Annotated in this window: 61 protein-coding genes, 2 tRNA genes, 1 other RNA gene and 1 pseudogene (1 of these 65 cut by a window edge); 39 read left to right on the plus strand and 26 right to left on the minus strand. The window is 61.4% G+C overall.

Annotated elements, in window-relative coordinates:
- Positions 1-131 precede the first annotated feature (131 nt).
- From GO014_RS17220 to GO014_RS17230, 3 genes are all read right to left on the minus strand, one after another.
- Entirely contained in the window at positions 132-704 is a 573-nt protein-coding gene (locus tag GO014_RS17220; RefSeq protein WP_157291571.1) for a TadE/TadG family type IV pilus assembly protein, read from the minus strand.
- A complete protein-coding gene (locus GO014_RS17225) occupies positions 701-1,231 on the minus strand; it encodes a TadE/TadG family type IV pilus assembly protein (RefSeq protein WP_157291572.1) in 531 nt (176 codons plus the stop codon). The genes GO014_RS17220 and GO014_RS17225 overlap by 4 nt, the downstream gene beginning before the upstream one ends.
- A gap of 166 nt (positions 1,232-1,397) precedes the next feature.
- The gene (locus GO014_RS17230; RefSeq protein WP_157291573.1) at positions 1,398-1,877 is read right to left on the minus strand and encodes a pilus assembly protein N-terminal domain-containing protein; all 480 of its coding nucleotides are present in this window, start codon (positions 1,875-1,877) and stop codon (positions 1,398-1,400) included.
- Positions 1,878-2,227: 350 nt separating this feature from the next.
- Between GO014_RS17230 and GO014_RS17235 the strand changes: the two genes are divergently transcribed.
- The 9 genes from GO014_RS17235 to GO014_RS17275 all read left to right on the plus strand — a co-directional run bounded on the left by GO014_RS17235 (position 2,228) and on the right by GO014_RS17275 (position 10,779).
- The gene (locus GO014_RS17235) at positions 2,228-2,434 is read left to right on the plus strand and encodes a Flp family type IVb pilin (RefSeq protein ID WP_157291574.1); all 207 of its coding nucleotides are present in this window, start codon (positions 2,228-2,230) and stop codon (positions 2,432-2,434) included.
- Positions 2,435-2,555: 121 nt separating this feature from the next.
- Positions 2,556-2,765 carry a Flp family type IVb pilin gene (locus GO014_RS17240; RefSeq protein WP_157291575.1) on the plus strand — a complete coding sequence of 70 codons (210 nt, stop codon included), beginning with the start codon at positions 2,556-2,558 and terminating at the stop codon, positions 2,763-2,765.
- Between the two features lie 92 nt (positions 2,766-2,857).
- Positions 2,858-3,388, plus strand: a complete 531-nt coding sequence (locus GO014_RS17245) for an A24 family peptidase (protein WP_343031001.1) — start codon at positions 2,858-2,860, stop codon at positions 3,386-3,388.
- A gap of 209 nt (positions 3,389-3,597) precedes the next feature.
- Positions 3,598-4,512, plus strand: a complete 915-nt coding sequence (gene cpaB / locus GO014_RS17250) for a Flp pilus assembly protein CpaB (RefSeq protein WP_157291576.1) — start codon at positions 3,598-3,600, stop codon at positions 4,510-4,512.
- Between the two features lie 13 nt (positions 4,513-4,525).
- The gene (locus GO014_RS17255) at positions 4,526-5,947 is read left to right on the plus strand and encodes a type II and III secretion system protein family protein (protein WP_179953004.1); all 1,422 of its coding nucleotides are present in this window, start codon (positions 4,526-4,528) and stop codon (positions 5,945-5,947) included.
- 24 nt (positions 5,948-5,971) lie between these two features.
- Positions 5,972-7,246: a CpaE/TadZ family protein gene (locus tag GO014_RS17260; RefSeq protein WP_157291578.1), complete on the plus strand. Its 1,275-nt coding sequence runs from the start codon at positions 5,972-5,974 to the stop codon at positions 7,244-7,246.
- A 38-nt stretch (positions 7,247-7,284) separates the two neighbouring features.
- Positions 7,285-8,775 (plus strand): TadA family conjugal transfer-associated ATPase, encoded by a 1,491-nt coding sequence (locus GO014_RS17265; RefSeq protein ID WP_157291579.1) that lies wholly within the window; start codon positions 7,285-7,287, stop codon positions 8,773-8,775.
- Positions 8,776-8,777: 2 nt separating this feature from the next.
- Positions 8,778-9,752 (plus strand): type II secretion system F family protein, encoded by a 975-nt coding sequence (locus GO014_RS17270; protein WP_157291580.1) that lies wholly within the window; start codon positions 8,778-8,780, stop codon positions 9,750-9,752.
- A gap of 16 nt (positions 9,753-9,768) precedes the next feature.
- Positions 9,769-10,779 carry a type II secretion system F family protein gene (locus tag GO014_RS17275; RefSeq protein ID WP_116589428.1) on the plus strand — a complete coding sequence of 337 codons (1,011 nt, stop codon included), beginning with the start codon at positions 9,769-9,771 and terminating at the stop codon, positions 10,777-10,779.
- 176 nt (positions 10,780-10,955) lie between these two features.
- Here GO014_RS17275 and GO014_RS17280 read toward each other — a convergent pair whose 3' ends face one another.
- Entirely contained in the window at positions 10,956-11,699 is a 744-nt protein-coding gene (locus GO014_RS17280) for a tetratricopeptide repeat protein (RefSeq protein WP_157291581.1), read from the minus strand.
- Positions 11,700-11,872: 173 nt separating this feature from the next.
- Between GO014_RS17280 and GO014_RS17285 the strand changes: the two genes are divergently transcribed.
- A complete protein-coding gene (locus GO014_RS17285; RefSeq protein WP_157291582.1) occupies positions 11,873-13,222 on the plus strand; it encodes a leucyl aminopeptidase family protein in 1,350 nt (449 codons plus the stop codon).
- On the opposite strand, the gene GO014_RS17290 is transcribed toward GO014_RS17285, so the two are convergent.
- From GO014_RS17290 to GO014_RS17300, 3 genes are all read right to left on the minus strand, one after another.
- The gene (locus tag GO014_RS17290) at positions 13,210-13,905 is read right to left on the minus strand and encodes a YqaA family protein (protein WP_157291583.1); all 696 of its coding nucleotides are present in this window, start codon (positions 13,903-13,905) and stop codon (positions 13,210-13,212) included. The two genes, GO014_RS17285 and GO014_RS17290, sit on opposite strands and share 13 nt — an antisense overlap.
- 83 nt (positions 13,906-13,988) lie before the next feature.
- Positions 13,989-14,927, minus strand: a complete 939-nt coding sequence (locus tag GO014_RS17295) for a 2-hydroxyacid dehydrogenase (protein ID WP_157291584.1) — start codon at positions 14,925-14,927, stop codon at positions 13,989-13,991.
- Between the two features lie 79 nt (positions 14,928-15,006).
- Positions 15,007-15,783 (minus strand): c-type cytochrome, encoded by a 777-nt coding sequence (locus GO014_RS17300; protein WP_157291585.1) that lies wholly within the window; start codon positions 15,781-15,783, stop codon positions 15,007-15,009.
- A gap of 283 nt (positions 15,784-16,066) precedes the next feature.
- Between GO014_RS17300 and GO014_RS17305 the strand changes: the two genes are divergently transcribed.
- Positions 16,067-16,888 carry a prephenate dehydratase gene (locus GO014_RS17305; RefSeq protein ID WP_116589422.1) on the plus strand — a complete coding sequence of 274 codons (822 nt, stop codon included), beginning with the start codon at positions 16,067-16,069 and terminating at the stop codon, positions 16,886-16,888.
- A gap of 22 nt (positions 16,889-16,910) precedes the next feature.
- Here GO014_RS17305 and GO014_RS17310 read toward each other — a convergent pair whose 3' ends face one another.
- Together GO014_RS17310 and GO014_RS17315 are read right to left on the minus strand one after the other, a co-directional pair.
- Complete coding sequence (locus GO014_RS17310; RefSeq protein WP_157291586.1) at positions 16,911-18,890, minus strand: putative bifunctional diguanylate cyclase/phosphodiesterase; 1,980 nt, start codon at positions 18,888-18,890, stop codon at positions 16,911-16,913.
- 20 nt (positions 18,891-18,910) lie between these two features.
- The gene (locus tag GO014_RS17315) at positions 18,911-19,399 is read right to left on the minus strand and encodes a putative pterin-binding protein (protein ID WP_157291587.1); all 489 of its coding nucleotides are present in this window, start codon (positions 19,397-19,399) and stop codon (positions 18,911-18,913) included.
- 204 nt (positions 19,400-19,603) lie between these two features.
- On the opposite strand from GO014_RS17315, the gene dapD reads away from it, so the two are divergent.
- From dapD to GO014_RS17340, 5 genes are all read left to right on the plus strand, one after another.
- Entirely contained in the window at positions 19,604-20,446 is an 843-nt protein-coding gene (gene dapD, locus GO014_RS17320) for a 2,3,4,5-tetrahydropyridine-2,6-dicarboxylate N-succinyltransferase (RefSeq protein ID WP_157291588.1), read from the plus strand.
- Between the two features lie 89 nt (positions 20,447-20,535).
- On the plus strand, positions 20,536-21,012 hold the full coding sequence (locus GO014_RS17325) for a DUF805 domain-containing protein (RefSeq protein WP_157291589.1): 477 nt from the start codon (positions 20,536-20,538) through the stop codon (positions 21,010-21,012).
- A gap of 17 nt (positions 21,013-21,029) precedes the next feature.
- Positions 21,030-22,184, plus strand: coding sequence for a succinyl-diaminopimelate desuccinylase (gene dapE / locus GO014_RS17330; RefSeq protein ID WP_343031002.1), 1,155 nt, complete (start codon positions 21,030-21,032; stop codon positions 22,182-22,184).
- Positions 22,181-22,720 carry a hypothetical protein gene (locus tag GO014_RS17335; RefSeq protein ID WP_157291590.1) on the plus strand — a complete coding sequence of 180 codons (540 nt, stop codon included), beginning with the start codon at positions 22,181-22,183 and terminating at the stop codon, positions 22,718-22,720. Before dapE ends, GO014_RS17335 begins: the two co-directional genes overlap by 4 nt.
- A gap of 14 nt (positions 22,721-22,734) precedes the next feature.
- A complete protein-coding gene (locus tag GO014_RS17340; RefSeq protein WP_157291591.1) occupies positions 22,735-23,301 on the plus strand; it encodes a hypothetical protein in 567 nt (188 codons plus the stop codon).
- Here the strand turns inward: GO014_RS17340 and truA are convergent.
- The 3 genes from truA to def all read right to left on the minus strand — a co-directional run bounded on the left by truA (position 23,298) and on the right by def (position 25,587).
- Positions 23,298-24,038 carry a tRNA pseudouridine(38-40) synthase TruA gene (truA, locus tag GO014_RS17345; protein WP_157291592.1) on the minus strand — a complete coding sequence of 247 codons (741 nt, stop codon included), beginning with the start codon at positions 24,036-24,038 and terminating at the stop codon, positions 23,298-23,300. The two genes, GO014_RS17340 and truA, sit on opposite strands and share 4 nt — an antisense overlap.
- A complete protein-coding gene (gene fmt / locus GO014_RS17350) occupies positions 24,038-24,961 on the minus strand; it encodes a methionyl-tRNA formyltransferase (RefSeq protein WP_157291593.1) in 924 nt (307 codons plus the stop codon). The genes truA and fmt overlap by 1 nt, the downstream gene beginning before the upstream one ends.
- 110 nt (positions 24,962-25,071) lie before the next feature.
- Complete coding sequence (gene def / locus GO014_RS17355) at positions 25,072-25,587, minus strand: peptide deformylase (protein ID WP_116589413.1); 516 nt, start codon at positions 25,585-25,587, stop codon at positions 25,072-25,074.
- 149 nt (positions 25,588-25,736) lie between these two features.
- Between def and GO014_RS17360 the strand changes: the two genes are divergently transcribed.
- Both GO014_RS17360 and GO014_RS17365 read left to right on the plus strand, forming a co-directional pair.
- Positions 25,737-27,146, plus strand: a complete 1,410-nt coding sequence (locus GO014_RS17360) for a DNA recombination protein RmuC (RefSeq protein ID WP_157291594.1) — start codon at positions 25,737-25,739, stop codon at positions 27,144-27,146.
- A 74-nt stretch (positions 27,147-27,220) separates the two neighbouring features.
- Positions 27,221-27,697, plus strand: coding sequence for a hypothetical protein (locus tag GO014_RS17365; RefSeq protein ID WP_157291595.1), 477 nt, complete (start codon positions 27,221-27,223; stop codon positions 27,695-27,697).
- A gap of 68 nt (positions 27,698-27,765) precedes the next feature.
- Here the strand turns inward: GO014_RS17365 and recR are convergent, their stop codons facing one another.
- The 5 genes from recR to GO014_RS17390 all read right to left on the minus strand — a co-directional run bounded on the left by recR (position 27,766) and on the right by GO014_RS17390 (position 31,804).
- Positions 27,766-28,362: a recombination mediator RecR gene (gene recR, locus GO014_RS17370; protein ID WP_343031003.1), complete on the minus strand. Its 597-nt coding sequence runs from the start codon at positions 28,360-28,362 to the stop codon at positions 27,766-27,768.
- Positions 28,363-28,374: 12 nt separating this feature from the next.
- The gene (locus GO014_RS17375; RefSeq protein ID WP_116589409.1) at positions 28,375-28,698 is read right to left on the minus strand and encodes a YbaB/EbfC family nucleoid-associated protein; all 324 of its coding nucleotides are present in this window, start codon (positions 28,696-28,698) and stop codon (positions 28,375-28,377) included.
- Positions 28,695-30,488: a DNA polymerase III subunit gamma/tau gene (locus tag GO014_RS17380; protein WP_425482097.1), complete on the minus strand. Its 1,794-nt coding sequence runs from the start codon at positions 30,486-30,488 to the stop codon at positions 28,695-28,697. Before GO014_RS17380 ends, GO014_RS17375 begins: the two co-directional genes overlap by 4 nt.
- A gap of 95 nt (positions 30,489-30,583) precedes the next feature.
- Positions 30,584-30,679, minus strand: an RNA gene (gene ffs / locus GO014_RS17385) — signal recognition particle sRNA small type.
- Between the two features lie 93 nt (positions 30,680-30,772).
- Entirely contained in the window at positions 30,773-31,804 is a 1,032-nt protein-coding gene (locus tag GO014_RS17390) for an HD-GYP domain-containing protein (RefSeq protein WP_157291598.1), read from the minus strand.
- A gap of 330 nt (positions 31,805-32,134) precedes the next feature.
- Here GO014_RS17390 and GO014_RS17395 point away from each other — a divergent pair, with 330 nt between their 5' ends.
- Positions 32,135-33,001 carry an LOG family protein gene (locus tag GO014_RS17395; protein WP_157291599.1) on the plus strand — a complete coding sequence of 289 codons (867 nt, stop codon included), beginning with the start codon at positions 32,135-32,137 and terminating at the stop codon, positions 32,999-33,001.
- Positions 33,002-33,017: 16 nt separating this feature from the next.
- Here the strand turns inward: GO014_RS17395 and GO014_RS17400 are convergent, their stop codons facing one another.
- Positions 33,018-34,634, minus strand: coding sequence for an ATP-binding response regulator (locus tag GO014_RS17400; protein WP_157291600.1), 1,617 nt, complete (start codon positions 34,632-34,634; stop codon positions 33,018-33,020).
- Positions 34,635-34,815: 181 nt separating this feature from the next.
- On the opposite strand from GO014_RS17400, the gene mscL reads away from it, so the two are divergent.
- Together mscL and GO014_RS17410 are read left to right on the plus strand one after the other, a co-directional pair.
- Positions 34,816-35,253 (plus strand): large conductance mechanosensitive channel protein MscL, encoded by a 438-nt coding sequence (mscL, locus tag GO014_RS17405; RefSeq protein ID WP_343031006.1) that lies wholly within the window; start codon positions 34,816-34,818, stop codon positions 35,251-35,253.
- Between the two features lie 287 nt (positions 35,254-35,540).
- Positions 35,541-36,176, plus strand: coding sequence for a response regulator transcription factor (locus GO014_RS17410; RefSeq protein ID WP_165836861.1), 636 nt, complete (start codon positions 35,541-35,543; stop codon positions 36,174-36,176).
- 31 nt (positions 36,177-36,207) lie between these two features.
- Here GO014_RS17410 and GO014_RS17415 read toward each other — a convergent pair whose 3' ends face one another.
- Together GO014_RS17415 and hemA are read right to left on the minus strand one after the other, a co-directional pair.
- Positions 36,208-36,693, minus strand: coding sequence for a flavodoxin domain-containing protein (locus GO014_RS17415; RefSeq protein ID WP_210252475.1), 486 nt, complete (start codon positions 36,691-36,693; stop codon positions 36,208-36,210).
- A 128-nt stretch (positions 36,694-36,821) separates the two neighbouring features.
- Positions 36,822-38,102, minus strand: coding sequence for a 5-aminolevulinate synthase (gene hemA / locus GO014_RS17420; protein ID WP_116589399.1), 1,281 nt, complete (start codon positions 38,100-38,102; stop codon positions 36,822-36,824).
- Between the two features lie 338 nt (positions 38,103-38,440).
- On the opposite strand from hemA, the gene GO014_RS17425 reads away from it, so the two are divergent.
- From GO014_RS17425 to GO014_RS17435, 3 genes are all read left to right on the plus strand, one after another.
- Entirely contained in the window at positions 38,441-39,766 is a 1,326-nt protein-coding gene (locus tag GO014_RS17425; RefSeq protein ID WP_157291602.1) for a hypothetical protein, read from the plus strand.
- Positions 39,767-39,898: 132 nt separating this feature from the next.
- Complete coding sequence (locus tag GO014_RS17430) at positions 39,899-40,669, plus strand: SDR family NAD(P)-dependent oxidoreductase (RefSeq protein WP_157291603.1); 771 nt, start codon at positions 39,899-39,901, stop codon at positions 40,667-40,669.
- A gap of 103 nt (positions 40,670-40,772) precedes the next feature.
- A complete protein-coding gene (locus tag GO014_RS17435) occupies positions 40,773-41,438 on the plus strand; it encodes a YiaD family glycine zipper/OmpA-like lipoprotein (RefSeq protein ID WP_157291604.1) in 666 nt (221 codons plus the stop codon).
- Positions 41,439-41,487: 49 nt separating this feature from the next.
- Here GO014_RS17435 and GO014_RS17440 read toward each other — a convergent pair whose 3' ends face one another.
- A complete protein-coding gene (locus tag GO014_RS17440) occupies positions 41,488-41,775 on the minus strand; it encodes a hypothetical protein (protein WP_116589396.1) in 288 nt (95 codons plus the stop codon).
- Complete coding sequence (locus GO014_RS17445) at positions 41,775-42,032, minus strand: hypothetical protein (protein WP_116589395.1); 258 nt, start codon at positions 42,030-42,032, stop codon at positions 41,775-41,777. The genes GO014_RS17440 and GO014_RS17445 overlap by 1 nt, the downstream gene beginning before the upstream one ends.
- 156 nt (positions 42,033-42,188) lie before the next feature.
- On the opposite strand from GO014_RS17445, the gene GO014_RS17450 reads away from it, so the two are divergent.
- The 6 genes from GO014_RS17450 (at position 42,189) to GO014_RS17475 (ending at position 46,911) form a co-directional block, all read left to right on the plus strand.
- Positions 42,189-43,802 carry an EAL domain-containing protein gene (locus tag GO014_RS17450; RefSeq protein WP_157291605.1) on the plus strand — a complete coding sequence of 538 codons (1,614 nt, stop codon included), beginning with the start codon at positions 42,189-42,191 and terminating at the stop codon, positions 43,800-43,802.
- Positions 43,803-43,877: 75 nt separating this feature from the next.
- Positions 43,878-44,267: a PRC-barrel domain-containing protein gene (locus tag GO014_RS17455; protein WP_116589393.1), complete on the plus strand. Its 390-nt coding sequence runs from the start codon at positions 43,878-43,880 to the stop codon at positions 44,265-44,267.
- Between the two features lie 167 nt (positions 44,268-44,434).
- Positions 44,435-44,743, plus strand: coding sequence for a BufA1 family periplasmic bufferin-type metallophore (locus GO014_RS17460; protein WP_116589392.1), 309 nt, complete (start codon positions 44,435-44,437; stop codon positions 44,741-44,743).
- A 56-nt stretch (positions 44,744-44,799) separates the two neighbouring features.
- Positions 44,800-45,657 carry an MNIO family bufferin maturase gene (gene bufB / locus GO014_RS17465; protein WP_157291606.1) on the plus strand — a complete coding sequence of 286 codons (858 nt, stop codon included), beginning with the start codon at positions 44,800-44,802 and terminating at the stop codon, positions 45,655-45,657.
- Entirely contained in the window at positions 45,654-46,418 is a 765-nt protein-coding gene (locus GO014_RS17470; RefSeq protein WP_157291607.1) for an HvfC/BufC N-terminal domain-containing protein, read from the plus strand. The genes bufB and GO014_RS17470 overlap by 4 nt, the downstream gene beginning before the upstream one ends.
- Positions 46,411-46,911 (plus strand): DoxX family protein, encoded by a 501-nt coding sequence (locus GO014_RS17475; protein WP_157291608.1) that lies wholly within the window; start codon positions 46,411-46,413, stop codon positions 46,909-46,911. Before GO014_RS17470 ends, GO014_RS17475 begins: the two co-directional genes overlap by 8 nt.
- Here the strand turns inward: GO014_RS17475 and GO014_RS17480 are convergent.
- The gene (locus GO014_RS17480; RefSeq protein ID WP_157291609.1) at positions 46,883-47,803 is read right to left on the minus strand and encodes an SMP-30/gluconolactonase/LRE family protein; all 921 of its coding nucleotides are present in this window, start codon (positions 47,801-47,803) and stop codon (positions 46,883-46,885) included. The two genes, GO014_RS17475 and GO014_RS17480, sit on opposite strands and share 29 nt — an antisense overlap.
- Before the next feature lie 95 nt (positions 47,804-47,898).
- A tRNA-Thr gene (locus GO014_RS17485) sits at positions 47,899-47,973 on the minus strand.
- 122 nt (positions 47,974-48,095) lie between these two features.
- Between GO014_RS17485 and GO014_RS17490 the strand changes: the two genes are divergently transcribed.
- From GO014_RS17490 to GO014_RS17530, 9 genes are all read left to right on the plus strand, one after another.
- Positions 48,096-48,257: a hypothetical protein gene (locus GO014_RS17490; protein ID WP_425482099.1), complete on the plus strand. Its 162-nt coding sequence runs from the start codon at positions 48,096-48,098 to the stop codon at positions 48,255-48,257.
- Between the two features lie 126 nt (positions 48,258-48,383).
- Entirely contained in the window at positions 48,384-49,676 is a 1,293-nt protein-coding gene (gene murA / locus GO014_RS17495) for a UDP-N-acetylglucosamine 1-carboxyvinyltransferase (RefSeq protein WP_157291610.1), read from the plus strand.
- 405 nt (positions 49,677-50,081) lie between these two features.
- The gene (locus GO014_RS17500; protein WP_116589385.1) at positions 50,082-50,513 is read left to right on the plus strand and encodes a DUF2948 family protein; all 432 of its coding nucleotides are present in this window, start codon (positions 50,082-50,084) and stop codon (positions 50,511-50,513) included.
- Positions 50,514-50,523: 10 nt separating this feature from the next.
- On the plus strand, positions 50,524-51,816 hold the full coding sequence (gene hisD, locus GO014_RS17505; protein ID WP_157291611.1) for a histidinol dehydrogenase: 1,293 nt from the start codon (positions 50,524-50,526) through the stop codon (positions 51,814-51,816).
- On the plus strand, positions 51,813-52,784 hold the full coding sequence (locus tag GO014_RS19580; RefSeq protein ID WP_157291612.1) for a UPF0262 family protein: 972 nt from the start codon (positions 51,813-51,815) through the stop codon (positions 52,782-52,784). Before hisD ends, GO014_RS19580 begins: the two co-directional genes overlap by 4 nt.
- Positions 52,785-52,859: 75 nt before the next feature.
- Positions 52,860-53,078 carry a translation initiation factor IF-1 gene (infA, locus tag GO014_RS17515; protein ID WP_046103343.1) on the plus strand — a complete coding sequence of 73 codons (219 nt, stop codon included), beginning with the start codon at positions 52,860-52,862 and terminating at the stop codon, positions 53,076-53,078.
- 15 nt (positions 53,079-53,093) lie between these two features.
- Positions 53,094-53,732 carry a Maf-like protein gene (locus GO014_RS17520; RefSeq protein ID WP_116589382.1) on the plus strand — a complete coding sequence of 213 codons (639 nt, stop codon included), beginning with the start codon at positions 53,094-53,096 and terminating at the stop codon, positions 53,730-53,732.
- Positions 53,732-53,917 (plus strand): DNA gyrase inhibitor YacG, encoded by a 186-nt coding sequence (gene yacG / locus GO014_RS17525; RefSeq protein ID WP_157291613.1) that lies wholly within the window; start codon positions 53,732-53,734, stop codon positions 53,915-53,917. The genes GO014_RS17520 and yacG overlap by 1 nt, the downstream gene beginning before the upstream one ends.
- 329 nt (positions 53,918-54,246) lie before the next feature.
- Positions 54,247-54,322 (plus strand) — tRNA-Phe (locus GO014_RS17530).
- A 108-nt stretch (positions 54,323-54,430) separates the two neighbouring features.
- On the opposite strand, the gene GO014_RS17535 is transcribed toward GO014_RS17530, so the two are convergent.
- Together GO014_RS17535 and GO014_RS17540 are read right to left on the minus strand one after the other, a co-directional pair.
- On the minus strand, positions 54,431-54,691 hold the full coding sequence (locus GO014_RS17535; RefSeq protein ID WP_343031007.1) for a type I restriction enzyme endonuclease domain-containing protein: 261 nt from the start codon (positions 54,689-54,691) through the stop codon (positions 54,431-54,433).
- Positions 54,688-54,781 (minus strand): annotated as a pseudogene (locus GO014_RS17540) (IS3 family transposase); it runs 1,439 nt beyond the window's last position. The gene GO014_RS17535 and the pseudogene GO014_RS17540 overlap by 4 nt, the downstream one beginning before the upstream one ends.

Genomic DNA, 54,781 nt, shown 5'->3' on the forward strand with positions numbered 1-54,781 from the left:
ACAGCGGAAAGAACGGCTCGATCCGGCGCATCTGTTTCAGCGTCAACATCAGCAAATCACTCAAGGCAGCACCTCCTGCCACCTTGAATCACTGCTCATCATTCAACTCAACAAATTAATGTGTCCTGACCCTAGTTGATCGAGATGGGGTCGCCGAAGCGCGGCAGGAAATAGGCGGAGCGATACAGGTTGACCGGCGCGTCGAAGATAAGGCCCTGCAAGGGAGTGTAACTGTAGCTGGCCTCGGCGGCGATAACCATGTTGCCCCGCGAGATATCGATCATGGCGTCAGGAAGTGCGTAAGCGCTGCCCACGGTGTGGGGTGTGACATTGGTGTAGCTCTCGCCTTGATACTGGCGTGTCCAGATCACCTCGGTCGACCCGTCGCTTTCGACCCATACCGCGGTCACCACCTGCAGGACGTCATTGGACTCGAAGGGCGCCATGATCCCGCTGGCCGCCAGAAAGAAATCCTGCATCTGGCTGCTGGCGATGGTGCCGTCAGCCCGCGCCACGAGGTCACCAATGGCGCCCGCCACCGACTGCACCTTGCGGTCCACGGTAATCAATGCACTCGCTTCCAGTGTGCCGAGATAGGCGAACAGCATGACCGGCAGGACAAGTGCAAATTCTACTACCGCAACGCCCTGTTCGGCGCTACAGACCCGCTTAAGCCCGTTCAGAATTTCGCGAATCCTGCTCATGAAAATGGCTCGTTCTGGAATACGGTTGCCGAGCCCATCAGTCGCCGGCCATCGCCAAGGTTCGACATGCCAAGGACGCCCAGTCGTATCGCAACCGGATAGCGATAATAGACCTGAACCAGCGTTACGGACTTGCCATTGCCAGGCGTCCAGGTCTCGCCCACTGTCCAGTCGCAGGGGGCCTCACAATTCGTGTCGAGTGGTGGTTGCAGATCGGCTGATTGGAAATCGGCCAGCGTATTGACCCTGATGTGCAGCCCGGCGCAATCGGGGAACAGTCCGTAAAGGCGACCGCAGATGTCAGCGCGAAATTCTTCGATCGTGGTTCCGGCGGCCTGCACCTGGCCCGTGCGAATGGTGCGCGCGGCATCCTGAACGGCGCTTTCCAGGATTTGCGAGGACAGGAAGATCACCGAGGTCTGCATAATTGCCCCGATAATGCCGAAAAAGGGCAGAGCGAGCAGCGCAAATTCAATCGCCGTCACACCGCGCTCGTCGCGCGTCAGACGGCGGCTCTGCCGCTTCATCCTGTGCCAGCTTTTGCCGTACAATTTGCTTTGGCTCCCGCGTACCCGCTTTGGAGCCACACTAGGGGCATACCCTCACTCAATGGTTAGGAAGACTGACGCAAAACCTGGGATTGCCCCTTAGGGTAAATGCCGCCTTAACGGGTATCCACGATCCGGCACGGCCCTAGTTGGCGGCTGACTGCACCAGCTGGGACGAAGCCAGGACCTGACCCGAATAACCGGTGTCGTCGCCCATCATCACCACGGGCTGGCAAGTTGGTGCGCAGGACAGGGTGGTCCGGCTCTGTCCCTGATAGACAGTCATGATGCCGGCGCTCATCTGCACCACTTCCACCAGCGTGTCTGCAACTGGCTCGCCCCGGCTGTCCAGCACGATCAGATTGGTCTGGCCATAGCTCTTGCCGGTCAGGATCAAGGTTTGCGGATCCTGTATGGTCACATCGGCAATGCCGGGATTGCCCACAATGACGGTCGCAGCCGGTGCACTGATGCGCAAAATGCGTGCCATGTTCACATTGACACTGATCGGCGCACCGTCCTGGGCCAGGGCGGGCATCGGCGCCGCAAGAGTTGCGGCAAGCAACAGGGCAGTGGCGGCAAAACGGAACATGGTGCAAACCTGGGTACTGATACGCTGTGCCATACGATCCACCCGAATGGTAAATACTTGGCAAACGCCATGGGATTGATCGCTCATGCGCTCGGTGTCGGTGCTGGACGAGTATAGATCATAAGGTCGGCTCAACATGAATGTGTCTGCAAAGTATCCGCCATTCTCAATTGTCAGGGTTTGGGCAGTTGTTTCATTATTAAAAGTTTATCTACTTGTTAAACGTCGTGTTTACCAGAAAAACGGCAATCCGTCGCAATCACGGGGTCGGCCTCTCGATTAACGCTATTTCAACGTGTGGCGGCTAGCGTCAGACCATGTTCGATGAGTGACGTGGTCCGACACTGCGCTCACCCGAGGACGTGTAAAAAAGGAGCCTGGGAATGAATATTTTCGCACGTTTCGCGCAGGATGAGTCGGGCGCGACGGCAATCGAGTACGGCCTGATCGCCGCACTCATCTCTGTTGGTATTATCGCTGCCGTTTCCGTTCTGGGTGGCACTCTCAATGACGTGTTCACACGTATTAATACCGACCTGACGGGCAATATGCCGGCTGCCGCCGGTGGTGGCGAAGGCGGTGGCGGCTGATCCCGATTAGGGTATCACGCAAATAGTCGATCACGTCCAGAATGTGCTCGACTAGGAATACATCGCGGGCTCCCGCCTTCGGCAGAGCCCGCGATTTCGATTGTTGCGGTGAGGATTGCCCATGTCTGGACCTAAAAGGATCGGTCAGCGTCTGGGTGCAACGCTGCGCGGTCTGGTCTTCAATGAAGATGGTGCAACCGCAATTGAATACGCACTAATTGCCTCGCTGCTTTCCATGGCTGTTGTGGGGTCCGCTTTTTTGCTGGGCGGCGGCGTTGCAGATCTTTGGGCCCACGTCCGTGACGAGGTCGTCGCTGGACTTGCCCTATAGGCGGTACCTACGTCTTCCCGTTCGCTAATTCTTAAGCGTAGTCGTGCCAACAATGGTGCGGTCCGGCAGTTTTGCTTTGCGTGGAGGATGACGTGTTCCATTACCTAGCCCTGTTTTTCTTCCCCCTGGCCATGGCCTTTGCCGCGTCGTCTGACCTGTTGACCATGCGCATCTCCAACAAGCTGGTCTTGCTTCTGGTGGTAGGTTTTGTGGCAATGGCGCTCATCGTCGAACTGCCATTGCAGCAGTTCGCCATGCACGTCCTTTGCGCCTTTGTGGTGCTGGTTGTCGCTTTTGGTCTGTTCGCCATGCGCTGGATCGGCGGTGGCGATGCCAAGCTGGCCGCTGCGACCACGCTCTGGCTCGGCTTTGTCGGCCCCTCTGGAGATCCGACATTGCTGGTCTATCTGGTGCAGTCCGCCCTACTCGGTGGGGTGCTGACCCTGTTTATCCTGATGCTGCGGCGCCTGCCGATCGATACCTTGTTTGTCGATCGGCCTTGGCTGGGCTGGCTCAATCGTCTGCACGATCCCAAGCAGGGCGTACCCTACGGCATCGCCTTGGCGGCGGCCGGTCTGCTGACCTATTCCAACACCGCCATCTTCGAGCGCCTTACGGCCTGAGCATCAGTATTCAGATTTTTGTAGAGGCCGCCGGCGAAATAATCGCTGGTGGTCTTTTTGCTTCATGCTTTGCGCACTCGCAAAAAGCAAGCGTTCATAACTTGTTAACGCCTTCTGCAAAGCCCTGATTAACTAAAACTTGACCCTTTGCTTCCATAGTTCATCCGGTGGAATTGGGCCAGTAGGCTCGCGTACAACCGGAGTAGGGCATGAGACCCGCGCGTATCATCCTGTTATTGGTTGCCCTTGTGGCAGGTTCTCTGGCGGCCTTTCTGGTCATGCGGGGCAGCGCGCCACCGGCACCGACAACTGAGGTGAGGACCGAGGTCGTCCAGGAAGCCAAGACCCAAATTCTGGTGGCCAAGGCTCCGATTGGCGTTGGCGAGCGGCTCAACCCGGCGCGTGTGGAATGGCAGGACTGGCCTGAAGGCGCCCTGCGCACCGAATATGTGACCGTTTCGGCCATGCCCGACGCGCCCGAGCAGCTCACCGGCGCTGTCGCCCGTTTCGAATTCTTCCCCGGCGAACCAATCCGCGAGGCCAAGCTGGTCCGTGCCGATCAGGGTTATCTCTCCGCTGTGCTCTCGCCCGGCAAGCGCGGTGTTTCTGTCACTGTGACGGCAGCCTCCAGCGCTGGCGGTTTCGTGGTGCCCAATGACCATGTCGACGTGCTGCTGACCACCTCCACCGAGATGGGCCAGCGCTCCGAGGTCATCTTGTCCAATGTGCGCGTCCTGGCCCTGGGCAAGCGGCTTGGCGAAATGGGCGTCAGCGGTGGCGATGAAACCGGCGCTGAAGACAGTCCCAACCCCACCACCTTCAACGATTCGACGATTGCCACGCTCGAACTCGATCCGGCCCAGGCCGAAACCCTGGTCAACGCCTCGACCCGGGGACGCCTGAGCCTGACCCTGCGTTCCGTGGCCGATTTCAATCGCGTCGAAACGGGCGTGCCCACCAATCAGGCCGTCCGGCTGATCCGCTATGGCCGGGAACGGAGCGTGCTCGCCGGCAGTGCCATGTCCGCTGACGCCAATGATTACAGCACCCCCGAAGTCAACAATCTGCCCGGCAACAATCAGGCCCCGGAGGCGTCCTCGACGCCCCAGATCCTGCCGCAATAGAGGCGAGACAATGATGGACAAGCCAATCAATTCGACACTGCGCAGGGTCTCGCGAGGCGCCGCCACGCTCGGCCTGGCCGCCCTGTTGGGCGCCACTGCCGCCGTCACTCCGGCCATGGCGCAAGCCACCCCGGCCCAGGTAACCATCGCCGCCTCGGCCTATGGCGCGGTGCGTTCGCTCGATGTCGAGCTGAACAAGTCGGTCATTGTCGATCTGCCCGCGGGCGTTGCTGAGGTCATCGTGTCCCAGCCCGATGTGGCTGCTGCGATCATGCGCACCCGCACCCGCGGCATCATTCAGGGGGTCACTGGCGGCAACACCAATGTCTTCTTTCTTGATGATCAGGGACGTACCATCCAGGTGCTGGACCTGCGCGTCATTGAAGAGCCCTCTCAGGTCGGCAATGCCCTCGAAGATGCCCTGCGGCGCGTCATTCCCGGCTCCCACATCAGTGTGGAATCGGTGACTCTGGGCGATGAAACCAACCGCGTCGTTCTGACTGGCACCGTGCGTTCCGCCGAGGACAAGGACCGCGCCATGGCGGTGGCGGTTCAGTTCGCCGGTGCTGCGGAGAACGTGGCCAGCATTATCGACGTCGCCGGGGCCCAGCAGGTGATGCTGCAGGTTACCGTTTCCGAGGTAAAGCGCGACATCGCCAAGCAGTTCGGCATCAACTTCGGCGCCCTGCTCAATGTCGGCACGCTGAACCTGTTTGAATTCACCAACCGACTTCTGACCGACTCCTTCCCCACCGATGGGCTGAATGTCGGCTACAATGACGGCAACGGGAATTCCGTCGCGGCAGCGGTCCGTGCGTTGGAAGGGCGTGGGGCGCTGCGCGTTCTGGCCCAGCCGACCCTCACCGCAATTTCGGGACAGGAAGCCAAGTTCCTGGCCGGTGGCGAATTGCCCTATTACACCTATGACGACGAAGAGAACACACGCACGGTGATCTTCAAGCCCTACGGCGTAGAACTGTCATTTGTGCCAACGGTGAAGTCCAACGGTACGATCGGCCTCAAGGTCGATACCTCGGTCTCTGAGCCACAGGCCGATTTCTCAATTACCAAACGTCAGGCGGCCACATCGGTGGAATTGCCCAGCGGCACAACCCTTGCCATTGGCGGTTTGCTGCAGGAATCGGCCAGCCAGGACATTCGCCAGTTCCCGTTGCTCGGGGACATCCCGATCCTGGGCGCCTTGTTCCGCTCGCGCGACTACCAGACCCAGCAGACCGAATTGGTCATTCTGGTTACCCCCTATCTCGTCTCGCCCAGCCCGGCCAACTCCATTCCCGTGCCGACCGACCGCACAGTGATGGCCAGCGACGCCGAGGGTATCTTCCTGGGCCGGCTCGAGACCATCTACGGCGTTGGCGCCACCGGCGAATTCCGGGGTGCGTTCTCCGGAAATGTCGGCTTTGTTTTGGACTGATTGCGGATCAGGAGCACTACACCCATGAGTTTCCTCACCCCTGACCAGCCAGCCCAGGCAGAAGAGCCGGCAGCCGAGATCGCCTCCGGCGCACGCCTTGTGCCGCGCATCACCATCCAGGCCTTCTGCGAACATTCTCAGTCGGCCCAGCTGGTCGAAAGCGCAATGCATGACCGGCGCATGTCCAAGGTGGCTCTGACCACCCACAATGGCGGCATCGACGGTGCGGTCGAGACCTACAAGTCAAACCCCACGCCCAATCTGATCATTGTCGAAACCACGCTGTCGCCGGACCAGATTCCGTCCGCGCTCGAAAAGCTTGCCGAGGTCTGCGACGCCTCGACCCGCGTCATCGTGCTCGGCCATGTCAACGACGTCCTGCTCTATCGCGAGCTGATCCGTTCGGGCATTTCTGAATATATCGTGCTCCCGGCCACCTCGTCCGAGATCGTCACTTCCATCACCGATCTCTATGCCGCTGAAGGTGCCGCCCCGATCGGGCGCACTGTCGGCTTCATTTCGGCCAAGGGAGGCGCGGGCAGCTCCACCATTGCACACAATGTGGGCTGGGCCATTGCCACCGGCCTGCGTCAGGATTGCCTGATCGTGGATATGGACCTGCCCTTCGGCACGGCAGGCCTCAACTTCAATCAGGACCCGCCGCATGGTCTGGCCGATGCGGTTCTGGCCAACCAGAAGGTTGACCAGACCATGCTGGACCGGCTGATGAGCAAGGCGGCCAACCACATCAATCTGCTCACCGCGCCCGCCACCCTGGATCACACCTGGGATTTCGAGGAGCGGGAGTTCGAACAGGTCCTTGAGATCTGCCAGAAGAGCGTGCCGCTGATCGTGCTCGACATTCCCCATGGCTGGACGGGCTGGACCCGGCAGACCCTGGCGTCGATCGACGATATCGTCATCGTCGCCGAACCGGACCTGGCCAATCTGCGTAACGCCAAGAATATGGCCGATGCCATCAAGGCGCTGCGCCCAACCGACGCCGGCCCACGGCTGGTGATCAACAAGCTCGGCGTGCCCCGCCGGCCCGAGATCAGCGCCACTGAATTCGCCTCCTCGGTGGAATGCGAACTGATCGGACAGATCGGCTTTGATGCGCAGCTTTTCGGCACGGCGGCCAATAACGGGCAGATGATTGCCGAGGTCGCGGCCAGCAACAAGATTAACGAGATCTTCTCCAATATCGGCATGCATGTCACCGGCCGGCAGCCGGGTCATGCGCCGGCAAAAACCGGGAGCCTGCTCAAGCTTCCATCCCTGTTCAAGAAGCGGGCCTGAAGCCAGCAAGCGTAGAGACCAGGACGGTAGGGACTTTCATGTTTGGCAAGCGCACCACATTTGGCGGCAATACGCCCGGACTGAGCGAGGCGCCACGGCCCGTTGCCAGTCCATCGCCCGCCCCGGCACCTGCGCCGCAGCGCCGCGCCAGCGATGACGATGGCATGAGCGCGCGCATGCGCACCACCGATGAGGTGCTCGACGTTCGCGCACCCGCCGATGCCCAACGCGCCAAGGAATATTTCCAGACCAAATCCGCCATTTTCAACGCGCTGATCGACTCTATCGATCTCAGCCAGCTCGCCACAATGGAGAACCAGGCCGCGCGTGAGGAAATCCGCGATATCGTTGCCGAGATCATCGCGCTCAAATCCATTGTGATGTCGATTTCCGAGCAGGAAGACCTGCTCGAGGATATCTGCAACGACGTTTTGGGCTATGGCCCGCTCGAGCCCTTGCTGGCACGCGACGACATCGCCGATATCATGGTGAACGGTTCGCAGAAATGCTACATCGAAGTGGCCGGTAAGGTGCGCCTGACCAATGTGCGCTTCCGCGACGATGCACATCTGATGAATGTCTGCCAGCGCATCGTGTCTCAGGTCGGCCGCCGCGTCGATGAAGGCTCGCCCATCTGCGACGCGCGCCTGCCCGACGGTTCCCGCGTCAACGTCATTGCCCCGCCGCTGGCCATTGATGGCGCCGCGCTCACCATACGTAAGTTCAAGAAGGACAAGCTGACCCTTCAGCAGCTCGTCAAATACAATTCCATCTCGCCCGAAGGTGCCGAAGTGCTGCGCATTCTGGGCCGCGTGCGCGCCAATGTGCTGATCTCGGGCGGTACCGGCTCGGGCAAGACCACGCTGCTTAACTGTTTGACCGCTTTCATCGAGAAGGATGAGCGCGTCATCACCTGCGAGGACTCGGCCGAACTTCAGCTCCAGCAACCCCATGTGGTGCGCCTTGAAACCCGTCCGCCCAATCTCGAGGGCGAAGGCGAGATCACCATGCGCGATCTCATCAAGAACTGTCTGCGTATGCGTCCCGAACGCATCATCGTGGGTGAGGTGCGTGGCCCGGAGGCCTTCGACCTGCTCCAGGCCATGAATACTGGCCACGACGGCTCGATGGGCACGCTGCACGCCAACTCGCCGCGTGAGGCTCTTTCTCGTCTCGAATCCATGATCACCATGGGCGGCTATGCCTTGCCCAGCCGCACGATCCGCGAGATGATCGTCTCTTCCATCGACGTCATCGTCCAGGCCGCGCGCCTGCGCGATGGCTCGCGCCGCATCACCCACATTTCCGAGGTGCTGGGTATGGAAGGCGATGTCATCGTCACCCAGGACGTCTTCCTCTACGATATCATGGGCGAGGACGCCAATGGCATGCTGCTGGGCAAGCATCGCTCCACCGGCATCACCAAGCCTCAATTCACCGAGCGCGCCCGCTACTTCAACGAAGAAGCCAATCTGGTCGAAGCGCTCGAAAAGGCCAATGTCGAAGAGCATGAGATTTTGAGGGGCTGACCATGATTACGCTCGTTCTTGTCGCGCTCTTCGTCGTCACCATCGGGGCCGCCGGCTTTGCTCTGGTGCCCTCGGCTCTGGGCAATAAGCGCGCTGAACAGCGCATGAAGGCATTTCAGGGCGATATCCGCGCCAATCGCCGCGAGGCCGACGCCAGCCGCACGCGCGAAGACCGTCGCCGCTCCGTGCAGCAGGCTCTCAAGTCCCAGACCGACGCGCTCAATGCCAAAAAGCGCCTCAGCCTGCCCGACCTGATCTTTCAGGCCGGCATGACCATCAAGCCCGCGGCCTTCATTCGCAACAGCATCATTTTTGGCGTGGTGCTGTTTGTGGTGCTCGTCATTGTCCAGGTGCCGTTCTATTTCGCCGCGATCTTTGCGGTGGCAGGCGGTTATCTGCTGCCGCGCTTTTATGTTGCGCGCCGCCGCAAGAAATATCAGGACCGCTTCCTCGATGAATTGCCTAACGCTGTCGAAGCCATCGTGCGGGGCGTCAAGACGGGTCTGCCGCTCAACGATTCCATGCGCGTGGTGGCCAAGGATACCAAGGAGCCGGTGCGGTCCGAATTCGCCCGCGTGCTGGATCAGCAGAGTTTTGGCCTGTCCATGACCGAGGCCGTGCAGGTTCTGCTCGATCGTGTCCCGCTGCCCGAAGTTAATTTCTTCGTCGTGGTCATTTCCGTGCAGCAGCAGGCCGGTGGTAATCTGTCCGAAGCGCTGGGTAATCTGGCGCGCGTGCTGCGCAACCGCAAGAAGATGAAGCAGAAGGTCAAGGCCATGTCCTCCGAGGCCAAGGCTTCGGCCGGTATCATTGGCTCGCTGCCCTTCGTTGTGGCCACCCTGGTGTCGTTGGTTACGCCGACCTATTTGCAGCCGCTGTTTGTTACGCCGGTCGGTAATATTTGTCTGGCCGTGGGCGTGCTGATGCTCGCAACCGGCATTTTCGTGATGAACCGCATGGTGCAGTTCGAAGTTTGAGCCGGGGTCATCATCCATGAACATCGTCGAGCTTCTGACCCAGCGGGAATTCCTCATCGCCGTGTTGGCGGCCATTTCCGCAGCCGCAGTGGTCTTCACCTTCGGGTCGTCCATGATTGTCCGGCAGGACATGAAAAAGCGCATCAAGCGCGTCGCCGTCGAACGCGACCGGATGCGTGCCGAGGAAATGGCGCGCCTGCGCGGATCCTCCGGTGCCGATGGGCGCAGTTCGATTCGACGTGGCAAGGAACCGAAGTCCTACATGAAGCGCGCCGTCGAGCGCCTCGATCTGAAGAAGGCCTTCCAGGACGATACCACCGTGGACAAGCTGGCCATGGCCGGGCTGCGCGGACAGGGCGAGTTGACCAAATTCCTGTTCCAGCGTCTGGTCTATCCGATCGGCATTTTTGCCTTTGCCGCTTTCTATCTGCTCTTCGTGACGCCCGGGGATCGCCCACTGTTCCTGAACCTCGTCTATGCCATCGGCGCAGGACTGGTCGGCGCCTATCTCCCATTGCTGCTGCTCAGGAACCGGACCCAGAAGCGCCAGACCTCCATCCGCCGCTCCTGGCCGGATTGTCTCGATCTACTCCTGCTGTGCGTGGAAGCCGGCATGTCGATGGAACACGCCTTCAAGCGCGTCGCCAAGGAAATCGGCGGCCAGTCCGCTGAACTGGCCGAAGAGCTGACATTGACCACTGCCGAATTGTCTTTCCTCGAAGACCGCACCCGCGCCTACGAAAATCTGGGCCGTCGCACCGGCCTTGATGGCGTCAAATCGGTGATGACCGCCCTTATCCAGGCCGACCGCTATGGTACCTCGGTGGGCCAGGCCCTGCGCGTCATGGCTGAAGAAGGCCGTGAAGCGCGCATGATGGAAGCCGAAAAGAAAGCCGCCGCTCTCCCCCCCAAGCTCACCGTGCCGCTGATTCTGTTCTTCCTGCCGGTGCTGTTCATCGTCATCCTGTCCCCGGCCATGATCCAGGTCTTTTCCGGTTCGGTCGCCACGACGATGGGCGGGAACTAAGCCGGCGGCCGTGGGCGGGCGTCGGCCTGCCTGTCCTGAGCGATCTCTTCGGCCAGCACGATCGACAAATTTTCGGGACCACGGAAATCACTGCGTCCTGCCACACTGGTCCATGCAGCAGGCATAGGTCGCAGGACCGGCCTTGGGGAGATAGACGATGAGCAGATTGGGGGGCGTTAGCCCTTCTCGATCATGTCCCAGCGGTTCTGCTGGGTAAGCAGCGCCCGGACATAGGCCATATTGGCCTCGACCTGGTCGGGCGGCAGCTCGGCAGCATAGAGGGCGCGGCACTCGTCGAACCGGCCTTGCAGGCCCACCACCAGCGCCAGGTTTTGACGCGTCTGCGTATTTGCGCCGCGCATCTGCACCGCCCGGCGCAAATGCTTCTCTGCGGCCACCAGATCATTGGTCATGGCATAGGACAGACCCAGATTGGTCTCGATCGAAGCCTCACCTGGCGCAATGACCCCGGCCTGGACATAGAGCTTGCGAGCCTCCTGGTGCCGCCCGGTCTGGTCCAGCGTCGCGCCAAGCACCAGCAGCGCGTTCCAATCCGGCGCATCTGGCCGGATCACATTGCGCAGCACTTCGATGGACTGTTCGAATCGTCCGGCGGCTGTGAGTGCCTTGGCATAGGCCACGCTGATCGCCACATCGCCGCTATGGTTGGGCATCGCCTGTTCCAGGGCCGCCGCCGCCTGTTGCGGTTGACCAGCCGCGCGCAGAGCGGCTGCATAGTGAATTACCGTGGCGCGGTCCGTCGGATTGGCGCGATAGCGCGCGGTCAGTTCGCTGAGATTAGCGTGGTTTTGCGCCGCGCTCATGCCGGCATAGTCCGCGCTGGCCAACTGTCCGCGATTGGATGCGCAGGCCGAAAGTACAAGGGCTGCAACGCCTGCCAGGAGCAGGGGGCGCAACATTCCGCTGATCCGTCCTGGGTTGAACAATTTGCACTCCGGGCCACTGACGGGCCATGTGATCTCACCCAAGAGCAATAGATCATTAACCCTAACGCGCAGTTAAACCGCGATCCTGTGGCGTTGTGCGCCCGTGTGGTCCCGGCTAGACAAGTGCGACGAAACGGAGATCTGCCATGACTGACCAAGCCGCCATTCCACTGATTTTCATTCCCGAGAACGGGGTGGAGGCCGGGCCACTGGACGATGGGCAGCGGGCCTGGGCCAAGGCCAATGGCTTTGCCGGCCAGCAGGGTCGTCTGCTGGCAATGCCTGATACCAAGGGAGGCATTGCGGCCTGGTTGTTCGGCACCGGCACTGACCAGCGGCGCCCCGTTTTCGTCGCCGGGCTCGCAGCCGCAGGCCTGCCTGAGGGCGACTATCAATTGCGGGGCGATTATGGCGATCCGACCCTGGCCGCCATTGCCTTCCGCCTCAGCGCCTATCGCTTCGAGACCTATCGCGCCGCCCCGCCGGCGCCTCGTCTGGTTCTTCCCGAAGCGGCCGATACCGGGGAAGTCGAGCGGCAGGTCGCTGCCGCCAGCCTGACGCGCGATCTGATCAACACCCCTGCCAATGATCTGGGTCCCGATGCCCTCGAGGCCCGCGCGCGGGATCTGGCAACCCGCCACGGCATGAGCGTCACTGTCATCAAGGGTGATGACCTGCTCGAACAGAATTTCCCTTTGATACACGCCGTAGGCCGTGCCAGCGCCCAGGCGCCGCGCCTTATCGATATGCGCTGGGGCAGGGATACCGATCCCAAGGTGACCCTGGTTGGCAAGGGCGTCACCTTCGATACCGGCGGTCTCGACATTAAATCGGCCGCCGGCATGCTGATGATGAAAAAGGACATGGGCGGCGCGGCCAATGTGCTCGGGCTCGCCCATGCCATCATGGATGCGGGGCTCCCGCTTCGCCTGCGGGTATTGCTGCCCGTCGTTGAAAACGCCATTGCCGGCAATGCCTTCCGCCCCGGCGACGTCCTGCGCTCGCGCGCCGGCATCAGCGTCGAAATCGGCAATACCGATGCGGAAGGCCGGTTGATCCTTGCCGATGCCCTGGCCCTGGCCGATGAAGAGGCTCCGGACCTGCTGGTTGATATGGCAACGCTAACCGGTGCTGCCCGCGTTGCCCTTGGTCCGGAATTGCCTGCGCTTTATTCCACCGATGATGGCGTGGCGGCTGATCTCGCTGCCGCAGGGCTTGCGGCCGAAGATCCGCTCTGGCGCATGCCGCTCTGGTCACCCTATGCGAGCCTGCTCTCCTCTCGCATTGCCGATCTGAACAACACCGCCAGCGGCGGACATGCCGGGTCTGTCACCGCGGCCCTGTTTCTCAAGCGCTTCGTGGACAAGGCCGGCGCCTGGGTTCATCTCGACATTTTTGGCTGGGCGCCCGAGGCACGGCCCGGCCGTCCGGCCGGCGGCACCGATCAGGCCATTCGCGCAATATACGGCCTGCTCCGGCAGCGTTACTCGGCCTGATCCGGGGCCTTCGGGCCAGGAATGATATCGGTGCCGGTGGTCCGCTCGATTACCTGATCGGTCACTTCGGTGCCATGCTTGGGAAACAGCATCGGCGCGGCGGCAAACCCGCCGATGACCGCTACCAGCATCACCCAGCCGGCCCATTTCTTGTGCTTCTCGATGAAGTTGCTGGCCACCGGTCCAAAGAAATAGAACAGCCCGCAGGGTACGAAGAAGCGCAGGCCTCGGCCAATGAAACCGTAAAGAATAAAGGTCCAGATATCGACACCGGCTACGCCGCTGGTGATGGTGACGATCTTGTATGGGATGGGCGTCACCGCACCGATCATGATCATGAATGGGCCATTGGCAACAAAACTGTCGCGCAGTTGCTCGAAACTTGCTCCGGCGCCGTAGAACTCCACGATGCCTTTGCCAATGGTATCGAACAGGAAATAGCCGATCGCATAGCCGAATATCCCTCCCACCACCGACGAAATGGTGCAGATGGCCGCCAGCCGCCAGGCGCGCCGACGGTCCGCCAGGATCATCGGCGCCAGCATGACCTCGGGAAACACCGGGACGATCATCGCTTCAAGAAAGCAGATCAGCGCCAGGATCGGCTCGGCCAAGGGGTGCCCCGTGGCGGCCTTCAGCCGATCATAGAGCCCCGGTTTTTCCTGCTGCGCTGTATCGGTCATGCCTCTCGACCGGCTCCCTTTGATCTTATCCAGCCTGCTTGAACGACACACTGGCTCATGACCAGTGAATTTTATGTGTCGACCTAATATCCCCGTGCGCGGTCCACCACATTTGGCAGCGCCTTGCCCTGCTCGTGCTCAGTGAGCACCTGCGTAAAATAGCGCACACCGCTCTGCTCGTTGGAGATAGCAGCGATATGTGGGGTAATATAGCAATTCTCGATGGCCCAGAGCGGGCTCTCCTGCGGCAGGGGCTCGACTTCGAACACATCCAGGCTCGCCGCTCCCAGCGTTCCGTCCTGAAGTGCCGCTGCGATATCGGCTTCCTTTTGGTGACCGCCCCGCGCCGCATTGATAATGACCGGGCCACCAGCCAGCCGATCGCGGCGCAGCTTGGCAAAGGTGGCGCGATTGAGAATGCCCGTGGTTTGGGGCGTCAGCGGCAGCAGATTGACCAAAATATCGGTGCCTGCGAGAAACGCGTCGAATTCGGCCTGGCCGGCAAAGCCCTCCACCCCGTCCATGCCCTTGGGCGTGCGGCTCCAGCTTCGCAAATCAAAGCCGAGCGGCTTGAGGCGCCTGGCCGCGTCCTGTCCCAACACGCCCATGCCCATGATGCCCACCGTGGTCTCGCCTGCGGCGGGCGGGTAATACTGGTCCCAGCGGCGCGCCTTCTGGTCGGCCTGAAACCGCGTGAACTGGCGGTGATGCATGGTGACATGGGCCACCACATAATCGCTCATCCGCTGGCTCAGATCTTCGTCGACAAACCGCACGATCGGCGCATCGGGCAGGTTGGGGTGCTTGAGCAACGCGTCCACCCCTGCGCCGAGCGACAGCACTGCCTTGAGGTTGACTAGCCCGTCAAAAGCGTCGGCCTGTGGCTTCCAGACGAAGATATAGCGAATCTCGGTCGGGTCGAAACTGTCTCCTCGCCGCACCACGGGGTAGGGCGCCAGCGCCTCTGAAAACGCCCGAGCCCAGCTCGCTTCATCAACATCGGAAAGGTGCAGCAGCAACATCGACAACGGTCCTTGATATGAAAAAAAGCCGCACCTTGGGGCGCGGCTTTCTTGAGAATCTCGTCAGTCAGGCAAAGCCTTACTGGCTGGCGGCCGGCGCTTCCGGGCTTGCAGGCGAGGTTTCCTGCACAGGCGTGCCTTCCACCCGCCTATCCGACTGGGTCGCAGTCGGCGTTTCCACGGCGGCACCCGGCTCGGTTGTCACGGTCTCTACGCTAGCATCCTCAGGCGCAACTATTTCTTCGGGAATGGTCTCGACTTCGGTGACCTCGCCTCCGGCCGGAGCTGCCTCTTCTGCGGGCGCCGCTTCCGGTTCCGGGAACGGCACGGGGTCTGCGGCAAGGGTCTGCAGATAGGCCAGGATGTCGGCGCGTTCCTCGGGTGAACGCACGCCGGCAAAAGCCATCTTGGTACCCGGCGCGTAGTCGCGCGGATTGGCCAGGAAGGCGTCCAGGTTTTCATAGGTCCAGGTCTGCCCTTCGGCCTGCTGCTGCAGCAGAATGTCCGAATAGGCAAAGCCCTCCATATGGGCCTTGGGGGCGCCGACGATATGGTAGAGGTTGGGGCCCTGCTTGGCCGCTTCGCCCTCACCAAAGGTATGGCAGCTCTGGCACTTGCGCACGGCGGCAGCGCCATTGTCCACACTGGCACTTGCCAGTAGCACCGGCAGCGGTGTCACGGGCACTTCTTCCACCGGTGCGCCGGCTTCGGCCACTTCCGGTTCGGGCAAGGCGTAGCCGGGGCCGCGGTTCTCGATCGGGTGATAGATGGCTTCAGCCAGGAACCCAGCACCCATAACGAACAACAGGGTGCCGAGCACGGCGCCGATGATCTTGTTTAGCTCAAACGAATCCATTTGGTCTCTCTGCCGGTCCATCCCCTGTGGACAATTTCCCGAGCCAGCCCAAACTGCGATCCCGTAACGGAATCTGCCTCAACCGGCCGGCTCGACGCGCGCGGAACATAGTATCAAGACCACTTCTGGCGCAACAGGTCAAACCGCCGCGGCGATGACCGGGCAGTGGAAAATGGCCTATGCGAGACGATTCTCCGCGCCACTGCAGATGCAGCCTGCAGATTGACTCCATACTGAGCCCGCGCCACAACCCGCCTGCCTTTCTATTCACGGATGACCATCAATGACCAAGAAGATTGCTTTCCAGGGCGAACCCGGCGCTTTCAGCCACGCGGCTGCCGCCAATGTCTTTCCCGGCGAAGAGTTTCTTGGCTGCGTCACCTTTGAGGAAACGCTCAATGCGGTGCAGTCCGGCAAGGCCGATTTTGCCGTGGTTCCGGTAGAGAACTCACTCTATGGCCGCATCACTGACATTCACCACCTGCTGCCCGAAAGTGGCCTCAACATCATTGGCGAGACCTATCTGCGGGTGGAAATGACCCTGCTCGGCGTGCCCGGTGCCAGGCTTGAGGATGTCAAGGCGGTGCAATCGCTCTCTGTTGCGCTGGGCCAGTGCCGCAAGTTCATCTCTGCCAACGGCCTGCGTACCATCAATGCCGTCGACACCGCCGGCTCGGCCCGCGAGATCGCCGAAAAGGCCGATCCGGCCGTGGCCGCGATTGCCTCGCACTTTGCGGGGGAAATCTACGGGCTCACTGTGCTGGCCGAAAACATCGAGGATGCCGACCACAACACGACCCGGTTCCTGGTGCTCTCGCCGACCGAGCAGCTCGCGCCCAACGAAGGCAAGGTGAAAACCACCTTTGTCTTCCGGGTCCGCAACGTGCCGGCCGCACTCTACAAGGCCATGGGCGGCTTTGCCACCAATGGCGTGAATATGACCAAGCTCGAAAGCTACATGGTTGGCGGCGCCTTCACCGCCACCCAGTTCTACGCCGATATCGAGGGTCACCCCGACGATATCGGCGTGCAGCACGCCTTCGAAGAGCTGGGTTTCTTCACCGATTATTTCCGCATCCTCGGCGTCTATCCGGCGGCCGATTGAATAACAAGACCGGCGACAGTTTTCATTCTGGGCACTGCCTGCGTTTGTCCTTTCGGCGTGCGGGCAGTGGCTGGCCAGGCAGCGCCTTGTTGATTTCCCTTATCTGGGCGCATGCCATGTCAATCGGAACAGGTTTGCCGAAGAAATATCCCTGTCCGATATCGCAGCCCGTGCCCTGAAGCAGTTCCAGCTGTTTGTGCGTTTCAACGCCTTCCACGACAACTTTGGCGCCGGTCTTTTTCGCCAGGACGAGAACGGCCTCGATAACCGATAGGCCGATGGAGTCGGTGTCGAGATCGTTCACAAAGGCACGATCGATCTTGATTTCGTCCCAGTGAAACGTCGTGAGATAAGAAAGAGACGAATACCCCGTGCCAAAATCATCCAGCGCGAGGGAAACACCCAGATAACGCAGTTCGGAAAGCACGGCGATGGGCTGTTTTGGATCGGCCATCATCACCGACTCAGTCACCTCGAGCTTCAGCCTGTCCGGTGGCAGCCGCGTTGCCATAAGGGCGTCCGCTGTGGTCTCCATGATTTCGCCCTGCATGATCTGGATGACCGACAGGTTGACCGCGACCTGAACGTTGGGCGGCAGACGCAGAGCGTCCTTGCAGGCACAGGCAATCATGTGCTTGCCGATGTCCACAATCTGCCCGGAAGCTTCTGCGATCGGAATGAACTCGTCCGGCGGGATTGGCCCCAACTGTGCGTGATGCCAGCGCGCCAAAGCTTCGACCCCCACCACCGCGCCGGTCACCAGGTCGACCTGGATCTGGTAGTGCGGCGTGATTTCACCCTTGCCGATGGCATCCCGCAGATCATTTTCGAGGGTCAGGCGGCGCTCGACCATCTCGCGAAGCGATTGATCATAGACGGAAACTGAGCCTTTCTTTCGCGCTTTGGCTTCGCTCTGCGCCAGGTCTGCGTCTTCGAGCAGTCCGCGCGCGTTCTGGTTCTGTCGAGTAGAAATGGCTATCCCCGCTGTCGCACTGATCGTCACCGAACTGCCGTCAATCTCGAATGGCCGTTTGAGTGCCTCCAGCGCGCGATCGGCAATGGTCTGGGCCTCCGCCTTGTCGCGCAGGTGCAGGAGTGCTGCGAATTCATCGCCACCCAGGCGGGCGACGACATTGCCCGGCGCGGTCGAAATTATCTCCTCCAGCCTTCTGGCCGCCGCGATGAGCAGCTTGTCGCCAAACATGTGGCCCCATGTGTCATTGATCAGCTTGAATCCATCCAGATCAAATACGATCACCGCCGTATGGCTGGCATCAGCGTCTGTGGGCTGGTTCGTGTCCGGAAATGCCGTCCGGTTTGCCAGGCCGGTCAGTGGGTCGTGATGCGCCAGATAGGCGAATTTGTCCGCCGCGCGGCCAACCTGTCGGTGCGCCCGGCGCAGGGTACGGTTCTGGAAAGCTGACACAATTAGCATGATGGCTGCCGAAGCCAAGGCCGTAACCACCAGATAGTGCTGGGTTGCTTGCTTTTCTGTCAGCGTCTGGCGTATCGCAGCCGCCTTGTTGACGGCTGAATCGGTTGCCTCTGCGCCAATCTTTTCGATGGTGGCCCCAACCGGCGCCAACGTGTCGAGCAATTGCGAAGCTGTAGCGGTGCTGTCCAGATTGGACATTTCCGCATCGACCGATTCAAGAAGGCGCATCAACTCGTCATAGGCCCGCCCGCTTTCGGGGTTGGACGCCAGGAATTCGCCGTAGCCGCCGACACTCCAGCTATCGAGCCGTCCCAGCAGAATTTGATAATATAGTTTGGTGTTGTCGGCGTCGGCCTGCCGCCCCAGAGCTGCGTAGCGCGCGAGGTAGGCTTCCAGCTGCGCTGCTTCAATCCGGCCATGCGCACCGATCCACGAAACATCGAAGCGCATGGAGTTTCGCACGGCGTCGGCTGTGTCCTCGACCACGCGCGCATGCAGCACTGTCGCAATGCCCAGCACGACGATGATCACGACCGCGAATTGCCGAAACCAGACGAATTGCAGCATGGTTGGCCAGAGTCTTCCGTTTATTTAATCGTAATGCTGCGAACCTGCCACGCCGATCGGGCATGATAGAGATCGGTCCGAAGCGCCTCGAAGTCATCGAACGGGTAGATGATGAAAAGGGGGCCCTTGTTGCGCACCGACATGAATTCGCCATCCTGCTTGAGTGCCAGCAGCACCGGGTAGGCCGAGAAGTCCGATAGGGGAATTGTCGTGCGATAATTGTTCAGCGCCAGAACGTCGGCCTCTGTCCCTTGGGCGCCCACATGAGCAAGCAGCCTATCCATCGGGACGCCCTCAAATACCGGGCTGCCGTCATGCCAGGGTGTAGCGGTGACGATCTGGCCAGATCCGATTGCCTCGAGCTCAGACCGCGTAAAATCGCGTGGGACACCGCCTTCGATGGCGCCATCAATGGTGAGGATGACTGCCTCTGCTTGCGCCAGTACCGCGAAAGGAGTCACGCCGGTAGCGAGCAGGACAGCCGAAAACAGCAGAGCTATCGTCTTCATGGGTGCCTCTCAGATCCATTAAATTCCCATCTTGCAGCAATTCAAAAAACGTCAGGTAAACGTAGCCAGCCGTTTTCTCCGCAATTTCTTCATTCGCGATTTGACATGGCCCGCGCTGCCCAGCGCATCGTCTCGCCCGTTGACTCGCGGGCGGCCCCGGCTATGGTCCGCGCGACGAAAACCACGCAGCCGCTCAGGAACCCTATGTCGTACACCCAGCTTGCCCAGACCATCGACACCGCCTTCGAGAACCGCGCCGAGGTCAACTTTTCAACCACGGGCGAAGTGCGCGATGCCGTCAACGAAGCGCTGAACCTGCTCGACAGCGGTCAGGCTCGCGTCGCCGAAAAGGTGGATGGTTCCTGGCAGGTCAATCAGTGGCTCAAGCGCGCCGTGCTGCTCTCCTTCCGCCTCAACGACAATGAGCCGATGACCGGCGCGCCGCAGGGCTCTACCTGGTGGGACAAGGTGCCCACCAAGTTCGAGGGTTGGACCGACAATACCTGGCGCGAAGCCGGCTTCCGCGCCGTGCCCGGCGCCATCGTCCGCCGCTCGGCCCATATCGGCAAGGGCGCCATTCTGATGCCTAGCTTTGTCAATCTGGGGGCTTTTGTCGGTGAAGGCTCCATGGTCGACACCTGGGTCACGGTCGGCTCCTGCGCACAGATCGGCAAGAATGTGCATCTGTCCGGCGGTGTCGGCATTGGCGGCGTGCTCGAACCGCTTCAGGCCGGCCCGACCATCATCGAGGACAATTGTTTCATCGGCGCCCGCTCCGAAATCGTCGAGGGTGTGGTCGTGGGCGAAGGCTCGGTGATTTCCATGGGCGTGTTCATCGGCGCTTCCACCAAGGTGGTGAACCGCCAGACCGGCGAAATCCATATGGGCTATGTCCCACCCTATTCGGTAGTCGTTTCCGGTTCGCTTCCGGGCAAGCCGTTCCCAGATGGCACCCCAGGCCCGAACCTTTACTGCGCCGTCATCGTCAAGACCGTCGACGCCCAGACCCGCTCCAAGACCGGAATCAACGACCTGCTGCGGGACTAAACGGAGGGCTGGCGCTGGTTTAGACGGCGCCAGCATCCTACTCTGATGCCGGCGGGGCCTGATTCCTGCATCATGAGAGGGGGACAAAGATGGACAATATCAAAGCGCTTTTGACCACCACCGAGGGGCGCATCGGCCGTCAGCAATGGTGGATCGGCATCGTCGTGCTGATCGTCATTTCGATCGTTGCCAGCATTGTGCTGAGCATTCTCAGCTTCGGCAATGGCACGGTCATGGCCTGGTTCGGTGTGCTCATCAATCTGGCGCTGATCTGGCCGAGCTATTGCCTCGGCATTAAGCGCCGCCACGATCGCGACAACAACGGCACCGACCTCAAGATTCTGATCGCGGGATCCGTGCTGCTCAACCTGCTCGCGGCAACGGGCATCGGCTCCTCCATGACCGACATGGGCGGCGTGATGATGCCGGTTCCCTCCATCTGGCTGGGCGCCCTCAACCTCATCTTCGCTATTTTCGCAATCTACATGCTGGTCCAACTCGGCTTCCTCAAGGGCACGGCCGGACCCAATAACTATGGTCCCGATCCGCTGGACGGTGCCGCCTGAACCTAACCGGAGCCGTCGTGACCATCGAACCAGCTGACCTGCTCGCCCGCCTCATCGCCTGCCCTTCGGTCACTCCCGAGGAGGCGGGCGCGCTCGATCTGCTGGAGGTCGAACTCGAGGCCATCGGCTTTGCGGTGACCCGACTGCGGTTCGAGGGTGACGGCTCCTATCCGGTCGACAATCTCTTTGCCACCAGAGGGCAGGGCGGTCGCCGCCTGCTCTTTGCCGGCCACACCGATGTCGTCCCGCCCGGCGACCGCGCGAACTGGACGTCCGATCCGTTCACCCCGCGCGTCGTAAACGGCGTCATCTATGGCCGCGGTGCTGCCGACATGAAATCAGGCATCGCCGCTTTTGTTGCCGCCTGCGCCGACATCCCGACCGAGGCCGGCACCATTCAGCTCGCCATCACCAATGACGAGGAAGCCGACGCCATCAACGGTACTGACAAGCTGGTTGCCTGGATGGCCGAGAACGGACACCAGTTCGACTTCGCCATTGTCGGCGAGCCCAGCTCCACCGAAACTCTGGGCGACAGCATCAAGATCGGTCGGCGCGGTTCCTTTTCGGGCAAGGTCACCGTCACTGGTACGCAAGGTCATGTCGCCTATCCGCACAAGGCCAATAATCCGCTCCCGGTCTTGGCCGCTATCGCTACGGCACTCTCTTCCGAAAAGCTCGACACTGGTACCGATCATTTCCCTGCCTCCAATCTCGAGCTAACCACCATCGATGTCGGCAATCCGGTCAGCAATGTCATTCCGATGAGCGGAACACTGCGCTTCAATATCCGCTACAACGACACCTGGACCCCCGAAACCCTGGCCGATTGGATTCGCGCCCGCATTGCCAGCGTCGATCCCAACGGCACTGACATTATCTTTGAGGTTTCCGGCACGCCCTCCCGTGCCTTCCTGTCCCCACTGGGCAGTGACATTGAGACGCTTTCGGCAGTCATTGCCGAACGCAATGGCAAGCCGCCCGAATATTCCACCGGCGGCGGCACCTCGGATGCGCGCTTCATCGCCCAATATGGGCCCGTGGTTGAATGCGGTCTTGTCGGCCCGTCCATGCACAAGGCCGATGAGCACATCGCCCTGGCCGATCTCACTGGCCTGACTGAAATCTATACAGCCTTCATGCGCCGCTACTTCGTCGGAGACCCGGCATGAAGATCATCAACGCCCTGCGCCAGTCGGTCTATGGCTGGATCATGATTCTCAGGAACGAAGCCGGATGGCAGGCGCGCTTCCGCTTCACCCGAGCGGGCCTGGTGACGGCTTTGGTGCTGTTCTACCTGTCTGCCTTCCTGGCAGTGGTGCTGGGCTCGCTCAATTATGGCGTGCCAACCCTGGGCGAACTCACCGCAACGCTTGTGTTTCAGTCCCTGTTTCTCGCGGCGCCGCTCATCGGCATCTACGGAACCCGCTATGCGCTGCGCCAGCGCGATCCCGTTCTGCCGCTGCTGGTCCCCAGCATTTATGCGCTGACCTTCTATGTCGGCCTGGGCGCTTTGCTTTCGCTCACCATAGGGTTTTTGTTGCCGCTGCTTTGGCTGGCGCTGGCCTATATGTTCTTTCGCCTGGGGCGGTTGGCAGGCGGGTGGAGCATCGGCGTTTGCGTCGCCTTTGCAGTATTGACGGTGCTGCTCCTTGCCGGAACGCCCATCGCACTCTACATCATGCCAGCACCCGTTCCCGCCGCCTGAGCCGAGTCTGTTCCTTGCCCCAGTCCTCACCGACCTTTGTTGAAGAAGCGCTCGAAGCCGCCCGCGGCGCCTGGGCCCTGGTGTTGGGGCGGCAGGATGCGGCCAGCTATTTCGATTTTTCCCAGCGCGGCCTGATTGGCAGTTTCATTGCTTTGCTGCTTGCCATTGCCGTCAGCGTCTTCGGCCCGCAACTGCTCGGCGTTGGCTCGCCCACCGGCGCTGCTGCCGGTATGACGCTGCTCTCGGGCCTCCTGTTCGCCCTGCAGATCGGCGCTGCCTATATCGTCCTGCGGATGATGGGGCGGCTCGATGGCTTCATGCCCTATCTGGTGGCCGACAACTGGGTGAATTTCTACGTCTCGCTGATCGGCGCCATCAGCATCGTCCTGCTCGGCGGCAGCGACATCATGCTGTTGGTCGTGGGGGTGCTCAGCATCATTATCGAGATCAACATTGCCCGCCGCATCGTCACCCTGGCGCCAATCCAGATCGCCATTTTCATTGTCGCTCAGGTGGTCGCGCAATTTGTGGGACTGATGGTGCTTGGCGGCATCATCCTGCAGACCATGGGACCCGTTTAAGGGTAGTCGACCCCGGTCAGGAACAGCCCGCTCGCCGGCGCCATGGCGCCGCAGCGCGTCCTGTCTGCTGCATCGAGCGCCGCGCGAAAATCGCCGGGGCTCCACTTGCCTTCACCCACCAGCTTGAGCGACCCCACCATCGAGCGGACCTGATGGTGCAGGAAGCTCCGCGCACTCGCCGCAATGGCGATGATCTCGCCATCCCCGCTCACCTCGAACGCGTCCAGGGTGCGCATGGGCGAGTTGGCCTGGCACTCGGAAGAGCGGAAGGTGGTAAAGTCATGGTGACCCAGAATGGTCTGTGCCGCCTCATGCATCCTCTCCGCATCCAGTGGCTTGGGTACGTGCCAGACCTGGTTTCGCTCTATGGCTGCCGGCGCTCGCCGGTTGAGAATGCGATATTCATAGTGCCGCGCCGTCGCCGAAAACCGCGCTTCGAAGGTGTCGGGCACCGCTTCGCTTTCCACCACCACCACCGGGTAGGGCCGCAGATGATAGTTCAGCGCCTCGCGAATGCGGAATGGATCCCACTGTTTGGACAGGTCGAAATGCGCCACCTGGCCCAGCGCATGCACACCGGCATCGGTGCGGCCGGCCGCCTGGGTGGTGACCGTCTCGCCCGAAAAGCCGGCAATCGCCTCTTCCAATGCCTGCTGCACGCTGATCCGGTCCTTCTGCCGCTGCCAACCGGAGAAGGGGGTTCCGTCATATTCAATTGTGAGCTTATAGCGCGGCATCAGGTCACTGTGTCGGGCAGCGTTCCGGCGCCACGCAGGAACGTCGCCGCATCCATGGCGCCCTTGCCCTCGCGCTGCACCTGCATCAGACGCACCGCGCCAGCGCCGCAGGCGATCACCAGTTCGTCGCCCAAAAGAGCACCCGGCGCCCCGGCGCCTTCGCTCAGTCTCGAGCGCAACGCCTTGATCCGCACCGGCCTGCCAGCGAGTTCCATCTCGAACCAGGCACCCGGAAAGGGCGACAACCCTCGGATCAGATTGTGCACCTCCTCGGCGCTCTTGGAAAAATCGATCCGCGCCTCGGCCTTGTCGATCTTGGCCGCGTAGGTCTCGCCACTCTTGGGCTGCGGGGTGAAATCCAGGCTCCCGCGCTCCAGCGCCGCCAGCGCCCGGCCCATAAGATCGGCACCCAAGCGCATCATCTGGTCGTGCAGTTCGCCCGCGGTCATCTCGGGCGTGATGGCGATGATCTCGGTCGGCCCCATTGCGCCGGTATCGAGACCTTCATCCATTTGCATCACGACAATGCCGGTCTGCTTGTCGCCGGCCATGATGGCGCGCTGGATTGGGGCCGCGCCACGCCAGCGCGGCAAAAGCGAACCATGCAGGTTCAGGCAACCATATTCAGGCGCCTCGAGAATGGGCTTGGGCAGCAGCAGCCCATAGGCCACGACAACCGCGACCTCGGCCCCAAGCGCGGCGAACTGGGCCTGCTCGGCTTCGGCTTTGAGAGATCGCGGCGTAAACACCGGAATGCCAAACGCCTCGGCCGCTTCATGCACCGGGCTCTTGCGCTCGGCCTGACCGCGTCCTGCCGGTTTGGGCGCACGCGTATAGACCGCCACCACCTCATGTCCGGCTGACACTATTTCGGTCAGCGTCGGAACGGAAAAATCGGGCGTACCCATGAAGACGACGCGCATGGTCAACGACCTCGTGGTTCGACAGGCTCACCATGAGGTCTACGCGAACGCAGCACTCCCATAGACCTCATCCTGAGCCTGTCGAAGGGCGAGGTCGCGGCCACCGGATATCAGCCTGCGGCCCGCTTCGCCTGCTTCTCGAATTTCTTGATCACGCGGTCGCGCTTCAGGCGGCTGAGATAATCGATATAGAGCACGCCATCGAGGTGATCGAGCTCGTGCTGAATGCACACCGCCAGCTTGCCCTCTGCCTCTTTCACCACGTCCTGCCCATCGAGATCGGTATATTTCACCGTCACCTCATTGGGGCGCTCGACCTCGTAATAGAGCTCGGGAATGGAAAGGCAGCCTTCCTCGGTCACCTGCATCTGTTCGCCAAAAGCAGTGATCTCGGGATTGATCATCACCAGCGGAGCCGCCGGCTCACCCTCGCCCGCCAGGTCCATCACCACAATGCGCTTCATCACCCCGATCTGCGGGGCGGCCAGGCCAATACCCGGCGCATCATACATGGTGTCGAGCATGTCCTTGGCCAGCGACTTGATCTCGTCATCGACCTCGATGATCGGGTCGGCAACGGCACGCAAGCGCGCATCGGGAATGATCAGAATTGGGCGAACGGCCATGGCAGAAAAGTCCGGCGATGAAAGGATTGCCCCCGATATGGCGATTTCCGGCTCCCGGGTCAACTGCAGCCCTATTCAATCCACCGCAGCAGCAGAACATTTTGCGAACAGCAGAATCGGATTAAGCTCACGCCATGCAAGCTCTCGATATGACATTGTTCACTCTCGGCCAGTTCCCCGTCACGAACGCCATGGCCCTGCTGGCCGGCGTGCTGGCCCTGGTTGTCCTGCTGATCATCTGGCTTGTTGCTTCGGCGCGCGCTAGCGCGGCCCGTGCCGAACAGCGGGCCCGCGAGGCGGCCGAGGGGTTGAAGTCGAGCTTTCTCGAACAGATCGCCTTCCGTGATACGCGAATCCGGGATCTTGAAGCCCAACTTGAGCGCGAGCGTGATCGCGCCAGCGATCTGCTTGACACCGAGCGTGAAAAATCCAGCGGCCTGCAATCCGAACTGGCCGCCATGCGCACGCGGCTCGACGAGCAGGCGCGCCAGAACGAGGCGAATCTGAAGCGCTTCATGGAAGCGCGCCAGCAAATGACCGACGAGTTCAAATCCATTGCTGGCGATGTGCTGCGCACCCATGGCGAGACCTTTACCAAGCAGAACCGCGAGCAGGTCGACACACTGTTGAAGCCCTTGCAGGACAAGATCACCGAGTTCCACAAGAACCTGGTCGAGGACCGCTCCGCCATGGGCGAGCGCATCCGCGCCTTGGCAGAAAGCAATCTGCAAATTACCACCGAGGCGCAGAACCTCACCCGCGCCCTCAAGGGCAATTCGCAGACCCAGGGCGCCTGGGGCGAGATGATCCTGGCCACCATTCTCGAACAGTCTGGACTGCGCGAGGGCGAGCAATATTTCACCCAGCAGAGCCATAGCGGCGAGGATGGTCAGCGCCTGCGCACCGATGTCGAAATCCTGATGCCCAATGGCGACCGGCTGGTAATCGACTCCAAGGTGTCCCTGACCGCCTTCGAAGCCTTTGTGAACAGCCCCGAAGATGACCGCGACCAGCATTTGCGGGCGCATATTGCGTCGGTGCGCGGTCACATCACCACTTTAGGCGACAAGGGCTACAATCGGGCCGCGAAGTCCAGCCTGGACTATGTGATGATGTTCGTGCCCATCGAATCCGCGCTGGCCACGGCCATTCAGCATGATACCAAGCTGGTCGAATTCGGCATGGGCAAGGGGGTGATGCTGACCACGCCGACCACGCTGATGACCGTGCTGCGCACAGTGCGCAATGTCTGGGATATAGAAAAGCGTCACCAGAATGCCGAAGAAATCGCCGAGCGCGCCGGCCAGCTTTACGACAAGGTGGCTGGGTTCCTTGGGACCATGGACCAGGTCGGGGACGCCATCGACAAGTCCCAGCGCGCCTATACCAAGGCCAGGGATCAATTGACCTCCGGGCGCGGCAATGTCGTGCGGCAGGTCGAAATGCTGCGCGAACTCGGCGCCAAGTCGAGCAAACCCATTCCACCCACATGGGATGGTGGCAGCGAAGAAGGCCCGGCATTGCGACTGGTCAAGGATGAGCCGGGCGATCTCAATTGAATTCGATCATGTGATCGAACCCGGGTCCCGCTTGTGCGTTTCATCCTCGTGCAACTGCATAAGGGAGATCAGTCATGGTGCAGAACCACGATCATCCGGGCAGCCTCGTGCCCCAGGAAACCAGTTTCGACAATGCCGATACGCCGGGCATTGCCCAGCCCTATAGCCAAAGCGAGATCGAGGATTTGCTCTATGGCGATGACCGTCCGGCACGGGATCGGTTGGCTCGGCTGTGGGAGATGCGCCACGAGGCCGCCGAGCGCGAAAGCGGTGATTTCGGTGGTCAGGACCCGGCCTATATGCTTGAGGAACTCGACCGCGCCATCGCAGAATTGCAGCGTGATCTCGATAACACCGATGACACCGGCAACATTGATGCCTCCATGTCATCCGATCCCGCCGATCACCTCGACGCCCTGTCGCCCGACGACACCGACGCGCGCGATGCCTTGATCGGCGAAGAGGTCTTCTATGAGGAAGACGAGGACGGTCCCGTCGACGATGACCACGCCTGGCACGGCAGCGAGGAGTTCGACCCGCATTTAAACTAGAAGAGCATCTTTTGGGGCGCCAGGCCACCTCACTCCAGTCCTTCCCCGCCAGGGCAGGGCGGAGGCTGTCAGATTACGGTCCGCGCCTTGAGCGCCTGGCTCAATGTGCCTTCATCGAGATAGTCCAGCTCTCCGCCCACCGGCACGCCATGAGCGAGCCGCGTCACACGGATATCCGTCCCCGTCAGCCGATCGGTGATGTAATGGGCCGTCGTCTGCCCCTCGACAGTGGCATTCATGGCAAGGACGATTTCGGAATAGTCGTGCGCCCGCGCGATGAGGCCCTCAAGATTGAGGTCATCCGGTCCCACGCCATCGAGCGGTGACAAGACACCACCCAATACGTGATAGCGCACCTGGCCCACGCCGGCGCGCTCCAGCGCCCAGAGATCGGCCACATCTTCCACCACGATCAGAATACCGCTCTCGCCCCGGCGGGGATCGGCGCAGATCGAACAGGGCGACGTGGTGTCGACATTGCCGCACACCTCGCAACTCTTGACCGCAAGCACGGCGCGGTCCAAGGCCGCCGAAAGGGGCAGCATGAGCTGCTCCTTCTTCTTGATCAGGTGCAGCACCGCGCGCCGCGCCGAGCGTGGCCCAAGCCCTGGCAGACGCGCCAGAAGCTGGATCAACTGTTCAATTTCAGGTCCGCCGGAGGCCACAGCGGGGCGAGCCTAAAACGGCAGCTTCATGCCCGGGGGGATCGGCAGACCGGACGTCACGTCAGCCATCTTGCGCTGGGCTTCAGCTTCGCTCTTGCCCTTGGCGTCGTTAAAAGCGGCAATGATCAGGTCTTCGACCATCTCGGCATCTTCCGGCTTGAGCAATGAAGGATCGATCTTGATACCCTTCATTTCGCCTTTGCCGCTCAGCGATACGCTGACCATGCCACCGCCCGAGCGGCCCTCGACCACCAGATCGGCCAGTTCGGCCTGCATGGCCTCCATCTTGGCCTTCATCTCGCCGGCGGCCTTCATCATATTCATGATGTCTTTCATTCGTCGTCCTCTTCAATTGGGGGCGGAGCCAGTTCGGCGGGCGCGGCTTCATCGTCACGCACCGTCACGTTCACCAGCTTGGCGCCCGGAAATGTTTCCAATATGGCTTTGACCAGCGGATCATCATGCGCGGCGGCCGTGGCCGCCTCTTTGCGCTGCTCATTTTCCTGCCGGATGGTCAGCCCCTCGGGGGCCTTGGTCGAGACCATCACCAGCCAGCGCTGCCCGGTCCACGTCTGCAGGCGCGCCGAGAGCGTGGCGATAATGCCAGGGTCGGCGCCATCGCTCAGCGCCACCTCGATCCGGCCCTGCTCGAACGAGACCGGACGCATCTGGCTTTCCAGCGCCAGCTTGACCAGAACATCGCGCTTGGCGGCGGCCAAGCCAATGAGATCCTTGTACGACGCCACCGTGGCCAGCGCCGGCTGCGCAACGGCCTGTGGCCGCGACGCGGGAAGCGCTGGCGAAGGCGCCGCCACCGGAGCGGGCGAGGGGCTGGTCTGCATGGCCTCGACGCGCATGGCGGACGCGCCGCCGGATGGCCCGCGGGGCGCAGGCGGTGCACTGCCGCCACCCGAAGGCAGGCTGCCCTGCTGGGTCAGCTTGGAAATCACATCGTCAGGGCTGGGGAGATCGGCTGCATAGGCCAGGCGAATGAGTGTCATCTCGGCGGCCTGCAGCGCATTGCCGGCCCGCCCGGTTTCCTCATTGCCCTTGAACAGGATCTGCCAGGCCCGGGTCAGCGCCCGCATCGGCAGGCGCTGCGCCAGATCGGCGCCACGCGTCCGTTCGTCCGGGGTCAGCGAAGCGTCGTCTGCCGCCGCCGGCACCACCTTGATGCGGGTTACCAGATGCGTGAATTCGGCAAGATCGGCCAACAATGTCTGTGGATCGGCGCCCAGATCATAAAGTTCCTTGAGCGCAACCAGGGCCTCGGCAATCCGGCCGCCCATCAAATCTTCGAACAAGTCGATGATCCGCGCCCGATCCCCCAGGCCCAGCATGGCCTTGACCGTCGCCGTGCTCACCGAACCATTGCCATGGGCAATGGCCTGATCGAGCAGCGAGAGCGAGTCGCGCGCCGAGCCTTCACCGGCCCGTACAATCATGGCCAGCGCGTCCGGTTCAAAGCCGATGCCCTCCTGGCCGAGTATCTTTTCGAGATAGGCCGACATCACGTCGGCCGGAATGCGCCGCAGATCGAAGCGCTGGCAGCGCGACAGGATCGTCACCGGGACCTTGCGGATCTCGGTGGTGGCAAAGATGAATTTCACATAAGGCGGCGGCTCTTCGAGCGTCTTGAGCAGCCCGTTGAAGGCCGCTGTGGAGAGCATGTGCACCTCGTCGATAACATAGACCTTGTAGGGCGCCGAAACCGGCCCGTATTTCACCGAGTCGATGATTTCGCGGATGTCGCCAATACCGGTATTGGAGGCAGCGTCCATCTCCACGACATCGACATGGCGCCCCTCGATGATCGCGCGGCAATGGGCGCCTTCGGTTTCCAGCTCCAGCGTTGGGTGGCGGCCGGTTTCGTCCTCATAGTTGAAGGCGCGGGCCAGAATGCGGGCCGTGGTCGTCTTGCCCACGCCGCGCACGCCGGTCAGGATGAAGGCGTGGTGGATGCGGTTTTGCGCAAAGGCATTGCCCAGCGTCTGCACCATCGCGTCCTGCCCGACCAGGGTCGAGAAGTCGCGCGGGCGGTATTTGCGAGCCAGGACCAGATAGGGCGTGGTCTGAGTGTCAGCCATGCGGCCTGTCCTTGTCCTTCTTGCCGGGGAATCTGCCATTGGTCATGTCCGGAACATAGGGCAAGCCGGACCATGTCGCAAAAGGCCAATGCCGATATTGCGCTGTCCGATGCCCGATTCTGAACAGGGAATTGAGTAGGAGGCTGGCATCGACCCGTGAGGATCTCGTTGGGGCTGCTTCCTTCCGGACCTGACCCGGTTGGCGAGGAACACGTCCGCGCCAACCTCCCGAGGGGCTATATGCGGATTTTGATGCCGGGATGCAAGGGGGGCGGGATAACGAGCCGGCGAGGCTCCCAGCCAGTGACGCCCTCACGCGGGCGTCATGTCGGCAGAATACTGCGTCGAAAGGCCCGCACCAGCGCCTGGTCGAACCACTGTTCATTGTCCGTCAGATAGTCATAGGCCGCTTCGGAGGTGACCGGTTGCTTGTAGGTCCGGCGCTCCACCAGTGCCGAAAAGACATCGCAGATGGTCACCATCTTCACCAGGTCCGGCAGGCTGTTGCCCGTCAGGCCCGCCGGATAGCCAGAGCCGTCCAGCAGTTCATGGTGCGATCGCACACAGCCCAACACATCCGTATTTTGGACGCCGTGCTCCTTGAGAATGGCGTAGCCGATCATCGGATGCCGCCGAACATTGGCGATTTCTGCCGCGTCCAGGGCCGTTTCCTTGTTCAGGATCTCAAGCGGTATGAAGGCCTTGCCGACATCGTGCGCAAATCCGGCCGTAGTCAGGAGAACCTTGTCTTCGCGCGAAAACCCCAGTGACGAGCCAAACGCCGCGGCCGTGCCTGCAACCAGCAGGCAATGCTGGTAGGTCAGATTGTCATAGGACATCACCTCCTCCATCCAGTGATGGATGCCTTCGGCCTCGACGGCGTCGAGTACTGCCTGTGCGCCCGCATCGATCAGGCCCTGATAATTGCCGGCAGCGTTCCAAGTATTGGGCTCGAGCAGGTCTTCGATAGCGAGCTGTGTTTCGGGCGGTACGCAGCTTTGATGGGTCTTGAGAAACGAAAACTTGGCCATCAACTGCCGCAGCGCGGCGTTGATGCCCTCCTCACCGCTGAGCAAATCGCTGGCCCCCAAGGCGCGGGCCTGGGATTCGGTGTGGTGGTTGCGGTCCCTTAGCAAGAACACGACAGGGCTGTCGGGCGCGCGATGTACGGCCAGCGCCAGGCGCAACATGCTGGCGCTGGCAAGATTCTCAAGATCGACATCGCACAAAATCAAGGCATTTTTGACCTTGATGGTGGGCGCAGCATGGATGGGGAACATGCGGCACACCCCGCGCATGATCAGCCGCTTGAGTTCCCCCTCCTGCACCAGTTCCCGGTCCGTGAACAGCAACAATTGTTTGCCCTCCGGACATCAGAAGGCCATGCGATTATTGAAGAGTTGTGAATAAAACAGGTGTTCGGTGAAAGATAAGCGGGAGGAGTCATGCTCCTCAATTATATCATGCCCTGTCTTGCCACTGGCGCTCATCAAGGGGCACGTGGACGCCGCTGCCACGCGCGTGAACCCGTTGACCGTGTCCGTGTCCTTGCCCTTGCCCGAACAACCACGGCTGGTTATGCCCTTCTTAGGTCTTTATAGCCAAAATGGTTACCAGCTTGTCTTTGGAAGGCCAGCAGGCAACCGGCGCTGAAGTGTGGCGCGCCTGCCAATCGGGAGTTTGTCTTGTCTAAACGTCGTCATCCGACATCCCTGCGTACCTCCAGCGAGGATGTTGCCGTCTCGCGCAAGGCGCCTGATACGCCACAGACGCGCAGCGCCGCTTATCGCCTCGCCTTTGCCGACGACGAGTTCATGACTTCGGAGGACACGCGTGGCGTGCGCTTCCAGCTCGAATATCTCAAGCCCGAATTCCGCCTGCGCGAACATGGGATCAATTCCACAGTGGTGCTGTTTGGCGGCGCACGGATTCCCGAGCCGGGCAAGCCGGCCTGGGCGGCCAAGAACGAAACGCAGCGCCGCAATCTCGAGGCCGCTTCACGCTATTATGACGAGGCGCGCAAGTTCGCTCAGTTCGCCTCGCAGACTGCCGCCTCGATGGACTTCAAGGAATATGTGGTGACCACCGGTGGTGGGCCCGGCGTAATGGAAGCGGGCAATCGCGGCGCGGCCGATATGGGTGCGCCCTCGATCGGGCTCAATATCGTGCTGCCGCACGAGCAGGCGCCCAATCTCTATGTGACGCCGGATCTGAGCTTCAATTTCCACTACTTCGCCACCCGCAAGATTCACTTCCTGATGCGAGCCAGGGCGGTAGCGGTCTTTCCGGGCGGCTTCGGCACGCTGGACGAATTCTTCGAGAGCCTGACCCTGATACAGACTGGCCGCATGGACCGCATTCCCATCCTGCTGTTCGGCAAGGAATTCTGGACCAAGGTCATCAACCTTGAGGCTCTGGCAGAGGCCGGGACCATATCCCCCGACGATACGGACCTGTTCACCGTGGTTGATACCGCCAGGGAAGGCTGGGATGTGGTGCGCCAGTTCTACAACCTGCCCCAGATGAGCGAGCCGACTTGGCGCGGCGGCTGAGGCGTAAAGCGCCGGTCTACACCCCGCGCTTGCCGCCACCCTGATTGGCCAGGCCGCTGATCGTGGCGCGCAGCGCCGCGGGCTTGACCGGCTTGGTGACCACGGCAATGCCGCGATCCTCTGCCAATGCCCGCACGGCGGGACTGCGGTCTGCGGTGACCAATGCGGCCGGCAAATGCCCGCCAATATTATGCCGCAGCCACTCGATGGCATCCAGGCCCGAGGTCTGGTCGAGATGATAATCCATCAGCACCAGATCGGGATACCAGCCTTCGAGCAGATGCTCGCGGTCAATTTGCTTGAGCGAGAGCGCCGTGCGCACCTCGCATCCCCAATGGTTCAGCAACCCCTCCATGGCCTCGAGAATGGCGCGCTCATTGTCCACGCACAGCACCTTCAGGCTCAGCGTACCGAAGCTGGGCTCCGGCGGCAGGGCCTCTGGCTGGCTGGTCGGCCGGGCATTGCGCACCGCGGGCAGGTAAATCGAAAAGCGCGACCCGCTGCCTTCGCGGCTGTCCAGCTCCAGTGTCAGCCCAAGCGCTGTTACCAGGCGCTGCACGATCGAAAGCCCCAGTCCAAGTCCCTGCGCCATGCGCGCGCCGCGTTCGAGCCGGGAAAACTCGGCAAAGACCAGCCGGTGCTGGTCCCTGTTGAAACCGATGCCGGTATCGATCACGTCGAGCCGCCAGCGATTGCCGCGTTTGCGCAGCCCCACCAGCACCTTGCCGCCAACCGGGGTATATTTGATGGCATTGGACACCAGGTTCTGCACGATGCGCCCCACCAGCGAGCGATCCGCCATCACGCTGGCCTTGGTGGCAACGATCCGCAGCGAAATCGAGCGCTCCCGCGCCATGGGGGCAAATTCAACTTCGGTCTTTTTGAGCAGATCCTGCACCTGGATCGGCGCCGGCGCCGGCTTGAGCGCGCCGCTGTCGATGCGAGAGATGTCGAGCAGCGCCGACATGATGTCTTCCACCGCCGTCAGCGACGCCTCGATGGAATTGGCCAGTTCGGCAAAGCCTGTCGATTTGGCGCGTTCGATCAGCGTGGAAGTATAGAGCCGCGCCGCGTTCAACGGCTGCAGCAGGTCGTGGCTGGCCGCCGCCAGAAACCGCGTCTTGTCATGATTGGATGCATCGGCTTTGGCGCGGGCCGCTTCCAGTTCGGTATTGACTTGTTTGAGCGCGGCCGTGCGCTCCTCCACCCGCCGCTCCAGGGTCTGGTTGACCTGGGCCAGTTGCTGTTCGGCACGCACCCGGGCGGTGACGTCGGAAAAGCTCACCACCAGCCCGCCATTGGGCAGGCGACTCGAATGAAACTCCAGGGCCTGGCCGGCATTGCCCAGGCGTTGGGTCACGCTGGTTAGTGCCGCGGTCAGCTCCTTGATGCGCTCGATGGCCAGTTGCGCCGCATCGCCAGGCCCAAGGTCGCCGCGCTCGGCCATGAACAGGGCAATGTCGAACAGCGCTGAGCCAGGGCGGATCAGATCTTCGGGCAGATGCAACAGCCTGTTGTAGCGCTGGTTGGAGGTCACCAGGCGCAAGCCGGCGTCGAACACGGCGACGCCTTGTGGAATATGGTCGATGGCCAGCGCAATGGCGCGTGTCGGATCGTGGTCGAGCAGGCTCATCTGGGTTCGCACAGTGGCAGGTTGCGGTATCTCGACCTTATCAGCCTCGGACCGGCCCGGCGCAAGACCGCCCTTGGGACCATTGCTTTTTGCCCCAAAGCCTTTCAATCCTTGTTGATGGTTAACCGCGGCGGTCGCCGGAGTGGGGCGGGGCCAATAATGCGAGAGGGTCTAAATGAGCGTGTTCAAGGAATTTCGGGACTTTGCTATCAAGGGCAACATGATCGATCTGGCCATCGGTGTGATCATCGGTGCGGCTTTCGGGGCCATCGTCTCCTCCATCGTTGACGACATCTTCATGCCGCTGATTGGTCTGCTGCTGGGCGGGATCGATTTTTCAAACCTGTTCGTTGTGCTGTCCAACCCCAATGATGTGGCCGTGCCTTCGCTGGCCGTTGCCCAGGAAGCAGGCGTGGCCACGCTCAATATCGGGCTCTTCATAAATGCCGTGGTCAAATTCACCATCATCGCCGTCGTGCTCTTCATGGTGGTCAAGGGCATCAATTCGATGAAGCGCGAAGCCGCCAAGGAACCGGTGGAATCAACACCGGCCTCATCCAAGGAAGAAGTGCTGCTCACCGAAATCCGCGACGCCATCCGGGCCAGTGGCAAGGCCTGAACTGAGACGCGATTAGACGAAGGGTCGGCAGCAATGCCGGCCTTTATTGTCCAAGAGGTTAGGAATAAAGTCGTTGACACGAAGGCAAATGAATATATACCTAGTTCGTAGGTAGTCGATCCTACGGATTCATCGTATCGGACGGCGCCACCACTTAGAGCAAACTACACTTGCGGGACACCTGGGCAGAGGTGCAGCGGGGTAAAAGCGGATACGCTTTTGCCATGCGGACCGTCGTGCGCCCTGGCTACCGTTCGAAAAGCGAACTTGCCGGAAGGGGCTATGGCATGAACACGCATACCTATTACCACGCATTTCTCAACCGGGACCGGCTGGTCCATATCGTCGATCCGGATCCGGGCACCTGCGAAGCGCTCAGCGTGCTGTTTCGCCTGGAGGGCTTCCAGACCATCTTCTCTCTCGAGGCCGCGCATTTCCTCGCCGCGCTGGAGCGCCGGCGGCCAGACGTGGCGGTCATCAATCTCAATCAGGGTGAAGAAGACGGGCTGAGCCTGTTGCGCCGGGTCAAGGGACTGCGCACCGGCGCGCCCGTCATCATGCTCGCCAACGAACCGCAACTGGAAGCTGCGGTCACTGCCATGAAGTTGGGGGCGACCGATGTGCTCAGCAAACCCATCGACAGCGAATTGCTGCTCAGAGTGGTGCGGGACGCCTTGCGCAAGGATGTGCATCTCGGCGCCATGCAGGCCGGAGGCCGCCCCGTCGAGGTGCGCGGTTTTTCCCAGCTCACCCCGCGTGAGCGCGAGGTGCTGCAATTGATCACCAATGGCCAGTCCAACAAGGAAGCCGGCCGCGAACTCGGCATTTCCCCCCGCACCATCGAAGTGCATCGCGCCCGCGTCATGGAAAAGCTCGGCGCCCGCAACACCGCCGACCTGATGAGGATTGTGCTTACGAGCTAGCACAACGTCATCGTGACTGGTGGCGACACGTTCAGCGTCTCCCATTGCCGGGCAACTGTTCGATCAGGTCTCGCGCCCATTGGGCGGCGCGTTCGACTTCGCCCACCTTCAGGGGACCTTCCTGGCCCAGGACGACAAAGCCGGCTGTGTCCCCGACCAGTACACAACCTTGCTCGGTCAGCTCTCGGGCCAGCCGTTCTGCAGCATAGCCGCCCGCGTGAACAACCCAACGCAGGGGCGCGGGCTCGATCGTGTCGAGATCGATACGTGTGTCGAACGCGGCTGCGGGGCCTGCCAGGTCGGGGCGGGAAGCAAATTCCTGGATTTCAGGCGTCGGCCGGAACCCCCGCGTGGGCGATCCGACAATGAGCAGGTCAACGCCGGACAAATCCATGCCTTGGGCCTGCTGTGCCGTGGCCAGCCTGACCTCATGCGTCTTGCTCAATTCGTCCGCCATAGCCTGGGCGATCTGCCCGGTATTGCCGAATATGCTGTCATAGACGATGAGAATGGACACGGCACACACTCCCCGTTGCAGGGAGACTATGTCCCCCCAACTGCGGGCCGGCCTTGATGTCGATCAACCGGGCTGAGCTTTTTTTGGCGACGGTCCCGGTCTTCAGGCCGAGCACCTCAGTCTCAAACCTAGCCGCCCAGGCTGGGCAGCGTCAGGTCCCCGCTAGTCAGCTTGCTGGCAGTTATCGCCGCATCGGCCCGTTCGCGCGGCAGTTCCAGGCTCGTCCATACGCTCACCAGCGCATGGCGCAACTCGAAGATCATCTCGTCGCTATGCAGCGGCGTCGGGGTGATGCGCAGCCGTTCGGTGCCCTTGGGGACCGTCGGGTAATTGATCGGCTGGATATAGATATTGTGCTTGTCGAGCAGCATGTCGCTGGCCGCCTTGACCGCCCGCGCATCGCCCACGATCAGCGGCACGATATGGGTGTCGGTTTCCATCACCGGCAGGCCGGCATCGGCCAGGATCGCCTTGGTCAGCCGCGCCTGGCGCTGATGCATCAGGCGTTCTTCGCCATTGCCCTTCAAATGCTCGATTGAGGCGCGGGCCGCCGCGCAGAGCGCCGGGGGCAGGGCGGTGGTGAAGATGAACTCGGGCGCATAGGAGCGCACCGCATCGATGATCGAGCGATTGGCGGCGATATAGCCACCCATCACGCCAAATCCCTTGGCCAGCGTGCCCTCGATGACGTCGATCCGGTCCATCAGGCCGTCGCGTTCGGCAATGCCGCCGCCACGCGGACCATACATGCCCACGGCGTGCACTTCGTCGATATAGGTCAGCGCCCCGAATTCTTCGGCCAGGTCGCAGATTTCCTTGATGGGGGCGACATCGCCATCCATCGAATAGACGCTTTCGAAGGCGATCAGCTTGGGGCGCTTGCGGTCGACCTGGCTGAGCAATTCGCGCAAGTGCGCCACGTCATTGTGGCGGAAAATCTTCTTTTCCATGCCCGATTGGCGCACGCCCTGGATCATCGAGGCATGGTTGAGCTGGTCGGAAAAGATGACGCAGTCGGGCAGCAGGCGGGCAATGGTCGAGATCGCCGCTTCGTTGGACACAAAGCCCGAGGTGAAAACCAGCGCGGCTTCCTTGCGGTGCAGATCGGCGAGCGAACGCTCAAGCTCGATCAGCGGCCGGTTGGTGCCCGAAATGTTGCGCGTGCCACCCGCGCCCACACCCATGCTGGCGGCGGTCTGCTGCATGGCCGTCACGACTTTGTCGTGCTGGCCCATGCCCAGATAGTCGTTGGAACACCAGATCGTAATCTCGCGGGCATTGTCTGCATCGTCACGATACACAGCCTTGGGAAACTTGCCGGCGATACGCTCGAGGTCAGCAAAGACGCGATAGCGCTTCTCTGCGCGCAGTGTATCCACTGCATCCTCGAAAATTCCGCGATAGTCCATGGGAGCCATTCCTTTGCGAGCACCGGAACGGCGGGGCGGCCGGACCTGGCTCTTTAAGCTCTACCTAATCCCCGTGCCGCCGCATTGATATAGGTCAATTCGACGCGCTGACGTGCCTAACCCCTTGCATGCATTGGGGAGCGCCAGCGAACATGAGAGCTATTCTAAAGTAAGCTCCCGGCCCTGCCAACACCGCCCGGCTACATTCGGTTTGAAAGCAAAATCAGCCCAAAAGTGTTCGAGGCCGCAATTAACCGGACCTTGGAGTACTTGTTGATAGATTGTTTGCGCTGCGCTTAGATCAAGTATCTCGGGGGAGAAGTGAGGGGAGTTTGGGAGTGAAGAGCTTTTCGTCTTCAAGTTTTGCCGGCGAGCAGGTCGACGCGCTGGCACTGGCGCGGGCCGCCGTGGAGAAAAACCCGCAGGCCTTGTTCACCGATTTCCAGTGGTTTCTGTACAAGGGCAAGGACACTGTCTTTTTTACGGCCTTCTCCACTAGAAGCTATGACAAGGACGCCTTGGGCAACATGGTTGCCGAGATGATCGCCTTGGCACCCCAGCTCACCCATGGTTTTGTCGGCGCCCAGCCGGGCCAGCCTTTTCCCAAGCACATGCTCGATGCCATCACATCTGTCGAAATGGTCGACGAACTCGACGGCTACCCCGACAAATGGCTGTCCAAATCCTCCGACATCTTTGAACGCGAGGACCTGCCGCTGTTCCGCGTCATGGCCGCGGTGCGCCGCGATGGCCCCGACAGTGACGGTCGCGCGGCCATTCTGCAGGTGCGCTCCAGCCATGCCTTGCTGGAAGGTTCGGATTCGGCCCTGCTGACCCGCTCGGCATCTGCCAGCCATGGCGTGCAGTCGGACAAGTCCAACAAGCTGCCCTGGGGTGATCGGCTGAAAAGTGCCCTGCGCGGCGGCATGACCACGCTGATCTATCTGGTGCTGGCCAACATACTGGCCCCAAAGGAAAAGCCCTGGGGTTTTCGCACCCTGGCCATCGAGCGCCACCGCCTGCGCAAACTGGCCAACAAGCTTGGCGTCCGCCAGCGCTCGCTGATGTTCGCGTTGGTCACCCACGCCCTCAATGGTGAGGGTGCAGAAAAGCATATGAGCAAGAAGGTGATTGGTGCCAATTACACCATGCTCGACACCAAGCGGAACAGCACCGACGATGACTTCTTCCGCGTCCGCGCCCTGGAAGCCAAGTTCAAGGTGATGGACGACTTTGTCGACTATGTCCGGGCCGTCGATAACACAGTGGCTGGTATCGAGCAGAAGGACATTACCTCCTTCCAGGTGGTCATCATGTCCATGTTCAAGGCCATGCGGGCGGTCAACCGGGTCCTTCCCTTCCTGCCCAACAAGCGCTTTTGGCGCTTCAATGGCGGCAATGATATCGTGCTGACCCTGGTACCGCCGCACCGAACCTATGGCCCGCTCACCCACGGCATGGTGGAGCCGCTCTACTGCGGCGCCTGGCACACCGAGGTCAATATCTGTACCTTCTGCCCCGGTCGCCAGTATGTGACGCTCAATTTTTCCATGGAGCAGCGCCACATCGCCCATGTCGACAAGATCATGAGCCTGCTAGCCGAAGTCGAGCGCCGCGAAGTTGGTCCCCATACCATGGCGCCGGCGGTCGAGAAGCTGCGCTGAGCGTTTTGACCCGAAGCGCGACTTTCCATCATCAGAAGATTTCTGAAGTACGTACATCAGAGCTAGGTTGCGGGCGCAGCACTCTGTGGGTTTATATGTCGCGACATCTCAGCGATCGATCCGGACATCACCATGAACCGCTTTGCCACCTATCCCAGCCTTGAAGACTGCCCCGTTGTCATCTCCGGCGGCGCCTCTGGTATTGGCGAGGCCATGGTGCGCGCTTTCGCCGGGCAGGGCGCCAAGGTCGGCTTCGTCGATATCGCAGAAGAGGCCGGCGAGGCCCTGGCTGTCGAACTGAACGCCTCAGGTCACACGGTGCGTTTCATCCCCTGCGACGTGACCGACGTCCCAGCCTATCAGGCCGCTATAGCTGAATGCGCCGAACGGCACGGCGATGCACTTGTCCTGGTCAATAATGCGGCCCACGACCAGCGCCACCAATGGAACGAGGTGACGCCGGAGGAGTGGGATCAGCGCATGGGGGTCAATCTCAAGCATGCCTTCTTCGCCATTCAGGCGGTGGCACCTGGCATGGCCAAAGCGGGCAGGGGATCGATCATCAATTACGGCTCGATCAGTTGGATGATCATGGCGCCCGGTATCCCGGTCTACGAAACGGCAAAGGCAGCCACGCACGGCCTGACCCGCGCTATGGCCCGAGAACTGGGGCAATCTGGCATACGCGTTAATTCACTGGTCCCCGGCGCCGTGATGACCAAGCGTCAGCGCGAACTTTGGGTCACCGCGGATGACCTGGCCAACATCAAGGAGCAGCAGGCGATCCCTGAAGCGCTCTCGCCCGAAGACTGCGCCCGCATGGCCCTGTTTCTGGCCGCCGACGACAGCGCCATGATCACGGGTCAGCAATTTCTTGTGGATGCCGGTTGGGCCCACACCTGACCCCATTCATCCCCGGTTCAGGCTCTTTCCCTCATCACGCTCCTGCCTTATTGAGAGGGCAACACAAGGCCACCATTACCGAATCCTTACTTGGGGGAAGTCTATGAAGTCGAAGGTTCTCGTCGCCCTTGCCGCGACCCTGGCGCTCAGCGCCTGCACCACCACCGATCCCTATACCGGCCAGAGCCGGATTTCCAACACCGCTGGCGGTGGTCTGCTCGGGGCTGGCGGCGGTGCGGTGGCAGGCGCCATTGTCGGCGCGGCAGTGGGCGGTGATCCGCGCGTTGGCGCCTTGATCGGCGCAGGCGTTGGCGGTCTGACCGGTGCGGCCATCGGCAATTACATGGATCAGCAGGAAGCCGAGTTGCGTGCTCAGCTGCAGGGCACCGGCGTGTCTGTCACCCGCGTGGGCGACCAGATCATCCTCAACATGCCGTCCAACATCACCTTTGCGACCGATCAGTCGACGGTGCAGCCCCAGTTCAACCAGACGTTGGTCTCGGTTGCTCTGGTCCTCAAGAAGTTCGACAAGACCATTGTCGATGTCTATGGCCACACCGACAGCCAAGGCGACGACGCGTATAATCTGGCGCTCAGCCAGCGCCGCGCCGTGTCGGTCGCCACCATCCTGGCCAATCAGGGTATCGATCAGCGCCGCTTCTACATCGAAGGCAAGGGCGAAACCTCGCCAATCGCCTCGAATGGCACCGAAGCCGGACGCGCGCAGAACCGTCGCGTGGAAATTCAGCTTTCGCCCATCCGCGGCTGATCACCAATACGGAATTGTTCAGAGGCGCGATCGTTGGGTCGCGCCTTTCTTATTGCGCGGGTGTCTCGACCACCGGTGCCGATGTCGGTGAGCCCGGCTGCATGTCGGTGCCTGGCGCGCCTGAAAAGATCTGCATGAGCAGCAGAATGGCCACTATGATCGCCAGAGCGCACAACCCATAGAGCCACCAATTGGTCGGTCCAGTCGAGCCGACCGTCGCATCGTGTTCTCCGGCAACCTTGAGCCCGGATCCGTCTGGTACATCCAGCTTGGCCGAGTTTTCGTCCACCAGATGGTCCACTTCCGCCATCGGCGGAGCCTGTTTGCCCTTGGCCATCAATAGTCCCCCTTGAACACTGTCTCGGTGCCTACGGCACTCTCCACGCCTTCGCGCACCTCTGCGATGGCTTGGTCAATTTCTTCGGGCTCGTAGGCAACCGCGGCGCCTTCGGTCTTCGCACCCGTTGCCTCTGCCTTGAGTTGGTGCAGCAACTCGATCTTTTCGCGTGCCGTAAACAAAGTGTGATGCGCGATCTGCATGGGGTTAAGTTGGTCCTTGCCACCCATGCGTTGTTTCAGGGTGTCGAAAATCATTATTCTCTCCCGAACTTGTCCTGGGCCTTGCGACCCTCCAGCTAGATCAATGCGACAATACGCTGACGGTTCCGGCCTCTGCCCGCATTGGAACGCTCCGCTTAACCCCATCTTGAGAGGTTTGCGGCAATTTGGCGGGATGCGGAGGACGTTCGGATGAACCGAATCATCGGCATCCTGATTGCCGGGACACATGCGCGGGGCCGACGGATTGGCCTCTGGCTGGTGGCTTTCGTGGTCCTGATGTTCGGCGCCACCTGGATTGTTGCCGAGCAGGTCTCGCTCAACATGCGGGTGGAAACGCAACGCAGCCTGACCGGTTATGAGCGGCTGCGGGCCAATGTTCTCTCTACTTTCGATGAGATGGATCGTCGCCTGGTTCAACCGGCCTGTTCACCGGCATTCCTTGACGAGCTGCGCCGCATCGCCTTTTTGCCGGACGGCATCAATGAACTGCTCTATGCCCCGGACGGTCGCGTCGAGTGTTCGGTCAATTCGGGGCGGCTGGACGCGCCCGAGGATTTGGGCGAGCCCGATATCGCCGCTCAATACCCGTTTGGCATGGCGTTCTGGGTAGACATTGATCTTGGCTTTCTTGGTCTCGATGGCATGGTCGGAATTTTGGCGCAACGCGGCTCGCTGGCCATGATCGTCCCACCTCAACCTTTGCCGGCAACTGGGCCGCGCTGGATGGAACAGGAACTCATCTTCCGTTTCAGCGACGAGGTCTGGCTGCACCGCCAGGGTGAGGCAGGTCTGTATGCTGAGGCCCTCAGTGCCACCGGCCCGGCCATTGCTTCGGTGTTCAGGGGCGTTTTCTACGAAACCGCGTGCGACAGCGGCGGCATTCATTGCGTCGCCAGTCGTAGCGATTTGACCCAACTCTTCGGGCTGGGCTGGGCTACACTCGCCGTCATCCTGCTTGTCACCAGCGTCTTGGCTGCCTGGGTTGCTCAGCAATTGCACCGCATCATTGAGCGCTACTGGTCGTTCGAGGCACGTTTCCTGCGTCGGCTCGACAAGGGTTCAGTAGTCTGCGCCTATCAGCCTTTGCTCAATTTGAAGAATGATTTGGCCACAGGTTGCGAAGTGCTGGCACGCTGGCGCGATATTGACGGGACCATCGTGCCGCCGGACCGGTTCCTGCCCATTATCGAAAGGCACGGCCTGACCGAACGCTTCACCTCCATGGTGGTCGCCTATGCCTATGCAGACCTGACTGCATACCTGCCCAAGGGCCTGCGCCTGCAGGTCAATTTCAATATTTTCCCACAGGACCTCGATGCCGGCAAACTGGTTCCGATCTTCGCCCCTTTCCTGACGAAAGACTCTCCATTCGACGTTGTTGTCGAGATTGTCGAAACCGCCGAAATCAGCCCCGAAACGGCGCAGGTCGAAATCGAGCGGCTGCGCGCTGCTGGCCTCAAGGTCTACATTGACGATTTCGGCGCGGGCTATTCCTCCATGCAGAATCTGGCCGCCCTCTCCATTGATGGGGTCAAGCTGGATCGATCCTTCGCCATGGCCCCGGACCATTCGGTCATGTCCACGATGCTGGGTTACGCTATCGACCTGGTGCAGGCCTCAGGGCGGTCTCTGGTGGTCGAAGGGGTAGAAACCATGGATCGGCTGAACGCTCTAAAGGCGACCGGTATGGTAAACTTCGCTCAGGGCTATGGCATTTCCCGTCCACTCTTTATCGCGCCCTTTGTGGCCTATCTTGCCGACCATGGTCCGCGTCCGTTGACCCGCCCCCGCCTGGTCGCCTGATCACATTTCCAGTTTCTGCGAAACCTGCATCAGGGCATCGCGTTCTGCCTCCACACCCCAATCAAGGAGGATGAAATGGCCTATGATGACAACCGCGTCGACTCAGCTGACGTCAAGGAAACCCACGATCTGATCGCGTCGGACAAGGTCGAAGGCACCAAGGTCTATGACCCCAATGGCGACCATATCGGTTCCATCGAGCGCATCCTGGTCGAAAAGCGCGGCGGCAAGGTTTCCTACGCCGTTCTCAGCTTTGGCGGTTTCCTGGGTATTGGCCACGACCATTATCCATTGCCCTGGTCCAAGTTGGATTACGATGAAAATCTTGGTGGCTACCGCGTCGACATCACCAAGGACCAGCTCGAAGGTGCGCCGCGCTACGAGAATGAGGACGACAATTTCTGGACGGCCGAGAATGGACGCCGCGTCCATGACTATTATGGCGTGACCCCATACTGGATCTGATCCGGTCCCCGCTTTTTTCAATGACCAATTTATTGCAAGGCCGGCGCCAGTTTTCCTGGCGTCGGTTTTTCACGTTCACGAACGTGTGAGTCTGTAACCCCTTTGGTCGCGCAGCGAATGTCTTCGTGTCGGAACCCCCAAAGGTTCCCCATCAGAGGAGAAACCCCATGAATCGTCTTTCGACCTTCGCCCTTGCCGCCTCGCTGACCGCCGCCCTCGGGGGCACAGCAATTGCCCAGGACTCCATGGGCGGCGACGCCATGGCTGCCACCGAAAAGTGCTACGGCGTAGCTCTTGCCGGCGCCAATGACTGCGCCGCCGGCCCCGGCACCACCTGCGCCGGTACCTCCACCATCGACTACCAGGGCAACGCCTGGAAAGCCGTACCTGCAGGCACCTGCGAAACCATGTCGGTCGAGGGAGATCGCATGGGTTCGCTCGAGCCGCTCGACCGCGATCTTCCCACGGCAAGCTGATTGGCGCCAATCACGGGAGGCTCACGAGCCTCCCGCCTTTCTCAAGGGAGGCATCCATGTTCCACGACCCTCTGCCGGCACGCCCCGGGCTGGGTTTGAAGCCGCAGCATTATGCCCAGATCATCGCCGAGAAGCCCGATCTTGGCTTCTTCGAAGTGCATGCCGAAAACTATATGGGCGAGGGTGGGCCGCCTCATCGTTATCTCAGCGCGATCTGCGCGGATTATCCGCTCTCGCTGCATGGCGTCGGCCTGTCCATAGGCGGCGAAGCGCCGCTTGATCGCGACCACCTCAAGCGCCTGCGCGCCTTGGTCGAGCGCTACCAGCCCGCGTCCTTTTCCGAGCATCTGGCCTGGTCCAGCCATGACGAAGGCTATCTCAACGATTTGCTGCCCGTGCCTTACACTCCTGAAACGCTGGAGCGCGTCGTCGCCCATGTGGATGAGGTGCAGCAGGCCCTTGGCCGCCGCATGCTGCTCGAAAACCCCTCGACCTATGTCCTGTTCGAAGAAAGCACTATCGAGGAGGTCGATTTCCTCGCCGCCATCGCCGACCGGACCGGTTGCGGCCTGCTGCTCGACGTCAACAATGTCATGGTCTCGGCGGTCAATCACCGGCTCGATCCGGTGGCCTATATCGATCGCTTTCCGGTGCACCATGTGGGTGAAATTCACCTTGCTGGTTATGATGAAACCACCGATGACGCCGGCGAACGCCTGCTGATCGATGCGCATGGCAGCCGCGTGCGCCCCGACGTGTTCGCGCTCTACCGCCACACCATCATCCGCACGGGTGCCCTGCCGACCCTGGTCGAATGGGACAACAACGTACCCGCCTTCGATGTGTTGATGGACGAGGTTCGTCTGGTGGACGAGGTGCTCGATGGCACGTTGAACCGGAGATTGGCATCATGACCAGTCAGAGCCAGTTCACCCGGGCATTGACCGATCCCGCTCAGCCGGTACCGGCGGGACTGGTCTCGCCACGCGGCAGTGTGGATAGCAAACGTTTCGCGGTCTATCGCAACAATGTCCATGTCAGCCTGGTTGGTGCCCTTGCGGCCCGCTTCCCGGTGACCCGCCAACTGGTCGGGGAAGAGTTCTTTGCCGGCATGGCACGGCTCTATGTTGGGCAGACCAAGCCCAAGGGTCCGGTTCTACTCCACTATGGCGACAGCTTCCCCGATTTTGTGGCGCAGTTTCCGCCCGCTTCGGGATTGCCCTATCTACCCGATCTGGCCCGGCTCGAGGCGGCCTGGACCGACGCCTACAATGCGGCCGATGTCGATGTTCTTGTCCCGGCCGATCTGAGCACGATTGGCGGTGATGCGCTGGCCGCGCTCGATCTGACACTGGCGCCGTCCACGCGCCTGGTGCGCTCTGGCTTTCCGGTCGGCTCGCTTTGGTCTGCCCACCAGACTACGCCGGTCAGCATTCCGGCATTATCGGGCAGCGAATGCGTGCTGCTCACGCGGCCAGAGGCCGACATTCGCCTCACCATCATTCCACCCGCCGCCTTTGCATTCCTCAAGGCGATAGGGCAGGGCCTGCCTTTGGGCCAGGCGTCCGAAGCCGCCCTGACCGATTTTCCTGATTTTGATCCCGGCGCCGCGCTGGTGGGGCTGGCCGGACTGGGCGCCTTTGCGGCCCTGACCAAGGAGCAAGCTGATGTTTGATCGCGCCATTGCCCTCTGGAACCGTCTCGATGCGGGTCTGGGCGCAGTCCCGGCCGCCCTAGCGCTACTGGCCCTGCGCATCGCACTGGCCATTCCGTTCTGGCGGTCGGGCCTGACGAAATGGGACGGCTTTCTCAATCTCTCGACCGGTGCCCGCTATCTCTTCGAGCAGGAGTTCAAGCTGCACATTTTCGGGCAGGCCTTCGCCTATCCCGCGCCGCTGACCATGGCGTTCCTGGCCGGTCTGGGCGAGATCATCCTGCCCATCCTGCTGGTGCTGGGCCTGGGCACGCGCTTCGCCGCTCTCGGCATTCTGGGCATGACTGTCATCATCCAGCTCACCGTGCCTGATGGCCTGATCAATTTCCACCTGCCCTGGTTCGCCATGGCTCTCGCCTTGGTCGTCTATGGTGGCGGCACGCTTTCGGCCGATCGCCTGCTGGGCGGTTTTTTCGGCCAGCGGGTCAAGGGGTCTGCACGCCCCGCGCGGTAACATAGAGCGCATAGAGCGAGGTGGTGGCGGTAATGAAGAGCCGGTTCCGCCTCGGTCCACCAAAGGTCAGGTTTGAAACCGTCTGCGGCACAAAGATCCTGCCGCATAGCGTGCCCGTGTCGTCGAACACCTGCACGCCGTCCGCGGCCGAACACCACACCCAGCCGTCGGTATCCACCCGGAAGCCGTCGGGAATGCCATTGTCGATAACCGCAAATGGTCCCGCGTCCCGCAGCGCCATTCCGCCGTCTTCGACGGCAAAAGCGCGGATATGGCGCGGCGCATCGGGATTATGGCTGGCGCCGGAATCGGCGACATAGAGCACGCTTTCGTCGGGCGAAAAGGCCAGCCCATTGGGCTGCACGAAGTCACCGACCATCAGCCTGACCTCGCCACTCCGCCCATCGATCCGATAGACCCCATGCACCGGTTGCTCGGGTTCGGCTCTATACCCCTCATAATCGGACAGGATGCCGTAGCTCGGATCGGTGAACCAGATCGAACCATCCGACTTCACCACCACATCATTGGGTGAGTTCAGCCTTTTGCCCTCAAACCGGTCGGCCAACACAGTGATCGTGCCGTCGATCTCGGTCCGGGTCACCCGGCGCGGCCCATGCTCGCAGGAAATCAGCCGACCCTGGCGGTCACGCGTATGCCCATTGGCGAAATTCGATGGCTCGGTATAGACGCTGACCGAATTGTCGCTGGGCAGATAACGCAGCACCCGCTGATTGGGGATGTCGGAAAAATAAAGTGCATCATGGTCCGAAAACCACACCGGCCCCTCGGCCCAGCGGCACCCGGTGTGCAGCTCTTCCAATTGCGCGCTGCCCACGATCTTGTGCGCGAATCGCGGGTCGATAATGTCGTAAAGTCCCTGCTCGGTCATGCGCCCCTCCCTGATGCAAGCCAGCCATAGCCTTCCCGGCCATGGTCGGCAAGGCAACGGCGCGGCGCCGTAGCAAATCAAACGGAGGAGAAAACTGGTGCTGCCGGACAGGATTGAACTGTCGGCCTCTCCCTTACCAAGGGAGTGCTCTACCACTGAGCTACGGCAGCAAATTCGCGGGGGCCGGTGATCCGGCGCGGCGACGGGGGCTCCTTTGCCATAGGGACCGTCTCGACGCAAGACCAAAAACAGCCTATCAACCGGACCAATGGAATCGAGGTGCCGAAGGGCCATGGGCAAATCGGAACAAACTGCACTGCGCGAGCAAAGATTGGCCGCAAAGCTGCGGGAGAACCTCAAGCGTCGGAAGGAACAGGCAAAGGCGCGCGCCGCAGGCGACGCGAACGAGCAGGCTCTGACGACACCCGAAACGGACACGAACAAGAAACCGTAAACCATTTTCGGGCGATTCTGATCGCAACACTTTCGAGAACGGCTGGTCTGGCTCACGTGGCATCGAAGACCCTGCCTTGCCTCCCAACAGGTAGCAGGCCTATCGGGCCATTTCTGAGGACTTCTTATGGATCGTATTCGTTTGGTTGGCGGCAATGAATTGCGGGGTGAAATCTCCATTTCAGGCGCCAAGAACGCCGCCTTGCCACTGATGATCGCGTCCCTGCTGACGGACGAGCCGCTGGTGCTGCACAATGTGCCGCGCCTGGCCGACGTCAAGCAGCTCGAACGCATTCTGGAAAATCATGGCGTCGACATTGCGGTGCATGGTCGTCGCCGTGGCGAAGAGGAAGGCGTGGGCCAGCGCATGACCTTCCACGCAGCCGATATTGTCGACACCACCGCCCCCTATGATCTGGTCTCCAAGATGCGCGCCAGCTTCTGGGTCATCGGGCCGCTGCTGGCTCGCTGCCATGAGGCGCGGGTTTCCCTGCCCGGTGGCTGCGCCATCGGCACGCGTCCGGTGGATCTCTTTCTTTATGGCCTCAAGCAATTGGGCGCCGAGATCGACATCGATGAAGGCTATGTCGTCGCCCGCGCACCCAAGGGTGGGCTGGTCGGCGCCACGGTCAGCTTCCCCAAGGTTTCGGTGGGCGCCACCCACACCATCCTGATGGCCGCCTCCCTGGCGCGTGGTACCACGATCATCGAAAATGCCGCGCAGGAACCCGAAATCACCAATGTCGCCGAATGCCTCGTGGCCATGGGCGCAAAAATTTCTGGCATCGGCACGCGCACGCTGACTGTCGAAGGCGTCGAGAAGCTGCACGGCGCCACCGTGGAAGTCATTCCTGATCGCATTGAGACCGGCACCTTCGCCATGGCTGCGGCCATGACCGGGGGCGATGTGCTGCTCAGGGGCGCCCGGTCCGAGCACCTGCAGGCTGCGCTCGACATTCTCGCCCAGACCGGGACGGAGCTGTCCCACGAGGCCAATGGCATTCGCGTGCGGCGCAACGGCAATGGCATCCAGCCCGTCGACGTGGACACTGACCCGTTCCCTGGCTTCCCAACCGATTTGCAGGCCCAGTTCATGGCGCTGATGACCATGAGTTCGGGTGTCAGCGAAATTCGCGAGACGATTTTCGAGAACCGCTACATGCATGTGGCCGAACTCGCCCGCTTCGGCGCCGACATTGCCGTCAACGGCCAGGTGGCAACGGTCACCGGCCGCCCGCAATTGAAGGGAGCCCAGGTCATGGCCACCGATCTGCGCGCCTCGGTGTCGCTGGTCATCGCCGGCCTCGCCGCCAAGGGCGAAACCGTGGTCAACCGCATCTACCACCTCGACCGCGGCTTCGAACGCCTGGAAGACAAGCTCTCCCGCTGCGGCGCCGAAATCGAGCGGCTTGCTGGCTGACGCACGGCCGAAGGCAAGATCACTCCAGTGGAGCGATTTTAGTAAGTCAGGCCACGAGACCTGTGGTCGAGTGGCAGCGCGCGGTGCCGAAGGCAAGATCGCTCCAGTGGAGCGATTTTAGTAAGTCAGGCCACGAGACCTGTGGTCGAGTGGCAGCGCGCGGTGCCGAAGGCAGAAGCACTCCGGTGGAGCGATTTTAGCGTGCAGCGCTGTGAAAGTTATGCCCGAGTAGCGGCGGCAACGCGTACCATGGCGGATACGACTGAATTTGTGTTTGCGGCTGACCATTGCGGGTCTGCCCCTCAACGTCTCGGCGCTCTTCGCATTGCCCCAATCCGCACAAACTTGTAGATCGGAGGTGGCGTGACCAGATAGGGTCATCGCCATCCCAACAGGGCCTTGCACATGACCGATCTCAAGCTGATTGCGCTTGATACCGAAGACCTCGAAGTTGTCTCCGCCCACGCGCAGGACGCGGTCGTCCGCGTCCCCGATATGGGCTATGCCCGGCGAGACCAACGCTTTGCAATGCTGATGAACCGCTTTGCCTGGGAAAGCGACACGCCGCGCGGCAAAGGCACGCGCAAACGTGCTGCACTCGATTTCCGCGGGGTAACCCATGTCGCCTATGCTGGATTTGATCCCACTGCGCCCGAAGGCGTGCTCAACCTTCTCGCCATCGGTTTTCAGGTCACCGATTCCCCCTCAGGTATTGTCGAGCTGCGCTTCGCAGGCGGCGGCACGATCCGCATCACGGTCGAATATCTCGAGGCCCGGCTGACTGACCTCGGCGCTGCCTGGGCCGCTTCCGGCAAACCCGCACACGCCCTCGACTAGAAAGCATTTCATGCCCTTACGCCTCGATAGCGCCCAGTCCGATTTCGAACAGCGCTTTTCCGATCTGCTCGGCGCCAAGCGCGAGTCCAGCAAGGATGTGAACGACACGGTCGCATCCATCATCAGCGATGTGCGGGCGCGTGGTGACGTGGCAGTGGCGGAGCTGACCAACAGGTTCGACCGAGCCAGTGTCACCCCGTCGACCCTGGCTTTCTCTGCCGATGAGATTGCTGAAGCAGCCGCGCGGGTTCCAGGCCATGTGCGCGCCGCCCTGCAGACCGCGCATGATCGCATCAAGGCGCATCACGAAAAGCAGAAACCGCAGGATCACATCTATACCGATGATCTCGGGGTGACCCTCGGGTCGCGCTGGACCGCCGTGGACGCCGTCGGCATCTATGTGCCCGGTGGCCTGGCCTCCTATCCCTCATCTGTGCTGATGAATGCCGTGCCCGCCCATGTGGCTGGCGTCTCGCGCATTGCCATGGTGGTCCCGACGCCCAATGGGGAGATCAACCCGGCCATTCTCGCCGCTGCACAGATTGCCGGGATCACCGAGATCTACCGCATTGGCGGCGCCCAGGCCGTTGCAGCGCTCGCCTATGGGACCCAGGCCATCGCCCGCGTCGACAAGGTGACCGGGCCCGGCAATGCCTATGTCGCCGCCGCCAAGCGCCAGGTGTTCGGTCAGGTCGGTATCGACATGATCGCCGGTCCCTCCGAAGTGCTGGTCATTGCCGATGATTCGGCCAATCCCGCCTGGGTGGCGGCCGATCTCATCGCCCAGGCAGAGCATGGGGCAGGGGCCCAGTCGATCCTCGTCACCACTGATGCAAAACTCGCCGATGCAGTCGGTGCCGAGGTCGAGCGCCAGCTTGCCCTGCTCCCCAAGCAGACCATTGCCCGCGAAGGTTGGGAGGAGTTCGGCGCCATCATCACCGTCGCATCGCTCGATCAGGCAGCGGACCTTGCCAACCGCATCGCCTCCGAACACGTGGAAATCGCCACCGACGACCCACAGGCGCTGGTTCCGAAAATCCGTCATGCCGGCGCGATCTTTCTCGGACACCATACGCCCGAGGCCATCGGCGATTATGTCGGTGGCTCCAACCATGTACTGCCCACCGCCCGCTCGGCGCGCTTTGCCTCGGGCCTGGGCGTGCTCGACTTCATGAAGCGCACCTCGCTCCTCGGTTGCACGCCGTCGTCGCTGTCAGCGCTGGCCGAACCCGCCGTCACCATTGCCGGGGTCGAAGACCTCGATGGGCATGGCCGGTCCATTTCCATAAGGCTCAATCGGTGAGCATTTCGATGGGCACAGAGCAGGCGGCGACCGGCAAGGACAGGCTGGTCACCGTCACGCTCGACCCCAATACCATCACCTCGATCAATCCTGACGAGGTGCATGAATGGCGTATTGCCATTTACGATCTGCTTGAGGACAATGCCTTCAAGCCTGCCCGCGTCAGCGCCGAGGGGCCTTATGCGCTCCACATGTCGATCATCGGCAACTATATCCTGCTCGATGTGCGCCATCCCGAGACTTTCCAGCCCATCGCCGCCCACTATCTCTCGCTCACCCCGTTCCGCCGGCTCATCCGCGACTATTTCCGCATCCGCGACGCCTATTACGAGGCGATCCGCTCGGCCCAGCCCTTCCAGATCGAAACCGTCGACATGGCCCGGCGCGGCATGCACAACGAAGCAGCCGAGCTGCTGCGCACCCGCCTCACCAACAAGATCATTGTTGATCTCAACACCGCCCGGCGCCTGTTCACGCTGATCTGTGCCGTCCAGCCCTATGCGTCCCGCATCGATGAGGCGACCAGCGAATTGCCGACCGTGCTGTTTGTCTGCTCGATGAATTCGGTGCGCTCGCCCATCGCCGCAGCGCTCGCCCGCCAGGCCTTTCCGGGGCGGGTCATTGCCCGCTCGGTCGGCGTCAATGGCGGCAAGGCCGATCAGTTCGTGCATGAGGTGATGGAAGAAATCGGCATTGATATGAGCGTGCACACGCCCCACATCCTGGACGAGCTGGTCGCCAATCATTTCGACCTGGTCATCACCCTTTCTGACGACGCCCCCGATGCGGTGGAAAAGAAGGGGCTGGAAGCTGGTGCCATCGAGCACTGGCAGGTGGATGACCCCTCGCTGGTCGAAGGCAATCGCAGCCTGGTTCTGGGCGCTTATCGCGAGCTGCGCGACGGTTTGCGCAAGCGCGTGAAAGCCCGTTTGGGGCCATTGATCGCAAGTGGTTCACAAAACCTTTGAATTGAAGTAGGTTCCGCCCGATTTTGCGGCCCCGGCCAGCCAACAATGGCGCATGGGGCCTTCTCAGGAGAAAGTATGGCCAAGGAAGAAGTGCTCGAATTCCCGGGCGTGGTCACCGAATTGCTTCCCAACGCGACCTTTCGCGTGAAGCTTGAAAACGATCACGAAATTATCGCCCACACCGCCGGGCGCATGCGCAAGAACCGTATCCGCGTTCTCGCCGGCGACAAGGTGCTGTGCGAAATGACCCCCTACGACCTCACCAAGGGTCGCATCACCTACCGCTTTAAGTAAAAGGCATCCCGCGCCATGGCCGGCCGCCCCGACCTGATTCTGGCTTCGGCCTCACCGCGCCGGCTGGCTCTGCTCAACCAGATCGGCATCGAGCCCGAGCACCTGGTGCCGGCCCATGTCGATGAGACCCCCGAAAAAGGCGAACTGCCGCGCAAGCTGGCCCAGCGCCTGGCCGATCTCAAGGCCCTGACGGCCCAGCACAAGGCGTCCATTGCCGGCTTCGGCACCAATACCATGGTGCTGGCGGCCGACACGGTGGTCGCTGTGGGTCGGCGCATCCTGCCCAAGGCCGAGACCATGGAAGAGGCATCCGATTGCCTCCGCCTGCTCTCGGGCCGCGCCCATCGCGTCTATACCGGGGTCACGCTGATCACCCCCTCGGGCGCCCGCCGCCACCGCCTGGTGGAAACCCGCATCCGCTTCAAGCGCCTGTCCTCCAAAGAAATGGAGGCCTATCTGGCCAGTGCCGAATGGCGCGACAAGGCCGGCGGCTACGCCATCCAGGGCATTGCCGGCGCCTTCGTGGTCAAGCTGGTTGGGTCCTATTCCGCCGTGGTCGGCCTGCCTTTGCACGAAACCACCCAGCTTCTGGCGGGTGAGGGCTATCCGGTGCATTTCAACTGGCTCAACCAGTCGAGCCTGTCCGGCGTCTGATGGCTGAATCTCCCAAAAAGAAATGCCCCATCTGTGGCAAGCCCATGGTGGAAGAATTCAAACCCTTCTGCTCCAGGCGCTGCGCCGATATCGACCTCAACCGCTGGCTCACTGGCAATTATGTCATTCCCGCCAGGGACGACGAGCCCTTGCCTGACGCGGACGGCGAGGACGAGAACTTTTGAGCTCACCGCCGCGATGCGACTCCTGCCGCTGGCAGGGGGGCTCACCAAAAGCCGGAACGTCTGGGCTCTGGCTCTGATTGCCGCTGGGCCGCCCTCGGGCCCGACCGCAGGGCCGCTTGAAGCAGCGCGCGGCCAGCGCTGGGCACAAATGATCCTCGGCTCGCGCGCGACACGACCCTCTGCGCCTGGCAGTGCTTGCCAGCGCGCTGTCACAACGCCGTCACCCTCCCCCGCAAATCCCTTTATCCACACCGCGTTTTCACGCTTGCGCGGCAAAAACCGTTCCCCTATAAGGCCGGTGGCTCGCGGCACCGCCGCAACGGCCCGATGCCCAGATAGCTCAGTTGGTAGAGCAGCGGATTGAAAATCCGCGTGTCGCTGGTTCGATTCCGGCTCTGGGCACCACTTTCTCATAACGCTATCAACACGTTAGGCGACTGGCGATGTAAGTCGCAGCGTTGATCTTCCGCGCTGGGTTCCATTTGGGTGTCGCGAAGGCTCTGCAATCACTTGTCAGCCAAACTGCCGTAGAAGCGCCTCTGCCTGCTCCAGGACAAGCTTCACGGCGTCCTCTGCGAGATCGGGTGGGTAGCCGTACTTCTTTAGGATGCGCTTGACGAGCACCCGCATTCTGGCGCGCGCGCTTTCCCTCTTATGCCAATCGTCCGTTGCGTTTTGTCTCAGCTGCTCAAGGAGCTCATGGTGTTGAATGCCACTGAGAAGTGACCCAGTAGGCTGGGATAGGGGGTGCGGCTTAAAACTTGGACCGGTTATGCCTTAATGCCAAGACTTTCGCGGTATTCGACGGGGCTAAGAGCGCCAAGGGATATTTTGATGCGCTTCTCATTGTACCAACGGATGTAG

The organism is Devosia marina, from assembly GCF_009758415.1.
Classification (GTDB): domain Bacteria; phylum Pseudomonadota; class Alphaproteobacteria; order Rhizobiales; family Devosiaceae; genus Devosia; species Devosia marina.

Coding starts and splice junctions, on each gene's coding strand:
- GO014_RS17220 (WP_157291571.1), bottom strand. CDS start 704: ATGAGCAGGATTCGCGAAATTCTGAACGGGCTTAAGCGGGTCTGTAGC.
- GO014_RS17225 (WP_157291572.1), bottom strand. CDS start 1,231: ATGAAGCGGCAGAGCCGCCGTCTGACGCGCGACGAGCGCGGTGTGACG.
- GO014_RS17230 (WP_157291573.1), bottom strand. CDS start 1,877: ATGGCACAGCGTATCAGTACCCAGGTTTGCACCATGTTCCGTTTTGCC.
- GO014_RS17235 (WP_157291574.1), top strand. CDS start 2,228: ATGAATATTTTCGCACGTTTCGCGCAGGATGAGTCGGGCGCGACGGCA.
- GO014_RS17240 (WP_157291575.1), top strand. CDS start 2,556: ATGTCTGGACCTAAAAGGATCGGTCAGCGTCTGGGTGCAACGCTGCGC.
- cpaB (WP_157291576.1), top strand. CDS start 3,598: ATGAGACCCGCGCGTATCATCCTGTTATTGGTTGCCCTTGTGGCAGGT.
- GO014_RS17255 (WP_179953004.1), top strand. CDS start 4,526: ATGGACAAGCCAATCAATTCGACACTGCGCAGGGTCTCGCGAGGCGCC.
- GO014_RS17260 (WP_157291578.1), top strand. CDS start 5,972: ATGAGTTTCCTCACCCCTGACCAGCCAGCCCAGGCAGAAGAGCCGGCA.
- GO014_RS17265 (WP_157291579.1), top strand. CDS start 7,285: ATGTTTGGCAAGCGCACCACATTTGGCGGCAATACGCCCGGACTGAGC.
- GO014_RS17270 (WP_157291580.1), top strand. CDS start 8,778: ATGATTACGCTCGTTCTTGTCGCGCTCTTCGTCGTCACCATCGGGGCC.
- GO014_RS17275 (WP_116589428.1), top strand. CDS start 9,769: ATGAACATCGTCGAGCTTCTGACCCAGCGGGAATTCCTCATCGCCGTG.
- GO014_RS17280 (WP_157291581.1), bottom strand. CDS start 11,699: ATGTTGCGCCCCCTGCTCCTGGCAGGCGTTGCAGCCCTTGTACTTTCG.
- GO014_RS17285 (WP_157291582.1), top strand. CDS start 11,873: ATGACTGACCAAGCCGCCATTCCACTGATTTTCATTCCCGAGAACGGG.
- GO014_RS17290 (WP_157291583.1), bottom strand. CDS start 13,905: ATGACCGATACAGCGCAGCAGGAAAAACCGGGGCTCTATGATCGGCTG.
- GO014_RS17295 (WP_157291584.1), bottom strand. CDS start 14,927: ATGTTGCTGCTGCACCTTTCCGATGTTGATGAAGCGAGCTGGGCTCGG.
- GO014_RS17300 (WP_157291585.1), bottom strand. CDS start 15,783: ATGGATTCGTTTGAGCTAAACAAGATCATCGGCGCCGTGCTCGGCACC.
- GO014_RS17305 (WP_116589422.1), top strand. CDS start 16,067: ATGACCAAGAAGATTGCTTTCCAGGGCGAACCCGGCGCTTTCAGCCAC.
- GO014_RS17310 (WP_157291586.1), bottom strand. CDS start 18,890: ATGCTGCAATTCGTCTGGTTTCGGCAATTCGCGGTCGTGATCATCGTC.
- GO014_RS17315 (WP_157291587.1), bottom strand. CDS start 19,399: ATGAAGACGATAGCTCTGCTGTTTTCGGCTGTCCTGCTCGCTACCGGC.
- dapD (WP_157291588.1), top strand. CDS start 19,604: ATGTCGTACACCCAGCTTGCCCAGACCATCGACACCGCCTTCGAGAAC.
- GO014_RS17325 (WP_157291589.1), top strand. CDS start 20,536: ATGGACAATATCAAAGCGCTTTTGACCACCACCGAGGGGCGCATCGGC.
- GO014_RS17335 (WP_157291590.1), top strand. CDS start 22,181: ATGAAGATCATCAACGCCCTGCGCCAGTCGGTCTATGGCTGGATCATG.
- truA (WP_157291592.1), bottom strand. CDS start 24,038: ATGCCGCGCTATAAGCTCACAATTGAATATGACGGAACCCCCTTCTCC.
- fmt (WP_157291593.1), bottom strand. CDS start 24,961: ATGCGCGTCGTCTTCATGGGTACGCCCGATTTTTCCGTTCCGACGCTG.
- def (WP_116589413.1), bottom strand. CDS start 25,587: ATGGCCGTTCGCCCAATTCTGATCATTCCCGATGCGCGCTTGCGTGCC.
- GO014_RS17360 (WP_157291594.1), top strand. CDS start 25,737: ATGACATTGTTCACTCTCGGCCAGTTCCCCGTCACGAACGCCATGGCC.
- GO014_RS17365 (WP_157291595.1), top strand. CDS start 27,221: ATGGTGCAGAACCACGATCATCCGGGCAGCCTCGTGCCCCAGGAAACC.
- GO014_RS17375 (WP_116589409.1), bottom strand. CDS start 28,698: ATGAAAGACATCATGAATATGATGAAGGCCGCCGGCGAGATGAAGGCC.
- GO014_RS17380 (WP_425482097.1), bottom strand. CDS start 30,488: ATGGCAGATTCCCCGGCAAGAAGGACAAGGACAGGCCGCATGGCTGAC.
- GO014_RS17400 (WP_157291600.1), bottom strand. CDS start 34,634: ATGAGCCTGCTCGACCACGATCCGACACGCGCCATTGCGCTGGCCATC.
- GO014_RS17410 (WP_165836861.1), top strand. CDS start 35,541: ATGAACACGCATACCTATTACCACGCATTTCTCAACCGGGACCGGCTG.
- hemA (WP_116589399.1), bottom strand. CDS start 38,102: ATGGACTATCGCGGAATTTTCGAGGATGCAGTGGATACACTGCGCGCA.
- GO014_RS17430 (WP_157291603.1), top strand. CDS start 39,899: ATGAACCGCTTTGCCACCTATCCCAGCCTTGAAGACTGCCCCGTTGTC.
- GO014_RS17435 (WP_157291604.1), top strand. CDS start 40,773: ATGAAGTCGAAGGTTCTCGTCGCCCTTGCCGCGACCCTGGCGCTCAGC.
- GO014_RS17440 (WP_116589396.1), bottom strand. CDS start 41,775: ATGGCCAAGGGCAAACAGGCTCCGCCGATGGCGGAAGTGGACCATCTG.
- GO014_RS17445 (WP_116589395.1), bottom strand. CDS start 42,032: ATGATTTTCGACACCCTGAAACAACGCATGGGTGGCAAGGACCAACTT.
- GO014_RS17450 (WP_157291605.1), top strand. CDS start 42,189: ATGAACCGAATCATCGGCATCCTGATTGCCGGGACACATGCGCGGGGC.
- GO014_RS17455 (WP_116589393.1), top strand. CDS start 43,878: ATGGCCTATGATGACAACCGCGTCGACTCAGCTGACGTCAAGGAAACC.
- GO014_RS17460 (WP_116589392.1), top strand. CDS start 44,435: ATGAATCGTCTTTCGACCTTCGCCCTTGCCGCCTCGCTGACCGCCGCC.
- bufB (WP_157291606.1), top strand. CDS start 44,800: ATGTTCCACGACCCTCTGCCGGCACGCCCCGGGCTGGGTTTGAAGCCG.
- GO014_RS17470 (WP_157291607.1), top strand. CDS start 45,654: ATGACCAGTCAGAGCCAGTTCACCCGGGCATTGACCGATCCCGCTCAG.
- GO014_RS17475 (WP_157291608.1), top strand. CDS start 46,411: ATGTTTGATCGCGCCATTGCCCTCTGGAACCGTCTCGATGCGGGTCTG.
- GO014_RS17480 (WP_157291609.1), bottom strand. CDS start 47,803: ATGACCGAGCAGGGACTTTACGACATTATCGACCCGCGATTCGCGCAC.
- GO014_RS17490 (WP_425482099.1), top strand. CDS start 48,096: ATGGGCAAATCGGAACAAACTGCACTGCGCGAGCAAAGATTGGCCGCA.
- murA (WP_157291610.1), top strand. CDS start 48,384: ATGGATCGTATTCGTTTGGTTGGCGGCAATGAATTGCGGGGTGAAATC.
- GO014_RS17500 (WP_116589385.1), top strand. CDS start 50,082: ATGACCGATCTCAAGCTGATTGCGCTTGATACCGAAGACCTCGAAGTT.
- hisD (WP_157291611.1), top strand. CDS start 50,524: ATGCCCTTACGCCTCGATAGCGCCCAGTCCGATTTCGAACAGCGCTTT.
- infA (WP_046103343.1), top strand. CDS start 52,860: ATGGCCAAGGAAGAAGTGCTCGAATTCCCGGGCGTGGTCACCGAATTG.
- GO014_RS17520 (WP_116589382.1), top strand. CDS start 53,094: ATGGCCGGCCGCCCCGACCTGATTCTGGCTTCGGCCTCACCGCGCCGG.
- yacG (WP_157291613.1), top strand. CDS start 53,732: ATGGCTGAATCTCCCAAAAAGAAATGCCCCATCTGTGGCAAGCCCATG.